Below are 56,145 nucleotides of genomic sequence, written 5' to 3' on the forward strand. Positions count from 1 at the left end.
GTGCACGGCGGAAACGATCGCATCGGCGATCTTCGGATCGCGCGCGGCCTGGTTGTAGAGCGCGCCATGCGGCTTCACGTGCGCGATGCGCCCGCCTTCGGCCTGCGCGATCGCCGACAGCGCGCCGAGTTGATACAGCACGCCCGCGTAGATTTCGCTCGCGGGCAGGTCCATTTCCTTGCGGCCGAAGTTCTCCGGGTCATTGAAGCTCGGATGCGCGCCGATCGACACGCCTTTCTGCACCGCCCAGCGCACGCAGTCGCGCATCGCGTTGGGTCCGCCCGCGTGCCAGCCGCACGCGATGTTGGCCGAGCTGACGAGATCGAGCAGCGCCTCGTCGGAGCCGCATCCTTCGCCGAGATCGGCGTTCAAGTCGATTTCCATGATGGTCCTCTTGGTTAGGCCACTGCGGACGCGACAACGCGCGCGCAGCGTTCTTCATGCATGCCGATTGCGGCATCGATCTGCCGCAAGTACTTGCGTTCTTCGATCAGCGCCTGGCGTGCCTCATAAGGCGTAGCCGGAACGAAGCGCACCGCGCCGTTCAGTCGCACCTGCGCGAGCTTCCACAGATCCGCGTGAATCACGGCGCCGATCTTCGGATAGCCGCCCGTCGTCTGCGCATCGCTCATCAGGATGATCGGCTGGCCGTTCGGCGGCACCTGGATCGTGCCGGGCATCACCGCGTGCGACAGCAGATCGGTCTTCTGCGTGCGCTTCAGTTCGCTGCCCGACAGCCGGTAGCCCATGCGGTTGCTGTTCGGCGTGACGAGCCATTCGTCGTTCCAGAAGGCCTTTTGCGCGTCGGCCGTGAAGCTGTCGTACTCGGGGCCGGGCAGCACGCGGATGGGCGGCGCCCACGCGACGCCCGACGGATGACGGCCGCGCCGCACGGGTTCGTCGACGAGCACGAACTTGCACCACGCGGGCGCTTTCACGCCGAACTCGGGCGCGTCGGGCGAAAAGCCTGAACCGGCGCCCGCACGCGGCGCGCCGACGGGCAGCCGGTCGCCGTCGTGCAGCGCGCGGCCACCGAGCCCGCCGAAACCGGCTTGCAGATCGGTGCTGCGCGAGCCGAGCATCGGCAGCACGTCGATGCCGCCCGCAACGCATACGTAGCCGCGCATTCCGCGCTTCGCCGTGTTCATTGTCAGTTCCTGGCCGGCCTTGACGGGCAGGCTCCACCACGAATAGACAGGCTTGCCGTCGAGCGTCGCGCCGAACTCGGTGCCCGTGATCGCGACGCGCGCCGGGCGCAGAAAGCGCAGCACGGTCGGACCCAACGTGATTTCGAGCCCGGCGGCATCGGGCCGGTTGCCGACCAGCCGGTTGCCCACTTCGAGCGCCAGCCGGTCGAGCGCGCCGCCCATCGCGACGCCGAGATGCCGGTGGCCGTGGCGTCCGAGATCCTGGATCGTCGTCAGCAAACCCGCGCGTATCACGTCGATCATGGATGCAGTCCTGCGATGGTGAAGCGGACGCGATCGCCCGGTTGGAGAAGGGTCGGCGTATTGCGCGACGGGTCAAAGAGTTTGAGCGACGTGCGGCCGATCAGTTGCCACCCGCCCGGCGACGTCGCCGGATAGATGCCAGTCTGCGCACCGCCGATGCCGACCGAGCCGGCGGGCACTTCGAGACGCGGCGCGGCGCGGCGCGGCGTGTGCAGCGCGTCTTCGAGCCCGCCCATGTACGCGAAGCCGGGCTGGAAGCCGAGAAAGAACACGATGTACTTGCCGCTCGCATGCCGCTCGACGACTTCCTTCACCGAAAGCCCAGTGTGATCGGCGACGGCCCTCAGGTCGGGGCCGTACTCGCCGCCGTACTGCACGGGAATCTCCACGTCGCGGCCAGCGTCGGGCGCGGCGCTGGCGCCCTCCCAGGCGGCCTTGAGCTTCGAGGCCAGATCGTCGGGATCGGCTTCGAGCGGATCGAAGATCACCGTGAGGTTGTTCATCCCGGGCACCACTTCGAGCACGTGCGGCCAGTCGCGCGCGGCCTGCGCGGCCGCCCAGACGCGTCGCTGGCAATCGAGCGTGGCCGGCGGCGGCGCCTCGCAGACGAGCGCGGTATCGCCGAACGGAAAGATGCGGGGTTCAGTCATCGAAATCCTGGATTGGGTCGAGTGCAGCAGATTCGTCGGACGATGTTCGCTGCGCCTTGCGACGGGTAGCGTACATTCTCAATAAAATATCGACAATTTATCAATAAGCGATCTCCCCAGGCTCGCCCGGATGTGAGTGAAGTCGTACACTCCCTTCAAACCATCACGCTAAAAAAATCATCATGGCGCGTCATCCGACCAAAATCGTCTCATCGGAACATCTTGTTTCCGAGTTCAGTGCGGAACTGTCCGAACTGGAATATGGGCTGATCATGGCGAGCAACGCGTTCAACCGCTGGATGGTTCGTTGTATGGCGGCTGCCGGTGACAAGGACATGACGGCCATCGAGGTGTCGCTGCTGCATCACGTGAGCCATCGCGAGCGGCGCAAGAAGATCGCCGACATCTGCTTCGTGCTGAACATCGAGGACACGCACGTCGCGACCTATGCGCTCAAGAAGCTTGTAGCTAGAGGGTATGTAAAAAGCGAAAAGACCGGCAAGGAGGTGTTCTTTTCCGCTACGCAGGCGGGGCGCGATCTGTGCATGAAGTATCGCGAGGTGCGTGAGAACTGTCTGATCGCTACGCTTAAGGAAAGCGGCCTCACCAATGAACAGATCGGCGAGGCCGCGCAACTGATGCGCAACGCGTCGGGTATCTACGACACGGCAGCGCGCGCGGCCGCATCGCTTTGAGACTGTTTACGAAATTGCGACCGCGCGCTCAGGCGGTCTCTTTCTCTTGCGGATACCAGGCGGCATCAGTGACGATCGCGTCGAGCGGAATGTCGTGTGCTTCGTGCTGCAGCGTTTCCGTACGGCATGCTTCATACGCAATGCCCACTGTGGTGGGCACTTTCCCGGCGGCGCGAAACATCGCGAGCGTGCGGTCGTAATAGCCGCCGCCATAGCCGAGCCGATAACCGTCCGCATCGAAACCGACGCACGGCACGAACAGAAGGTCGGGTGTGATCGCTTCGCCTGACGTCGGTTCATGGATGCGATGTGCGCCGAGTTGCATCCGCATGTCCGGCGTCCACACATGAAACTCGAGCGGCTTCTCGCGGCCCGTGATGACGGGCAGACTCGCGCGGCGCGTGGCGTCCGTCGCGAGCCAGATTGCGATCGCGGCGCGTATGTCGAACTCGCCCGACAGCGGCCAGTACAACCCTACGCTCTTCGGCGCAAAGCGCTTCAACGCATCAAGCACGCGACGGTTCAGCGCATCGTTGATACCCGGCCCGCGAGCCGCATGCAGACGTGCTTCGAGAAGCGTTGTACGCAGTTCCTTTTTCGATTTTGCGCAGAGGTTGCATGCTATGCTTGAGTTCAATTCGCGCTCCAGAAATAACGATGTCCAAACGCCTCTTCCGAGTATATCGCGCGGCCAGTCTGGCGCTCGCCGCTGCGGCACTCGTCGCGTGCAGCACGGCTTCCGCTGTCAAGCCCATTCAGCTTTCCCCACCCAACAACGACGACCAGATTTTCGTGCAATTGCGCGAGGCCGCGCGCAATAACGATGCTGGCCGCGCCGCGCAACTCGCGGCGATGATTCCGGATTACCCGGCGCCTTCGTATCTCGAGTACTTCCAGTTGAAGCCGCAGCTGTTCGACAACCAGGGCCATCCGCGCGTCGACGCGCCCGATGCACCCGTGCTGTCGTTCCTGCAACGCTACGACGGCCAGGCAATCGCGGACCGCATGCGCAACGACTACCTCGTCGTGCTCGGCGCGCGCCACGACTGGCGCAACTTCGACCAGCAATACGCGCGCTTCGTTCTCGACGACGACACGCAGGTGAAGTGCTACGCGCTCGAATCGCGCGCGGCAAAAGGCGAGAACGTCGCCGACGCGGCGCGCGCGCTGCTCGTCGAGCCGCGAAACTACGGCGACGGCTGTGTCGATCTGATCACCTCGCTCGCGATCAACCAGCAGTTCAGCAGCGGCGACGTCTGGCAGCAGATCCGTCTCGCGTATGAACAGAATCAGACGAACACGGGCGCGAAGCTCGTCGATGCGCTCGGCAACAATCGTCCCGATCCGACGCTCTTCGACCAGGCAGCGAGCACGCCGCCGTTGCTGCTCGCGCGCGGCGTCGGCGCCGATCCGCAATCGCATCAACTGGCGTTGCTCGCGATCACGCGCATGGCCCGCAACGATCCGGCGATGGCAGCCGCAACGTTCGGTTCCGTCGCGCCGTCGCTGACCTCGCCTGAACGCGCGATCGGCTGGGGCACGATTGCCTATCAGGCGGCAGCGAAGCAGATGCCAGGCGCCGTCGACTGGTATCGCCTGTCGGTGAATGCGCCGCTGTCGAATCCCGCGTACGAATGGCGCACGCGCGTGGCGCTCCTCGCAGGCGACTGGACGATGGTACGCTGGTCGATCGAACAGATGCCGCCTTCGCTGCGCAGCCAGCCCTCGTGGGTCTACTGGCACGCGCGCGCGCTCAAGCAGGCAGGCGACGTGACGACCGCGAACCAGGAATTCGAGTCGATTGCACAGGGCTACAACTTCTACGGCCAGCTCGCCGCCGAAGAACTCGGCCAGAAGATCATCGTGCCGCCGAAGACGACCGTCTCTGATACCGAAGTCGAGCAGGCGGGCAAGACACCGGGCTTCGCGCTTGCTCAGAAGTTCTATTCGCTGAATCTGCGTCTGGAAGGCAATCGCGAATGGAACTGGCCGCTGCGCAACATGAACGACCGCCAGCTGATCGCCGCCGCCGAGTACGCGCGCCGTATCGAGCTGTACGACCGCGCGGTGAACACGGCCGATCGCACGAAGAGCGAGCACGATTTCTCGCTGCGCTTTCTGTCGCCGTTCCGCGATATCGTCGAGCGCGACGCGCAGTCGAACGGGCTCGACGTCGAATGGGCATATGGTCTGATCCGTCAGGAGTCGCGCTTCATCATGAACGCGCGCTCGGATGTCGGCGCAAGCGGCCTGATGCAACTGATGCCGGGCACCGCGCAACTGGTCGCGAAGAAGATCGGCCTCGGTCCGATTACACGCGCGCAGATGAACGACATCAACACGAATATCCTGCTCGGCACGAACTATCTGTCGATGATCTACAATGAATTCGACGGATCCGCCGTGCTGGCCACGGCCGGCTACAACGCCGGTCCGGGCCGTCCGCGCAACTGGCGCGCGTCGTTGCCGCACGGTGTCGAAGGCGCGATTTTCGCGGAAGCCATCCCGTTCCAGGAGACGCGCGACTACGTGAAGAACGTGCTATCCAACACGGTCTACTATGCAGCGTTGTTCGAAGGCCGTCCGCAATCGCTGAAGGCGCGTCTGGGTTACATCTCGCCCTTGCAATGACGGTGCGCCAGGCCGCCGCCGCGTGATACGCACACGCAGCGGCGCCCGACTTTCAGCCGTTGCCGCGGCTTCCTTCAGGGAGTCGAAAAATGCGACATCAAACCATCGCGATCATCGGCGGTTCCGGCTTCATCGGCAGTCACCTCGTCAACGCGCTCGTCGAACTCGGCAAGACAGTGCGTCTCGCCACCCGCAGACGCTATAACGCGCGGCATCTCACACTGCTTCCCATCGACGTGGTCGAAGTCGATGTATTCGATCCCATCCAGCTTGCCCGCTTCGTCGAGGGCGCGGATGCCGTGATCAATCTCGTCGGCGTGCTGCACGGTCATCGCGGCGATCCGTATGGCCCCGAGTTCGCGAAAGCGCACGTCGAGCTGCCGACGAAGATCGTCTCCGCATGCGAAGGCAAGGGCGTGCATCGGCTGATCCATATCAGCGCGATCGGCGCCGACCCGCGCGGACCGAGCATGTATCTGCGCTCGAAGGGCGACGGCGAACGCGCGGTTCACGCGTCGTCGATGCTCGCGTCGACGATCTTCCGCCCGTCCGTCGTATTCGGTCCCGAAGACCAGTTCCTCAACAAGTTCGCGTTCCTGCAACGGGTGTTCCCCGTGATTCCGCTCGCGAAGGCCGACGCGCGCTTTCAGCCGATCTTTGTCGGCGATGTCGCGAAAGCGATCGTCAACGTGCTGGATCTCGACGCGTCGACGGGCCGCACTTATGAACTCGGCGGGCCCTCCGTCTATACGCTCGAAGCGCTCGTCGAGTACTGCGGCTCGGTGATCGGCAAGCATGCGCGCATCATCCGTCTGCCGGATTCGCTTGCGCGGCTGCAGGCGCTGTCGTTCGAACTCGCGCCGGGCGAGCCCGTCATCTCGCGCGACAATCTCGACTCGATGAAAATCGATGCCGTGCTCAGCGCGCCGCTCGCACCCGAGCTCGATATCGAACCGGCCAGCATCGAAACGATCGCGCCCGTGTATCTGACGGGTTCGTCGTTCCGCTCGCGCTTCAACACGTTCCGCGAGAGCGCGGGCCGTTGAGCTCACAAACCGTTGTTCCCTTCAACTTCACTTCTGGTAAAGCATGAAACTCGTTATCGGTGACAAGAACTATTCGTCGTGGTCGATGCGGCCGTGGCTCGTGCTCACGCATTTCGGCATTCCATTCGAAGAAGTGCGGATTCCATTGGCCGAAGCGCAGACGGAAGCGTCCATCCTCGCGCATTCGCCTTCGGGCAAAGTGCCGTGCCTGATCACCGACGATGGCGTCACCGTGTGGGATTCGCTCGCGATCTTCGAGACGCTGGCCGAGCGCTATCCGCAGCACGCGATGTGGCCGCGCGACGCCGCCGCGCGCGGGCGCGCGCGCAGCGTCAGCGCCGAGATGCATTCGGGCTTCGGCGATCTGCGCTCGAACATGTGGATGAACATTCGCGCGTCGTTCGCCGGCAAGGGCGCGACGCCGGGCGCGCTCGCCGATGTCGCGCGCATCGACGCGATCTGGAGCGAGTGTCTCGAAACGTATGGCGGACCGTTCCTGTTCGGCGAGTTCACGATTGCCGATGCGATGTACGCGCCCGTCGTGATGCGCTTCAACACGTGGCAGCCGAAACTGTCGGAAGCGGCGGCCGCCTACGCGCGCCGCGTGACGGAACAGCCGGCCGTGAACGCGTGGATCAGCGATGCCTTGCGCGAAGGACATGACATCGCCAAGTACGACATCTGCGCATGAATATCTACGCTGTAGGCGGCGCGATCCGCGACGAGCTGCTCGGCATGCCCGTTCAGGATCGCGATTACGTCGTGGTGGGCGCGACGCCCGAGCAGATGATCGCGAAGGGCTTTCGTCCCGTCGGCAAGGATTTCCCCGTTTTCCTGCATCCCGACACGCATGAGGAGTACGCGCTCGCGCGCACCGAGCGCAAGACGTCGGCGGGCTATCACGGCTTCCAGTTCTTCTACGCGCCCGACGTGACGCTCGAAGAGGATCTCGAGCGGCGCGACCTGACCGTCAACGCGATGGCCCGCGAGGTGACGCCGGACGGCGATCTGACGGGCCCCGTGATCGATCCGTTCGACGGTCAGACGGACCTGAAGAATCGCGTGTTCCGGCACGTCAGCGATGCGTTTCTCGAAGACCCGGTGCGTATTCTGCGCGTCGCGCGTTTCTCGGCGCGCTTTGCCGATTTCACCATCGCGCAGGAGACGATGGCGCTGATGCGCAAGATGATCGAGGCCGGCGAAGTCGATGCGCTGGTGCCCGAGCGCGTGTGGCAGGAAGTCTCGCGCGGCCTGATGGAGAAGAAGCCTTCGCGGATGTTCGACGTGCTGCGCGAATCGGGTGCGCTCGCGCGCATTCTGCCGGAGATCGACGCGCTGTACGGCGTGCCGCAACGCGCCGACTATCACCCGGAAGTCGATACGGGCGTCCACGTGATGATGGTCGTCGATCACGCGGCCGCGCAGAATTACGCGTTGACGGTGCGCTTCGCCGCGCTCACGCACGATCTCGGCAAGGCAACGACGCCCAACGACGTTCTTCCGCGCCACATCGGCCACGAAGGGCGCACCGTCGATCTGCTCAAGCCGTTGTGCGAGCGTCTGCGCGTGCCGAACGAATGCCGCGATCTCGCGCTGCTGGTTGCGCGCGAGCACGGCAACATTCATCGCGTGATGGAGACGAAGTCGGCGGGACTCGTGCGGCTATTCGAGCGCTGCGACGCGTTGCGCAAGCCCGCGCGTTTCGCGGAAGCGTTGCAGGCGTGCGAAGCCGACGCACGTGGCCGGCTCGGATTCGAGGCGGCGGCCTATCCGCAGGCCGAGCGCTTGCGCGAGGCGCTCGTCGCGGCGCGCGCGGTCGATGCGGGCGCGGTCGCGAGCGCGTATGCGGACGAGCCTGCGAAGATCAAGGATGCCGTGCATCGCGAGCGCGTGCGCGCGGTCGCGAAGGCGTTGAACGAAGCGCCGTCGGAAGATGCGTGAGGGAATACGCGTGATTAAGCGCGCGTGAATCAGAGCAGCCGGGCGATCAGCGACAGCAGCATCGACAGTATCAGCGTCGACATGAACGGAAACGGATACTCCTTTCCGAACAGACGCAGCGTGACATCGCCCGGCATCCTGCCGATGCCGAGCTTGCGCAGCCACGGCCAGCACGCCGACAGCACGGCCACGGCGACGAACGTGGTGAGCAGCCAGCGGATCATCGTGTTTGCCTCACAGCGTGTGCGAACGGTCGCCGCGTGCGAACGCATCGAGTGTGCCGTCGATGCCGCGCGAAAACGCGATCACCTTGAAGAGCTCGCCCATTTCGGCTTCCGATAGCAGCTTCTGTACCGCGTTCGCGGCGGGGAGGAAGTGGGGAATGTCGGACGGATCGATTGCGCTCAATGCTTCCGTGATGCCCGCGTTCATCAGGAAGCGCGCCTGCGACGTATAGCCGAGCAGATCCGCGCCGGCATCGACGCCCGCCTCGGCGATCCCGGTGAATTCGACGTGCGATGTGATGTCCTGCAAGCCCGGATAGAGAAACGGATCGCCGTGCGCGCGATGCCGGTAGTGGCACATCAGCGTGCCTTGCGTGCGCTGCGCGTGATAGTACTCGTGACGCGGAAAGCCATAGTCGATCAGAATCGCCGCGCCGCGCGTGAGCATCGTGCAGACGGTGCGCGTGAAGGCGAGTGCGGCTTCGTGTGTCTCCGCCACGTAATCGCCATCGCCGTCGATTTCCAGATCGCGCAGGAACGCGGCATCGTGCGTCGACTGAACGGGACGGTCTGCGAAGCGCAGCGCGCCGTTCTCGAATGCGACGCCGCGCTCATGCCATTGCCCGCCGCTGCGCGCGAAGAGCCGCACGGGCATCGCGTCGAGCACTTCGTTGCCCACGACCACGCCTTCGAACTGCTCCGGCAATGCGTCGAGCCAGCGCACGCGCGAGGCCATGGCGGGCGCCTGCGCTTCGATCGTCTCCCGCTGGCGCTCGCGCAATTCGCCCGACAGATCGACGATCGAGTAGCTGTCGAACCGCGCGCCAAGCTCCGAAAGCGCATTGAGCAAGCCGGACGCCAGCTTGCCCGTGCCCGCGCCGAACTCCATCACGTGACGCGTGCCGCTCGCCCCCAGCGCCTGCGCGACGGGCCGCGCGAGCGTTTCGGCGAAGAGCGGCGACAGTTCGGGCGCCGTCACGAAATCGCTGCCGTCCTCGGCGCGGCGGCCGAACTTGATCGCGCCGCCGCTGTAGTAGCCCAGTCCCGGCGCGTACAGCGCGCGCTCCATGTAGCGATCGAACGGCATCCAGCCGCCGTTCGCGTCGATCTCCGCGCGAATCCGCGAAACCAGCGCTTCGGACTGCGCGAGCGCGGTCGGGCCGGGAGCAGGTAAACTATCGGGTTGGTGAGCTTTCGGATTCATCCTTGCATTGTAAATGACCGCCTCGAACGACACTTCCGCCGCCAACGCCCGACGCGAGCGCGTCGTCCTCGTCACGGGCGCTTCGCACCGGATCGGCCGGGGGCTGGCCGTCGGCTTTGCGGCGGCGGGCTGGGACGTGGCGGTGCACTACGGCTCATCGAAGGCGAAAGCCGACGACGTGGTCGCGGAGATCGCCGCGCTCGGCCAGCGCGCCGTCGCGCTGAAGGCGGATCTGTCCGTCGAGGCGGAAGTCGAGCGGCTGGTGCCCGATTGCATCGCGGCGCTCGGGCGTCCGTCGTGCATCGTGAACAACGCGTCGCTGTTCGACGAGGACACCGCGCTCGACATCGGCTACGCGAAGTTGCTGCATCTGACGTCGATCAACGTCGGCGCGCCGCTCGTGCTCGCGCGGATGCTGCACGAAGTCACGCCCGAGGCGGCGCGGCACGACGAGGCGCTGCGCAGCGCGGTCATCAACGTGCTCGACCAGAAGCTGTACAACATGAATCCGGATTACCTGTCGTACACGCTGACGAAAGCCGCGCTCGGCACGGCGACCGTCGCGCTCGCGCAGGCGCTGGCGCCGAAGGTGCGCATCGTCGGCCTCGCGCCCGGCCTCACGCTGCAATCCGGCGATCAGACGCCGGAGAGCTTCGCGGCCGCGCACAAGGTCACGCCGCTCGGCCGCGCGTCGCGCATCGAGGATATCGTCGCGGCCGCGCTGTATCTCGCGGATGCGCGGGGCGTCACGGGTACGACGCTGGTCGTCGACGGCGGCCAGCATCTCGTGCCGCTGCCGCGCGATGTGATGTTTTTGACGGGCGCCTGACCGCGAGGTCGCGCCTCACCGGCGCGCCGCAACGCGCGCCCAATTGCAACTGCGTGCCGCACGCACCCTTTTGCGCACGCGCCCTTTTGTACTGGAACGAACATGTCTGCCGCTTTGCTTCATCCCCGGCTCGCTGGTTGCCGCCGGCTCTTTCTGCGCAACTACGAGGTGCACATCAACATCGGCGTGCATGAGTTCGAAAAGCGCGGCGAGCAGCGCGTGGTGATCAACGTCGAACTGTTCGTGCCGCTCGCGCTGTCGACGCCCGTCGAAGACAAGCTGCGCGAAGTCGTCGATTACGACTTCATGCGCGCGACGATCGCACAGCGCGTGAGCCAGGGGCATATCCATCTGCAGGAAACGCTCTGCGACGATCTCGCCAAGGCGCTGCTCGCGCATCCGCAGGTCCGCGCCGTGCGCCTTTCGACGGAAAAGCCCGATGTTTATCCCGACTGCGATGCCGTGGGCGTCGAAGTCTTCCAGATCAAAGAGGACTGAGCGATGAACGCTCCCGAAACGTTGACGGGCGTCGACGCGAACGCCGCCGCCGAAGCGGCAGCCGCCGAGCGCAAGCACGCGCTGACGCGCCGCGAGCAGAAAGAAGCGTACGAGAACAACAAGCTGTTCAAGCGGCTTGCGCGGCAGGTCGGCCAGGCGATCGGTGACTACAACATGATCGAGCACGGCGACAAGGTGATGGTGTGCCTGTCGGGCGGCAAGGACAGCTATGCGATGCTCGACATCCTGATGCGTCTGCGCGAGCGCGCGCCGATCGATTTCGAGATCGTCGCAGTGAACCTCGACCAGAAGCAGCCGGGCTTTCCGGAACACGTGCTGCCCGAGTACCTGAGCAAGCTGGACATCCCGTTCCATATCGAGAATCAGGACACGTACAGCATCGTCAAGCGCCTCGTGCCCGAGGGCAAGACGACGTGCTCGCTGTGCTCGCGTCTGCGGCGCGGCATTCTGTATCGCGTGGCGGGCGAGCTTGGCGCGACCAAGATCGCGCTCGGCCATCATCGCGACGACATCCTGCAGACGCTGCTGCTGAACCTGTTCTACGGCGGCAAGCTGAAAGGCATGCCGCCCAAGCTGCAATCGGACGACGGCAAGAACGTCGTGATCCGCCCCCTTGCGTATGTGAAGGAAACGGACCTCGAAAAATACGCGGAATTGCGCGAATTCCCGATCATTCCGTGCAATCTGTGCGGCAGCCAGCCGAACCTGAAACGCGCGGAAATGAAGGCGCTGATCCGCGAATGGGAGAAGCGTTTCCCGGGCCGCGTCGAGAACATGTTCAACGCGCTGTCGAACGTGGTGCCGTCGCATCTGATGGACCACACGCTGTTCCCGTTCACGAGCCTGCGCGCGACGGGCGAAGCCGATCCGCAAGGCGATATCGCGTTCGACGACGAGCCGTGCTCGACCGATTCCACGTCGAACGGCACGCAACAAAACGCGTCGCAAACCATCTCTTTCGTGCCATTCCACGATCTCTGACAGTTTCGTCAGATCCCCGCAAAGCCTTTTACCACCGGCATTTGCGGGGATTTGTCGGTCTGCCGGGCAACGTTGCCGTCATGCGCACCGTGCTAGAATCGCCCACTCCAAACTCGTCATAGATGCCCACGTCATGAATATCGTGATTCTGGCGGCAGGCACCGGCAAGCGCATGCGTTCCGCGTTGCCGAAGGTGCTTCATCCCTTGGCCGGTCGGCCGCTTCTCGCTCATGTCATCGATACCGCCCGCACACTGAATCCGACGCGTCTCGTCGTCGTGATCGGTCACGGCGCGGAACAGGTCCGCACGGCCGTCGCGGCACCCGATGTGCAATTCGCGTTGCAGGAGCAGCAGCTCGGCACGGGGCACGCGGTGCAGCAGGCCTTGCCGCTGCTCGATCCGTCGCAGCCGACGCTCGTGCTGTACGGCGATGTGCCCCTCACGAAGGCGGGCACGCTCAAGCGTCTGACCGATAGCGCCGGCCACGACGGCTACGGCGTGCTCACGGTGACGCTCGACGATCCTGCCGGCTACGGCCGCATCGTGCGCGATGCGAGCGGCAAGGTCGAGCGCATCGTCGAACAGAAGGACGCGACGCCGGAGCAGCAGAAGATCGCCGAGATCAACACGGGTATCGTCGTGATGCCGACGAAGCGTCTCGACGGCTGGCTGTCGTCGCTGAAGAACGACAACGCGCAGGGCGAGTTCTACCTGACCGACGTGGTCGAGCTGGCGATCGAAGCGGGCCTCGATGTCGTCACCGCGCAGCCGGACGAAGAGTGGGAAACGCTCGGCGTCAACAGCAAGCAGCAGCTCGCCGAACTCGAGCGCATCCATCAGCACAGCGTCGCGGACGAACTGCTCGTCGCGGGCGTGACGATTGCGGACCCGGCGCGCATCGACGTGCGCGGCTCGCTCGAATGCGGCCGCGATGTGTCGATCGACGTGAATTGCGTGTTCGAAGGCAAGGTGACGCTGGCCGACAATGTGTCGATCGGGCCGAACTGCGTGATCCGCAACGCGACCATCGGCGCGGGCACGCGCGTCGATGCCTATACGCATATCGAAGGCGCGCAGATCGGCGCGCAGGTCGTGCTCGGCCCATACGCGCGTCTGCGTCCGGGCGCGGCGCTGTCGGACGAGACGCACGTCGGCAACTTCGTCGAAGTGAAGAACGCGGTGCTGGGTCACGGGTCGAAAGCGAATCACCTGTCGTATATCGGTGATTCGGATGTCGGCGCGCGCGTGAATATCGGCGCGGGCACGATCACCTGCAACTACGACGGCGCGAACAAATTCCGCACGATCATCGAAGACGATGTGTTCGTCGGCTCGGATACGCAACTCGTGGCCCCCGTGCGCGTCGGCCGCGGCGTGACGATCGCGGCGGGCACGACGGTGTGGAAGGACGTCGAAGACGGCCTTCTCGTGCTCAACGAGAAGACCCAGGTGGGCAAGAAGGGTTACGTGCGCCCGACGAAGAAGAAAAGCTGAAGGGAGCCGCGTGCGAGGTGCGCTGCGGACCCTAACTCTGCAAAGGATCATTGATTATGTGCGGCATTGTCGGCGCGGTAGCGCAGCGAAACATCGTTTCTGTTCTGATCGAAGGATTGCGTCGCCTCGAATATCGCGGCTATGACTCGTGCGGCGTCGCCGTGCTCGCGGGCGGCGAACCGAAGCGCGCGCGCAGCGTGGCGCGCGTCGCGGATCTCGACGAGCAGGTGCGCGAGACGCGCCTCGAAGGCGTGACGGGTATCGCGCACACGCGCTGGGCGACGCACGGCGCGCCCGTCACCGACAACGCGCACCCGATCTTCTCGCGCAACGAACTCGCGATCGTCCACAACGGCATCATCGAGAACTACGAGACGCTGCGCGACATGCTGCGCGGCAAGGGCTACGAGTTCATCTCGCAGACCGATACGGAAGTGATCGCGCATCTGATCCACAGCCTGTATCAGGGCGATCTGTTCGCGGCCGTGCGTGAAGCGACGGGGCACCTGCACGGCGCGTACGCGATCGCCGTGCTGCACAAGGACCAGCCGCATACGGTGGTGGGCGCGCGCCAGGGCTCGCCGCTCGTGGTCGGCCTCGGCGAAGGCGAGAACTTCCTCGCGTCGGACGCGCTCGCGCTGGCGGGCAGCACCGATCGCTTCATGTTCCTCGAAGAAGGCGACGTCTGCGAATTGACGCTCGAAAAGGTCCGCGTGTTCGATCGCGACGGCAAGCCGGCCGAGCGCGACGTGCGTCAGGTCGCGGCATACGGCGGCGCGGTCGAGCTTGGCCCGTATCGCCATTTCATGCAGAAGGAAATCTTCGAGCAGCCGCGCGCGATCTCGGACACGATTCCGCAATCCGATGTGTTCGATGCGTCGTTGTTCGGCGAAGGCGCCTCGAAGGCGTTTGCGGAAATCGACAGCCTGCTGATTCTCGCGTGCGGCACGAGCTACTACTCGGGCCTGACGGCGAAGTACTGGCTCGAATCGATCGCGAAGATTCCGACGCAAGTCGAGATCGCGAGCGAATACCGTTATCGCGATTCGGTGCCGAATCCGAAGTCGCTCGTCGTCGTGATTTCGCAATCGGGCGAAACGGCCGACACGATCGCGGCGCTCAAGCACGCCCAATCGCTGGGGCACAAGCACACGCTGGCGGTGTGCAACGTCGCCACGAGCGCGATGGTGCGCATGACCGAGCTGTCGTTCCTCACGCACGCCGGCCGCGAGATCGGCGTCGCGTCGACGAAGGCTTTCACGACGCAGCTCGTCGCGCTGTTCGTGCTCGCCGCGACGCTCGGCAAGATGCGCGGCCACATCAGCGCGACGCAGGAGGCGGACTACATCCGCCATCTGCGCCATTTGCCCGCGGCGCTCAACAGCGTGCTCGCATTGGAGCCGCAGATCATCGCGTGGTCGGAAGAGTTCTCGCGCAAGGAGAACGCGCTATTCCTCGGCCGTGGCCTGCACTATCCGATCGCGCTGGAAGGCGCGCTGAAGCTCAAGGAAATCTCATACATCCACGCCGAGGCGTATCCGGCAGGCGAGTTGAAGCACGGGCCGCTCGCGCTCGTCACGGAGGCGATGCCCGTCGTGACGGTCGCGCCGAATGACGCGCTGCTCGAAAAGCTCAAGTCGAACATCCAGGAAGTGCGCGCGCGCGGCGGCCAGCTGTACGTGTTCGCCGATGCCGATACGAAGATCGTCAACGACGAAGGCCTGCACGTGATCCGCATGCCGGAGCACTACGGCTTGCTGTCGCCGATTCTGCACGTCGTGCCGCTGCAGTTGCTCGCGTATCACACGGCGTGCTCGCGCGGCACGGACGTGGACAAGCCGCGCAATCTCGCGAAATCGGTCACGGTAGAGTGAGGCCGTCCGCTTTGCGGTGATGTTGTTGTTGTTGTCGTGCAAGCGTTCCGGATACGGCGCCATGTTGGCGGTCGTATCCGGAACGCCTCGAATTCAAGCTCTCGCTTTCTCCATTGCCTGACGTTCGCTCGCGAACGCTCAAGGCTTCGCCGCGCTGGCCAGCACGCACGGCATCGGTATCCGAACCTCGCCGGCGCTCTCATATCGCGCGGCCCCTTCGGTGATCGTCTTCTCGATCAAGTCCAGCGCCTCGGGCGTCTGCGCATTCAGGATCGCAGAGACGCGCACGCCGCCTCGCCTCACCATCTCGAATAGCGCGCCGGGCGCTCGCGCCTGCAAGGTCAGCCCGATTTCCTGCACACGTGGGTCGAGAAAGCCTGCCTCGACGAGCACACGCTTGCATTCGTCCCAGTCGCTGAACCGGAACAAGGGCGGGCCTGGCGGCAACTGAACATCCATCCGGCCATGCGCTTCGATGGCCTTTAGCACGATTGCGAATCCGGCCGCCTTGTCGGGCGTCGCCCAATTCGTGAAGCCGATCTTGCCGCCGGGCCGCAACACCCTGAATGCCTCCAGAAGCGCCTTCTCGGGATTCGAGAAGTGCAGCATCCCGAAGTTGATGCCGACAGCGTCGACACACTCGTCGGGGAACGGCAGGTCTTCCGCGCTGCCGAACCGGAACGTCAGCGCGGGATAGATGCGCCGCGCCTGATCGACCATCGATTCGGCAAAGTCGACGCCGACGGCATCCGCGCCGCGCTGAGCGGCCGACGCGGCGAGGTAGCCGGGGCCCGATGCAACGTCGAGGAAGCGGACGCCACGGCGGACATTCAGCGCGTCGAGCAAAGGGCCGTGGGACTGAATGGTCAAGTTACCGAAATACGTGTGATAAGGCTGCGCGGCCCGTTCCCAGCCTCGATGTTCGAAGGCGCTGAATTCGCTTTCTTCCATATGGCTTTTCTCCAGACGCTGTATGGCGTTCGTGACGCTAACGATAGCGAGCGATGCCTGTCGGCGACGACGCGATCATTCCGTCGCCGCGATTTAGCGCGATGAATTCCGTTATAGGCTCCTCGCGCGAGAGTGCAACGATCAATCGACGAACGGTGTGAATCACGCGGACTCGACATCCGGATGTCCACACGATGCTCTGGACAACATGGGGATATCGCGGAGGCGATTGCTGTGGGCGGATTCTGGGTAAACACGCGGAACACTCGAACATGAGAAAAGTTATCCAAGGCTGCGGGCACGGGTCCCACGCTTATGCGCATGGGTATCCGTTTCGCAACCGATTGAACGCAATGCGGATTTGATGCTTGTCCACAGAAAACGGCGACGCTTGTTAACTGCTACTACATATACATATCGATGAGTTAAAAGCATTGAGCAATGCATGCGTACCGGGTGAATGTGCAGCAGATGATGGAATTTGCCTGTTCCCTGGACAACACTGGATTGATGAATCGGTCGTGCGTGAAGAGCAGTGCCGCAGTGTCGGTCTGCCAAAGGCAGTGCGAGCGCATTGTGTGCGGAGCCGGCCAACACTCATCGTTTTGACGCTGGCTCGCGAATCGCGCGTGAGCGCTGGCACGCCGCGCGCAGCAAGCCTCGCGGCCCGCAAGTGCTTCATTGGCATGCCCATTGCTCTTTACTGCGCGCCCGCCAGGAAAGCGGACCTCACTACTCATCAACCGGAGGCGATCGTGCTTGCAGCAAAACCCTGTACCGCGACGTGTGTCATCGATGGAATCGCGGTTACGCTCACTTTTTTTCCTGACACGGGCGTCCTGCGCATCACGGACAGCACGGGCAGCCGTCTGAGAGAAACCCGCTGGTCCGCTTCGTGGGACAGCCTGGTCGCGACGTTCCGCGAACTCAGTGAAACGGCCGACGAAGACCGCGCCGATCCGGACGTGCTGTTCGGCAGCGTCTGCCGTTCGCACGCGGCGAGCACGCGCTTCGCAACGTGAACGTATCGCGCGCCGCTGGCCGTCCGCGAACAAACGGGCGAACAGCGCCACGAATCGCCCTCGCTTCAGCCAATTGATTGCGCGCGCCCGCTCCTATACTTCTTTCCATGGAGCGACGGTTCAACAAGCCCCATCGATGCGGTTCCCCTCCGCGTCGTGCATGACCGTAGGTTGCCTGCAATTCGATCAGCAGTTTGAAGTTCTCGTTTGCAATAGCAGTAGGGCAGTACAGCAGTAGCGCAGTACAGCAATACGCCAATACAGCAGTAGCGCAGTACAGCAATACGCCAGTGCAGCAGCACCGCAATAGCGAAGTCATGCAGTCGGCAACAGCAGTCGTAGCAGCGGCAAACGAGCAGTCGATTCACCGATTCAACAGAATGCAGTTGGGGTTAGCAGCAAGGAGTAGGCGCGGGGCCAAATCGAAGCAAAAAGAAGCGTGACCAATAACAGCTTCATGTGATGAGCAGCAGTCGGCAAGCATCCACGCGCCTGTACGATATGACTCATCCACCGAGCCCTGTTCCCCCGCGGAACAGGGCTCTTTTTTCAGCACAGACGATCCATAGCTCAAGCGCGCTCGACGTCCTGCCACGCGCCCGCTGCCATGCTCTTCACCGATGCATCGACGAATGCGAGTCCCTTTACGCCATCGCGGACGCTGGGAAAGAGCGCAGGCCTGTCATCCCGTTCGCCTTCGCTGATCCGCCCGGCGACACGCTCTGCGAACTCCGTATAAAGATTCGCGAACGCTTCCAGATAACCTTCGGGATGGCCGATGGCGATGCGCGTCGAGCGTTGCGCGCCTTCGCTCATCGTCGGGCCGAGTCTGCGCGTGATGATCTGCTCGAAGCCGTCGTGCCGGCGATGAATCAGGCGGTTCGGCTCTTCCTGATGCCATTCGAGTCCGCCTTCGTCGCCGTGGATGCGAAAGCTCAGTCCATGCTCGGAGCCCGCCGCCGCGTTCGTCACCCAGAGCGAGCCGCGTGCGCCGTTCTCATAGCGCAGCAGAGCGGAAACGTAATCGTCGATGGTTCGGCCGGGAATCGCCGAGCCGACGTCCGCGCATACGCGCGTGACGTCGAGCCCGGTGACGTATGCGCCCAGATGAAACGCGTGCGTGCCGATATCCATCAGCACGAGCGAACGCCCCGCGCGTCCCGCTTCCGTGCGCCAGCCGGCGGGCAGATCGTGCGCGGCCAGATAGCTCTGCACGTATTGCAGATGCACCTGGCGAATCTCGCCGAGTTCGCGAGCGCGGACCATATCTCGCGCTTGCCGCACCATCGGAAAGCCCGAGTAGCAGTACGTCACGCAGAACTCCGCGTGAGTCGCGTCGACGCGCGCCGCGATCTCGCGCGCCTGCGCCAGATCGTTGGCCAGCGGCTTGTCGCAGATCACGTGAAAGCCGTTGTCGAGCGCCATCATGCAGATCGCGTGATGCGAGTCGTTGGGCGTCATCACCGCGATCACGTCGATGCGATCGGGCCGCAAGGCTTCCGCTTCGATCATCTGCTGCCAGGACGGATACGCGCGCTCATGATCGATGCCGAGATTCGACGCCGCCTGCCGCGCGCGTTCGGGGTCGGAGGACAGCGCACCCGCGACGATGTCGTAGTGCCCGTCGAGCCGCGCCGCGATGCGATGCGTCTCGCCGATGATCGAGCCCGGCCCGCCGCCGATCAGTCCGAGCCGAATGCGTCTGCCGATGGTGCTTATCGTCATGTCGTCTCCGTCGTTCGAGTGAGTGCGTGACTAGTGCGTACAGCTAGTGCGTCGCGTTGCGGACTTCGAGATCGCGCAGTGCTTCCGCGAATTTTTCGTCGGACCAGTTTTCGTCGAGCGCCGTCGCGAAGATCTGTTGCTGGCTCGCGGGCGCGAGTCCGCCGACGGGCGGATTGCGGTCGAGATTGGTCGGGAACGCGTAGCCTTCCGCGCACGACGCGATCACGGCCGCCGCTTCCGTCGCGTCGACGCGTCGTTGCGCGCGCAACGCACGCAACGCGGGAAACACGGCGTTGCACATGCGCGTGCGATCGAGCGATTCCATCGCGCGCCCATAAGCCGACGACACCTGCAGCAGATTCGCCATCCGCTGCACGTCGCGCGTGCGGTTCGAACCGGCCGCGTGAAAAAGCGCGGGACTGAAGAAGATCGCATCACCCTTTTGCAGTGGCAACTGCGCATGGTGCGATTCGAAATACTCGCGGAAATCCGCGCGGCGCCACGCGACATAGCCCTGCGGATAACGCTGCGAGAACGGCAGCAGCTTGGTCGGCCCGCTATCGACGGGCATGTCGCTGTGCGCGACGGCGCCTTGCAGCGTCAGCAGTGCCGACATCGAATGCACATGGGCAGGAAAGCGCTGCGCGTCGTCGACGGTGAGAAAGCCGAGATGAAAATCGCGGTGCGCCTGTTGCGCCTCGCCGCCCGGACGAACGACGTTCACCTGCGACGTCATCTGATAGCCGGGGCCGAGCCACGCTTGCGCGGCCGCCATCAGGATCGGATTCGCGAAGTAGCGCACGAACACTTCCGGCGCGGCAAGACAGAGCTTTTCCTGCGCGTTCCAGATGCGGTCGTTCGCGCCAGCCTTCGCAAAGTGATCGGCGCCGCCGCCTGCCTTGCGCTCGCTTCGGATGATCGATTCGAAGATCGCGGTTGCGTCGTCGATCGCAGACGTGTCTTCGTAGGCGCGCTTGAGCACGAACACGCCTGCGCCGTCGAGCAACACGTCCGCCCATTCGGCCAGCAGCTCGGGACGGCGCGACGCATCGGCCACGACGGGCCGCAGCGCGTCGCAGTCGTACACGGGAATCGCCTGTTCGATGGCGGCGGCGAAGCGCGGCCGTGCATGCGCTTCGCGCGAAGTGTCGATCAGCGTCGCGAAGCCGTCGACGGAACAGTCCGCCTCGCGAAACCACGCGCGCGCGCCCGATGCAAAACGCCGAGGGTCCTGGCTCATGTCGTCTCCCGTTCCATGCAACCTGATTGCCGGATGTTTCGAATCAGCTTATCGCCAAACTGCGGCGCTGCGTTACCATCGAAACATCAAAAACACATCAAACACGGGCGGCGTTTTCGTTCGGTGATCCCTCGGTGATCCATGAGTCATCCCTTTCTGATCAAGGAAATCGCGTTGCAGGCGGGGCTCGGCACGGCCACCGTCGACCGCGTGCTGAACGGCCGCGTGCACGTTCGCGAGCACACGCGCCGCCGCGTGATGCAGGCGATCAAGGAACTGGAGAAGCAGCAGATGACGATGGCGACGAGCGGGCGCAAGCTCGTCGTCGATGTCGTCGTGGAGGCGCCGCGCCGTTTCGCCGACGAGATCCGCGACGCGCTCGAAGACACGATCCCGAGCCTGCATCCGGCGATCTTCCGGCCGCGCTTTCTGATGCAGGAGACGATGACGACGGCGCAAGTGGTCGATGCGCTGCGCGCGATTGCGCGGCGCGGCAGTCATGGCGTATTTCTGAAAGCGCGGGACGTGCCCGAGATCGCGCAGGCGATCGCCGAGCTGAAGCAGCGCGAGATTCCCGTCGTGACGATGTTCACCGACATTCCGGCGTCGGAGCGCATTGCGTATGCGGGACTCGACAATCGCGTCGGCGGCGCGACGGCTGCGTATCTGATCGGCCACTGGCTCGGCAGACGCGCGGGCAACGTGCTGGTGACGATGAGCAACGAGCGCTTTCGCGGCGAGGAAGAGCGCGAGGCGAGCTTTCGCGCGACGCTTCGCGAGCGCTACGCGCATCTGACGCTGATCGACGCGAGCGGCGGGCAGGGACTCGATGCGGAAACGGAAGGCCGTGTGCGCAAGGCGGTCGAAGCGGGGCAGAAGATCGCCGCCGTCTACTCGATGGGCGGCGGCAACGCAGCGATTCTGCGTGCGCTCGGGTCGCTGAAGCAGCATCCGAAGTGCTTCATCGGACACGACCTGGATCGCGAGAACGTGCAGTTGCTGCGTGATCGCGCGATCACGGCGGTGCTGCATCACGATTTGCGGCAGGACATGCGCTCGGCGTGTCAGCACGTGATGTGCTTTCACAAGCTGCTGCCGATATCGGCGGTGAGCGCGTCGTCGTCGGTGGTGGTGGTGACGCCGGAGAATATTCCGAACGAGGTGGCGCGGCGCTTTGCCGGGCGCGATGAGCGCGGCCAGCGCGAGAGCTAGCGGCCACGGTCTCTTTGATGCGCGCGGCCTGCCTCACCAGTGCTCTTGGGCTTCGACCAGAAAAAGAAAAACGCCACGGACAAGCCGTGGCGCGCAAATCGTCCCGATGATTCCGACTGCGTGGAGAATCATGGAGAACCTGGAGACGGAAACAAGTCTACGTCGACGCCGCGCACGGCCATCGCGCGAATAGTGAGCGTTTTTCCCCGCAATTCAGGTGCGGCCCGCGCATTCCGGCCTACGCACGCCGTTTCGCCGGATCGGCATGGTCCGCGCGATCGTGGCTCTCGTCCGTTGGCGCGTGCGCCTGCGTCCATTCCGCCGATTTCACCTGATTGCGCCCAGCCGCCTTCGCCGCGTAGAGCTGCGCGTCGGCGGCGGCGACGAGTTCCGGCGGCGTGCCGCCGTCGGCGGGACAGCATGTCGCGACACCGATGCTCACTGTCACGCCGCCGTGATCGGGCGGCAGTGGGTCGACGCGCAACGTCTCGACGACGCGGCGCATTTTCTCCGCGACATGGATCGCTGCATTCGACGCCGTGTCGGGCAGCACGACGGCAAATTCTTCGCCGCCGTATCGCGCGACCATGTCGATCGAGCGCCGCGCCACCGATGCGATGCAATCCGCGATGGCCGCCAGCACTTCGTCGCCGGCTGCATGGCCGTAGGTGTCGTTGAGGCGCTTGAAATGATCGATGTCGATGAAGAGCACCGACATCGACGCGCCGTTGCGGCGCGCGCGGCGCCATTCCTCGTCCAGATGCAGGTCGAGCGTGCGGCGATTGCTCAGCTTGGTGAGCGGATCGGTGGCGGCCAGCTCGGCGAGGCGCGCCTGCGCGCGCACCTTGTCGCGCAGCGTGAACGCAAGCGTCCAGCAGACCAGTACGACGATCGCGCCCAGCATGAAAGTGAGTCCGCCCGCGATCACGCTGCGCGTGCGCCAAAGGGTGAGCACATCATCGACGGCGGGCGCGACGACGACCACCAGCGGCGTGCCCGGCACATGCTCGTACGAGTAGATGCGCTGCACATGATCGACGGGCGAATAGTCGATGTACGACCCTGCCGTTGCTGTCCGCCTGTCGGCATAGAGGGGAATCCCCTTGACGTTGGCGCCGATCAGGCTTTCGACAAATGGCTTGCGCGCGAGCACCGTGCCGTCGTCGAGCAGGATGGCGGCCGTTCCCGCCTCACCCGTGCTGATCTTGTCGAGCAGCCGTTGCAGATAGGCGATGCGCACCGCCAGCAGCGCGACGCCGGCGAACGAGCCGTCGGGTGCGTCGATGCGGCGTGACAGCGCGAACGAAAGCTCGCGACCGCGCAGCCGCGACCGGTACGGATGCGAAACAAACAGGCCCGCCTGCGGGTCGCGCTGATGGGCGATGAAGTAGTCGCGGTCGTCGAACCTGACGGTCTTGTTGACGGGGCCTTGCTGTGTCGCCTTGAGCATGCCTTGCGTATCGACGACATAGGCGCCGCCGAGGTACGCGGCCAGGGTCGCGCGATCGAAAAGCATCGTGCGGCGCAACTCGTCGGGCATCTGCCAGACGGCGGGTTCCTGCGCGCGATGGACGATTTCCTGCAACGACAGGTCGTAGATTTCGACGTTGCGCGCGATATCGCTCGAAATCAGCAGCACGAGATTCGCCGACGTTTCGCGTGCGTGGTCAAGCGCGTCGGTGCGTCCGGCGTACAGCGTGGCCAGCGTCAGGCCCGCCATCGCCGTTGCGATCAGCGTGCCCGCGATGCCCGTCAGGAACGGGCGATTGCCGACCGCTTGCGACACGGCCGCGCCGTGCGTGCGCTCGAGGTGGCGAAGCCTGTGACGGATGGCCGGAAGCGGATTCAACACGAGAGCAGTCTCTGTAGTGGGGGCATTACGCTATCAGGCTAGCGAAGGTTCCAGCAAGTGCCCGTCGCGTTCGATGCATGCCAAGCGCATGCCCGCTGAACGCGCGCTCGCGATGTACAGTGATAGCCCAATCGATTGACACACACAACGATATGACGACTGGCTTCGCTCGCCGCGCATTTTCCTGGACCCACATCAGCCTCACCGATCTCATCGAACGAGGCGAGCGGCGGACAAAAGAAGAAGCGTCATCCGGCGACGCGTCGCGCGCCGCGCAGGACGCTCGCTTGCCGCGCCGCGGACGGACGCTGTGGCTCGCGGTCAGCCTGTCGATGGGCAGCGCGATCGCGCTGGGGCTCGCGCGCTTTTCGTACGCGCTGCTGCTGCCGTCGATGAAAACGGACCTCGGCTGGAGCTTCGCGCAAGCGGGCGCGATGAACACGGCGAACGCGCTCGGCTATCTGCTTGGCGCGCTCGCGTTTCCTCGACTGTCGCGGCGCTGGCCGGCAGCCGCGCTCTTTATCGGCGGATGCATGGCGACGGCCTTGCTGATGGCAGCGACAGGCACGCTGTCCGATACGAACACGCTGTTCGCGCAACGTGTCGCGACGGGCATTGCGAGCGCGTTCATCTTCGTGAGCGGCGGCGTGCTGGCGGCGCGGCTCGCATCGTCGAGTCCGCGCGATGCAGGGCTCGTTCTGGGCCTCTACTACGGCGGCACGGGATGGGGCATCGTGGCATCGGCGCTGCTCGTGCCCGCGACACTCGTGCATGCCGTGCATGGCTGGCAATTCGCATGGTTTGCGCTTGCGGGCGCATGCGTCGCGTTGTCGATCGTCGCCGGCATCGCTGCGAAACGCGTCGACAGGCAGCACGTGTTGCGGACGAGCACAGCGGCCGAAGCGGCCGCGACGACGCGGCACGTGTCTGTCTTGCGCTATGCGTTCGCGCTGTCCGGCTACGGGCTTTTCGGCGTCGGCTATATCGGCTACATGACGTTCATCGTCGCGCTCCTGCGTGGCGACGGCATGAGCGAAGGCGTCGTGACGGGCTTCTATGTGCTGCTCGGCATGGCGACGATCGTCTCCGCGCGCATCTGGTCGCGGCTGCTCGACCGCATGCGCGGCGGTCAGGCGCTGGCCCTGCTCAATGCGCTGCTGGCATTCGCGACGCTGTTGCCGGCGCTCGTCGCGCATCCCGCCGTTGCGTTTGCGTCGGGGCTGCTGTTCGGCGCGACGTTCCTTTCCGCCGTCGCATCGACGACAGCGTTCGTGCGCCACAACCTGCCTGCCGCGCATTGGGCGCGCGGCATCAGCGCGTTCACGATTGTCTTCGCGTTCGGGCAGATCGTCGGGCCGACGGTGATCGGCTGGGTCTCCGACGGCGCCGGTCTCGAACGCGGCCTCATCTATTCGGCAGGTCTGCTTGCGGCGGGCGCAGCGCTTGCGGCATGTCAGAGGACATGGGCGCATAAGGCCGGTTCGGTCAACTGATCGATTTTCGTCGACGCGCGCATGTACGGCGCAACAGCATATTCGATGCCACATCAGATGTTGCGCGGGCCGCACGCAGCACGGATTGCGGTCGCCAGCGCACAGACTGCGTGCATCGGCGGGAACACGATAAAAACCGACGAAATACTCAGTGCTCCCATTCGAATCTGACTGTTGCTATTTCGTCAAAACAACTAGAGAGACGGGAGATCAACGCCTAAAGTTAAAGTGCTTTCTCAAGTCTCTTGTGCAGTGCGGGGGGTGTTATGAAACGTAGAAACGCGCGACAACTGGTTCGGCTACTGTCGGACATGCGACACGCGGCGGATTGCAGGGCGCTTCGCGCAGCTGCGACGCAACGGGCGATGGAGCTTGCAGCAGCTGAGGCAGCGGAGGAAGAGCAGGAAAAGCCTGACACAGCGCGCGAAGGCTCCCGCGAAAAGAGGACGTGGAGAACGTCATGAAACCCGCCACCGAGCAGTCGCTGCATTTTCTGGTCGACAAGTGGCTGGGGCCTGTTTCCGCGCCCGTGCGCGTCACGCAGGTCGGCCGCACGAAGTGGGACAACACCCGCTACGTGCGCGTCGAGACATCGTTGCCGGATAGTCGGCGCTCGCTCTTCTTCTTTCGTCACGACGACGGCTGCTGGTGCGTCTTTCCGCCGACGCCGAAGAAACGCCATTCCGAAGACGAAAGCTGGCAGAGTGCGTTTGCCGGTCAGGCCGTCGCCTGAGGCGGGTCGTAATCGCTTGTGATCGGTTCGTGATTGCTTGTGAGCGCCCTGGTTACCCGTGAGCGCCCGAGATCGCCCGAGATCGCCCGCGCGGCATGATCCCGGCGCGGCCGCAGGTAAGGCCCCGCGTCAGGCCGGTTCCGCTGAATCCGACGACACCTGGCGCCGTCCGCTCCACATCGGCATCACCTGGCAGACGATCAGTCCCGCGAGCATCAGCGCGCAGCCGAGCATTGCGCGCGCCGCGAGCGTTTCGCCGAGCACGAGCCAGCCGGCCAGCGCCGCGAACACGCCTTCCATGCTGAAAATCACGGCTGCGTGTGCAGGCGCGGCATCTTTTTGCGCGACCACCTGAATCGTGTACGCGACGCCCACCGACAGCGCGCCGCCATAAAGAATCGTCGGCGCGGCGCGGACGATGTCGCTGAGGCGCAGCGGATCGACGGCGAGTCCGATCGCGAGGCTCACGACGCCGCACACGACGAATTGCACCAGCGCGAGCGCCAGCGGATCGTGCCGGCGCGCGAAACGGCTGACCAGCACCACCTGGGCGGAAATCACGATGGCGCCGGCGAGCTGGAGCCAGTCGCCGTACAGAATCGAAAAATGCTCGTCGACGCTCAGGAAATACATGCCGAGCGCGGCCAGCGTCGCGCCGAGCCACACGCCGACGCCCGTCTGATGGCGCAGCACGACGCCCATCAACGGGACGATGACGACATACAGCGAGCTGATGAAGCCCGCGTTGGCGACTTTCGTGTACTGGAGGCCGATCTGCTGGCACGAAATCGACACGGCGACCAGCAGGCCGAGCAACGCGCCGTCGCGCCACAGTGTCCGCGTGCTTGAAGTCGAGACCGTGGGCGTTGTAGCGGCCGGGACGCTGGGCTTACGGCGTCGCGCGACCGACCAGACGATCAGCACGACGCACGCGCCCAGCAGGAAGCGCAGCCCGGTAAAGAGAAACGGTCCGATTGCATCGAGGCTCAGACGCTGCGCGACGAACGCGCTGCCCCAGATCATGGCGGCGACAAGCATCAGAAGATTCGCGCGCAGGTGTTGACGGGTGGCGGTTTTCAAGCGGAGATTTCCTGCAAGGCAACTCGTTTCGTGCGATCTACGGCGCATAGGGCGCGTATCTCTTCAGACGAAACGACGATTCATGGCGGCATTCGCGGCAGCCGACATGATACCCGGGCGCGCCGTCGGCGAAGCGTCGACGGTGTGAAAGCATCGGGTAAGCTAAATGTGTCCCCGAAAATACAGTCCAACTTTATGGGATGACAAACTGCCTACGCTGCGTGATACTCCCCCGCGGGGAGCCGGGAGGCGCTGCGTGGCCCGGCCGGCTTCACCGTCATGCTGTTCCAATTCAACGTTTTGACTTAAATAGTCGTCAGGTTTTGGGGATAAACACACATGAAGAAGATCATCGCCTCGCTCATCACCGCCTCGCTCGCACTCGTGTCCGTTCAGGCTTTCGCACAGGCATCCGACGCAGCACCGGCAGCCGCCAGCGCCGCCAAGCCGAAGCACGCCCACAAGCAACTGAAGACGCACGGCAAGCGTTCGGGCGTGTCGAGCGCCGCTTCGGCTGCTGGTACGAACGACAAGGGCACGGCGAACTAAGCAGCCCGTTCGTCGCGCCAGCCGCGAGCGGTTGCCGGCTCGCCATCTTCGATGGCCCCGGCGACTTCACCGCGTGGCTGGCGTAGCAACAAGAAAGGCCGAAGCGAATGCTTCGGCCTTTTGCATTTTCAGCGCGGGCAGACGTGCCCAAGACGTGTCCACTCGCGCAGCTGAACGGCTCGCGACGACGTCGCGCGTTGCGTGCGTTCAGGCGTTCGCTGCGAGTCCGTTGACCAGCAATTCGGCGATCAGCGCGTTCATGCCTTCCGGATGCGTCGCGGCGCGCTCCTTCAACTGATCGACGAGCGCTTGCGGCAGCTTGCAGGCAAACGGCACGAGGCCCATCGCCTGATCGAGCTTACGCTGTTCGCGCCGGTCGAGTTGCGGCTGTTGCGACGACGCCTTGCCGAAACGGTCGGCGGCGAGGGACTGTTTCATCTGGTTGCCCAGTTTCAGCGCCTTGTTCTTCTCAAGGTCGAATTTCTTCATTGCCATGCTGAAGGCCTCTAACGAATAAGCAATCCGCCATTGTACGCACCGCGCGCGCCTGAAATGCCGGTTAAGCAGCGTCGTGCGCGGACTGCAGGGCTAAGGTCATTGCGCGGCAGCCTGCGCGCCCGTCACGCTATCCATCAGCGCGCGCATTCGCCGCCAGTGCGAACCTTCCCAGAAGACCCGCCGGCAGATGTCGCAAGTCACGAACTGCGAATGCCGCTCGAGCACGCCGGCGGGCGCGCGTCCGATTGCCTCGTCCTTTGCAATGCGCCGCAGCGGCGCGTTGCACGTCAGGCACAGGCGAAATGGCCGTGCGGTGCGCGCCAGATCGAGCCGGCCGAAAATCTCGCGCAGTTGCGCTTCGGGCTTCAATGCGCGCACATAACAGCCATGCATGATCGTGCGGCGCTTGAGCAGTTCGCGGTCGCGCGTGAGGACGATGCGGTCTTCGTCGGAGGCGATCGACTCGATATGCGAATCGGCGTAGTGGTTGTCGTACAGTGTGTCGAAGCCGGCCAGGCGCAGCAATTGCGCGAGCCCGCCAAGATGCGCGTCGGCGACGAAGCGCACCACGCGTAACGGGCGCTCGCGTACGCGCAGCAGCGGCTGGATATCGAGCGCCTCGAACTTCGGATAGACGGCAACGCGATCGCCTTCCTGCAACTGATGCTCGAAGCCGACCGATTCGCCGTTCACGACGATCAGCTCGACTTCCGTGTGCGGCACGCCGAGCGCTTCAATCATGTGCTTGGCCGTCGCGGCGCGCGCGCACTCGCAACTGAATGACTGCCGGCGCAGCGGCCGCGCCAGGAAGTCGTTCAATTCTTCGTAGAAGCGGAAAGTCGCGGTGACCATGATGCGAGTATCGCACTGCGTCCAGCGCAGTGCCGATGGGCAATTACGAGCACGGCTCTTGCGGCTGTGCTCTACTGCGAGTTCTGTTGAACAGGAGCTATTGATGGACATCGGTTTTATCGGTCTCGGCGAGATGGGCGCCGCGATTGTCGCAAACATCTTGAAAGCCGGGCATAGCGTGCGCGTGTGGAACCGCTCGCCGGACAAGGCGCAGCCGCTCGCCGGACTCGGCGCGCAGGTGGTCGGTTCGCCCGCCGAGGCCTTCGCCGGGGACGCCGTCTTCTCGATGCTCGCCGACGATGCCGCGCTGCGCGATGTCGTCAGCGCGTCGTTGCTCGAGCATGCGCCGCGCGGATTGATCCACGTGAACATGGCGACGATTTCCGTCTCGCTCGCCGAAGAGCTGGCGACGGCGCACGCGAGCCGCGGCGTGCACTACGTGGCGGCGCCCGTGATGGGCCGGCCCGACGTGGCCGCCGCCGCGAAGCTGACGATCGTCGCCGCCGGTCCCGCCGAGGCGATCGACCGCGTGCAGCCGGTGTTCGATTCGATCGGTCAGAAGACATGGCGCATCGGCTCGCTGCCGCAACAGGCGAACGTCGTGAAGCTCGCGGCGAATTTCATGCTCGCGTCCGCCGTGGAGACGCTCGGCGAGGCATCGGCGCTGCTGGGCGGTCATGGCGTCGCGATGCAGGATTTTCTCGATGTCATCACGAACAGCGTGTTCCCCGGGCCGGTGTATCAGGGCTACGGCAAGATGATCGCGGAACGGCGCTACGAGCCGGCGCTCTTCAAGGCGCGGCTCGGCCTGAAGGACGTGCGGCTCGCGCTCGCGGCAGCCGACTCCGTCTCGACGCCACTGCCGGTGGCGAGCGTCGTGCGTGACAGCCTGATCGAAGCCGTCGCTCACGGAGACGGCGAGAAGGATTTCGCGGTGCTGGGCCAGGTCGCGTCGCGGCGAGCGGGGCGCTGACGCTCGATAGCGAGCGGGCCGCGAATCGACTGATTCCGGCTTGAACGGCGTCGTCGCTTGTCGATCCTTGCTGTCATTCGCGGCAGCAAGCGGCGGGGTTTCGGCGCGCAACGGGCGGGGCGGGCATAATGTCCGTCCCGCCCGTTTTCCATTTCATCGAGCACGAAGCATCATGAGTCTGCACACCTGGTGGCTGTACGTGGCCACGGTTTTTGTCGTCTGCGCGATCCCCGGTCCGAACATGCTGTTGATGATGACGCACGGCGCCCGCTACGGCATGCGTCAAACGACGGCCACGATGGCCGGCTGTCTGATGTCGCTGATGCTGATGCTGGCCGTATCCGTCGCCGGTCTTGGCGTGTTCCTGAAAGCCTGGCCGACAATGTTCAACGCACTGCGCCTGCTCGGCGCGGCGTACCTGATCTATCTCGGCGTGAAGGCATGGCGCTCGCCCGCGAGCGAAATCGCGGCGGCGAAAATCGAGGCTTCGCCCGACGACGCCGGCAGCAAGCTCACCCGTTCGCGCGGCTCGCTGTTTCGCAACGGCTTTCTCGTCGGCAGCAGCAATCCGAAGGCGATTCTGTTTTCGGCTGCGCTGCTGCCGCAATTCATCGACGCGTCGCGCGCGACGCTGCCTCAGTTCGCGGTTCTCGTCGCCACGACGGCGGTGCTGGAAATCAGCTGGTACATCGTCTACGCGGGCTGCGGCACGCAGATCGGCGCGAAGTTGAAAACCAGTGGCGTCGCGAAAGCGTTCAACCGGCTGACGGGCGGTGTGTTCGTCGGCTTCGGCGCGATGATGGCGCTGGTGCGCCACTGACGCTTCACGCTCGTCACGCGGTTCGGCGCGGCGAGCCGGCCATCGATCGTTCGGCGCTAGCCTGGTCCTTCGGCGAGCAACTCACTTTCAATGCCGGGGCCACCGGACCGCGCGGTCGACGAATCCGAATAGCAGCACGGCGATCGTGAACGGCAGGACGATCGCACACACGCCGCTCCATCCGGCCCACGCCCATGCCGCACCCGCGAGCGCGGCGCCGATCGCACCGCCGACAAAGAAGATTCCCACGAAGAGCGCATTCAACCGACCGCGTGCGGCCGGGTTGATGAGATTGATCGCGCGTCGTCCGAGCGTCTGATCGGTGATGACGCCCGCGTCGAGCGCCGCTGCGCCTGTGACCAGCAGCGCGAGCGCCGCAACGGGATGCGCGGCCGGCGAGAACCCGCCCCAGCCCGCGCCCGCGACACCCAGTAGCAGAACCGCGCCGATCATCACCAGATGCGAGACGATCTGCGTCGCGCGCTCCGCGCCGCGATCGCCGAGATAGCCCGCGAGCGGCGTGACGATCGCGCCCGTGGCGCCCGCCAACGCGAACGCCGCGATGCCTTGCATGCCGAGCGAAAACGGCGGCTGCGCGAGCCGCAGTGCGATGGCCGTCCAGAACGCGCTGAATGCGCCGAGCGCGAGCGCGGCCAGCGTCGCGCGCCGTTGCAGCACGGGCTCGGTGCGCAGCAGCGTCCACAGTGAGCGCAGCAGTTCCGTGTAGCGCGCGTGAGCGAGAGGCCTGTGATTCGGCAACTGGATGTAGAGGACGAGCGCAAGCAACGCGTCGGCGGCTGCTTCGATTCCGTAGAACGAACGCCACCCGAACGACCCCGCGATCACGCTTGCAAGCGGACGCGACAGCAGAATGCCGAGCATCAGGCCGCTCATCACGTTGCCGACGGCGCGCCCGCGCCGGCTTTCCGGCGCCATCGACGCCGCCATCGGCACGAGCATCTGGATCACGCTCGACGTGGCGCCCGCCAGAAATACCGACGCCAGAAACAGCCAGCCCGACCGCGCGAGCGCCGACAGCGCGAGGAAAACAGCGCAGCACGCGAGCGTCCTGACGATGAGCCGGCGGTTTTCGAGCAGATCGCAGAGCGGCACGAGCAGCAGCAAACCGGCTGCGTAGCCGAGCTGAGGCAGCATCGCGATCAGTCCGGCCAGCTCCGGCGGCAGGTTCAGCGCGCGGCTGACGGGCCCCGTCAACGGCTGCGCCGCCGACAGATTCACGACGATCACGCCGACGGTCGCGGCGAAAAAGAGCGTCAGCGGGGTGGTCAAAGTCGGCGACGTTGCGGGCGATCGCGCCAACGATGGCGAGGGCGGTGTGGTGACGGCGCGCGGACAGGTGTCGGCGGGTCGGTTCATCGATTGACTCCGGAAGGTTTCGGTCCAGCCTATCGTAGGGATACCGACGTTATGCGACAATTGAATTATCTCGATAATGTTTATGCGAGGTTGTTTTGAACACGCGAGACTTGCAGGCGTTCGTCGCGGTTGTCGAAAGCGGATCGATGGTGCGGGCGTCGGAAAAGCTCTTTCTCACGCAGCCGGGACTCACGCGCCGCGTGCAGAATCTGGAGACGATGCTCGGCATCGAGTTGCTCGACCGGCAGAGCAAGCCGCTCAGGCCGACGGCGGCGGGCAACGAGGTGTATGGGCTCGCGCGTACCGTGCTGCGCGCCGTCGACGATCTGATGTCCGTCGCGTCGCCCGACAGCGAGCCGACAGGCGAGTTGAGAATCGGCGTGCCGCCGTTTCTGTCCGAACTCGCGCTGGAGCAGCCCATCGACCGGCTGCGCAGCGCGTTTCCGAAGCTCACGCTGCGCGTGACGGCGGGCTGGTCGCCGGGGTTGCTGCAAGGTGTCGAGCGCGCGTCGGCGGATGCCGCCGTCGTGCTGTTGCCGGAAGGCGTCCCGTTGCCGGAAGCGCTCACCGCGACGCTGCTCGCGTACAAGCCGACCGTGGTCGTCGCGCCGCGCTCGTTCGGTTTCACCGAGCAGCCGACGACGCTCGCCGAACTGGCGTGTCATCCGTGGGTGCTGAATCAGGATGGCTGCGGGATGCGCTCGGCGCTGAGCCGCGCGATGTCGGCTGCGGGGTTGCCGTTCAATGTGGCCGTCGAGGCATTCGGCTCGGAATTGCAGTTGTCGCTCGTCGCGCGCGGCTTGGGCGTGGGGCTGGCGGCGCCGGAAGTACTGGCGCGCAGCCCGCAGCGCGAGTCGCTGCACATTCTCGACGTGCCGGATTTTCGTAGCGGCCTGAACGTGTGGCTCGTGCATGGCGCGTTGCCCGGGCGCCTGATGCGGCCCATCGCGTTGATGCGCGACGCGCTGATCGAAAAGCTGCAAAAGGATGCCGCCTGCTGGCCGTTGACCGGCTCGACAGCATGATGCGCAGCACAAAAAATGCACCTGAAAGGTGCAATGCGGTGAGATGTCGCCCGTGTGCCACCTAGTGCTGCTCTCTAATCGAAATGTTGCGTCGCATCACAGGGTTTGCTATAGTTGTTTTTGTCTCCTCCATGTCTCCTCTGATATGGATTCAGCCCGCCAACCATGGCGGGCTTTTTTTTGCCCATTTTTTCGTACACGGTGTCGCGCGCGGCCGTGCGATCAGACGCGGTGGCGTCGGCGTCGTCAGAATTTGTACGACACCGCGAGGTACGTGATGATCGGATCGGCTTTCAGTTCAGCCTTCGATACGCCCAGTTCCGTGCCGTCCGCCGCCTTGATGATCACCGATGAAGTCGTCTTCAGCGGGATATAGGTGACGGATGCCGTCACGCCCCAATGATCGGTGATGTTGTACATCGCACCGGCGTTGAAGACGGGCGCCCATGACGACGACGCCTTCGCTTCCACCGATGTCTTGCCCGGCTTGCCCGCGCCCGCGGCGAGAATCGCGCCGAGGTTGTCCTGCGTCGATGTGACGAAGTTATTGTTCAGCTGAATGTCGCTGAACCAGTTGTACGACACGCCGATGCCGAGAAACGGCCGGAATTTCGCCGTCGCCGACCCGAAGTAGTACTGGAAGATCAGCGCCGGGCTCCATTGCCGCACGCTCTTCACGATCGGATTGACGGCGGGATCGCCGATATCCTGCTTGCCCAGCGCGCCCGCCGGGCCGGGCGGCCGGATCGTGCCGTGCCCGTAGATCTGGAACTTCGGCGGAACGCCCGCCACCGACGTCACCGCGAAATGGTCCGTGACGAAGCGCGAAAAGACGAGACCGGCCGTGTCGGCATTCGTCGTCGACAGGCTCGTGCCCGGCGACGTGAACGAACTCGGCAGCCGCAACGGCGTGTTGATCGGCACGGGCGCGACGTGTGTGGTGAGCGGCGTGCTCGAATCCTGCGGCATCACGTGGAACCAGCCGAGCGTGACGAGGTTGTCGCCGGCCTTTTGCGCATGCGCGTTCTGCGTGCCGAGCGCGCCCAATGCGGCCGCCGACGCCGCGACCAAGAGCTTTTTCATTTTGTTCCTCCTGAGCGGGCGGCCTGCCGCGCGGGCGACGGCGTTATCGATGCCGTCTGCTCCGCGCCCCGGCCGTCCGCTCTGCCGCGCGGGCAGAGAGACGCGCCGAGGGGCGGTCGCCTCGTTGCGTTTTATGGTGCGGAGCGCGCGCCCATCACTGGACGAAAGCGCCGATCGTGAAGTACGGCGACGACGCGTTCGACAGGTCCAGGAAGCCGAACACGCTTCCCGTGAAGATGAACTTGCCGGTCGGCGCGCTGCCTGCGGCCGCGCTCGCGTAGGTCGACGTGACGACACCGGGCACCGTCTGCGTGAAATCGAGGTTCAGCGCCTTGGTCAGCGAGGCTTGCGACGGGTTGAACGGATCGAGCAGCGTCGCCTGCGTGCCAACGAGCGCGTTCGTCCGATAGTCGAACTCGCTGTCGACGCCGATGTACTCGCCGTTCTGCGAGTTGACGGCGATACTCGTTTGAGGCGCGAGGATCGAGATACCCGATTCGTCGTCGGCGACGGGGCCGCTCAGGCCGTTCTGCGGATTCGGCGTCAGCGACGAATTCGCGACGCCCGTGCGGATCAGGATCGGCACGTTCTGGTTGCGCAGCTTGCCGACGATCATGAAGCCCTTGGCGACGGGCGATGTCGCGAGCGTCGGTTTGCCCTGGCCCTGGAAGTTGTCGATTTCGAACGCGCCGCTGCCATCGGACGACTGCGCCCAGTTCGTGCCCGGCTGCTGGCACTTGCCGGCGTTGACGCCTGCGTTGTCGCACTCGGTCCAGGAGCCGTCGGCATTGATCGTGATCTTGGTATCGACGACGGTCGGCACGAATTTTTGCGACGGAATCTGGTGATAGCCAAGCTGGTTGTACGTGCCCGCGATGTTGGCAAGATTCTTCTCGATCGAAGAGAAGCCGATGAACGGGTAATACGGGAATGTCGTATCGGGCACCTGACCCTGGCCGAGAATCCCGTCGAACTGGATTTCGGCGCCCGGAATCGTGCCGCCCGCCACCCCTTCGCCGACGAAGATGCGCGCCGGACGGTTCGGATCGAGACTCGCGCCGTTCAGACGAAACGCGCACTGGTTGAGCTTGTTGGTGGGCAGTTGCGTTTCCTGCGTGAGCGTGCCGGATGCTGTCTGTCCCTTGCGGGTGGGCGCGACCGTTCCCTTCGTCGCGGGGATCGGCGATTCGATGTAGGTGACTTGCCACGTCATCTTCGTCGTGTCGAGTTGCAGCTTGACGAGTTCACCGTCGCCGCCACCGCCCGTGAAGATCGTGCCGTAGTCGAGCGACGAAGGACAGAGGCGGGCTTCCGTCGGCGGCGGACCGTCGCTGCCCGAACCGCCGCAAGCCGCGAGCAACGGCGCTGCAAAAGCTAGCGCCGAAAGAATCTTCCAGTTCATTGTGCCTCCCTGTCTTGTTGTGGGCAGCCGGCTCCCAGTCCAGCCGCCTTTCGGTCTTGTGATCTAGCGGTGCTGCCGTACTGCGTTCGTTGCGTCCTGCTGTATGTGTTGTTGTCGGGTTGCCGGTCGTGGTTGTGGTCGCGATGCCGGTCGTAATCGCGGTCGTGGTCGCGGTCGTGGTCGCGTCGCGATGCCACGCCGTTCACTTGCTTCACTTGCTGATCTGCGCGCCGACGCTGAAGTACGGCGAACTGGCCGTGTCGGCGTTGGCCGACGTCGGCGCGACGCCGCCGTTTTCCGTGCCCTCGATGAAGATCGCGTAGAGCCCACCCGCGGCAATGGCAAGGCCCGATTTGCCCTGCGCGTCGCCGACGTTCACGACGCCGGGGTTGCCGAGGCCGTACTTCAGCGCGAAGCCGCTTTCCGCTGCTTGCGTGGTGGGATTGATGAAGGTGCCGAGGCCACCCTGGATCAGCGACGCGGTGTACCTGAAGTTCGAGTCCGCGCCGACATAGCCGCCGTCGAAGCCGCCCGACGCGAGCGGCGTCGCGCTCGCGAGCATCGCGATACCGGATTCGTCGTCGACCTGCGCATCCAGCGGAATGACGCCCGTGCCGGTGAACACATAGCCCGTCCTGACGACGACCGGGACGGTGGCGCCGTTTAATTGCCCGAGGATCATATGGGCCTTCGACGTGCCCTTCTGGCCGAGCAGCGGCAAGCTGAACTGGTTTTCGATGCGCGGCGCGTTGTTGCTGTCGAAATAGCCGTTGGCGTTGAGCGTCAGCGGATCGCCCGTCGACAGGCATCCCGTCGAGCTTGCGTTGCCCGCTGTGGGCGCCGGATTCGTCGTGGACGAGCACGCGCCGTTTGCGTCGAACGTTTCGGACGTGCTGGTTGCGGCCGCCGCGTAGTTCGCCGATGGCTCGATGTGATACAGCAGGCCGTTGTAGGTGCCGGCGAGCTTCGAGAGATCCGTCGTTGTGCTCGCGAAGCCGAGGAACGGATAGAAGTCGAAGTGCCGGCTCGGCACGGCGCCGACGTTCTGGTAGATCGCGATGTTCTTGCCTGCGTACGAGACGTCCGCGCCCGGAATGCCGCCGCCCGCGACGCCTTTGCCGACGAAGACAATCGGCGGATTCGCCGATGAAAACGATGTGGTGTACGTCGAGCCCGTCGACGGCGCGGTGCCCGAAGCCGGCGTCAGCATGAACGCGCAGCGCGTCTGCTCGGCGTTGGGCAGCATGCCTGCGGGCGGATGCATGACGGCGCCCGTGACGGTCGTGCCCGCGCGCGTCTGGTCGACCTGTCCCGTCGACACGGGAATCGGCGATTCCAGAAACGTCAGCGAGTACGTCATCATCACGGCGTCGATCTTCAGCGACACGACTTCACCGCTGCCGGCTCCGCCCAGGTAGGTGCTCTTGCCGATGTCGGCATCGGCCGGACAGAGCGTGCTCGCGCTGGCCGTCGACGCAGGCGGCCCTTGCACGCCGCAGCTCGATCCCGAGCATTGGCTCGTCTGAATCGAGCCGGGGTTATCCGCTTTTCCCCCTCCGCAGGCGAGCAAGAACGGCGCGCTGGCAATGGCACATGCCAGCCCTCTCGAAATGGCGTACATGCTGTTGTCTCCCTGTTGGCCAGAGTTGCGGCTTTAGCGCCTTAACTCCGATCCACGTTTGCCTGCTGATCTAATTTGCGAGCTAATTTCGCTGCGGGAATTAAGGCTGTCAATTGAACGAATCGTCTAAAAAGTCCGATTCAAACAGCCCATTTTTCGCGGAGAGTCGCATGGCGCTTCGAGGCACGCGTTTTAAAACAAAAACGCGTTCTTTCGGTGATGAGCGGATTTCTGTCCGTTGGCCCTTCGCCTTTACTGGCGGGCGATACGGCAAAATGCCTCTATCATCTTCGAACGCTCGTTCGCAAAAAAATCGGGAATTTCCCTATGCGGTAATAGATGCGCAATACAGAAAGGAGGGAAGCATTAAATGCCGGTTTTCAGGTGTGCTGGAAATGACGGCAAAACGAAAGGAATTACGCCGCGTTTAATTAGCCGTTTTAAATCGCAGATTGGCGATTGCAAAAGAAAAAGCCGGCGTTTGAATGCCGGCTTTGTGAAGCGCGAGGACGGCCGTGCCGTCCATGCGCGATCGGTTAGCGTTTCAAGCCCGTCGCTTCGTCTGCGCCGATCGCGAGATTCATGCACTGGATCGCCGCGCCCGACGCGCCCTTGCCCAGATTGTCGAGCCGCGAGACCGTGACGAAGCCCTCTTCGCTGCCGAACACGAACAGGTCGACGCGATTGGTGTCGTTGTTCGCCTGGACGTCGAAGAAGCCGCTGTCGAGGTTGTCGTCCGCGTTGAAGGGCGCGACGCGCACGAACTGCTCGCCGCTGTAGTACTCGGCGAAGAGCGCCTGCACTTCTTGCGGCGTGGCCGGCTTCGCAAGCTGGCTCGGCGTGAAGTACGTCGTCACCGCGAGGCCCTTGAAGAAGTTGCCGACGATCGGCGTGAAGATGGGCGGATGTTTCAGGCCCGTGTGCGCGGCCATTTCCGGCAGGTGCTTGTGCGTGAGGCCGAGCGCATACGGGCGCGGGCTGTCGAGCTTCGCGTTGCCGCCCGCTTCGTAGTCCGCAATCATTTTCTTGCCGCCGCCGCTGTAGCCGGTGATCGAGTAGTTGTGCGCGGCGAAATCCGCCGACACCACGCCCGCCTCGACAAGCGGACGCATCGCCAGCACGAACGCCGATGCGTGGCAGCCCGGCACCGCGATGCGCTTGGCCGTGCGCAGACGCTCGCGTTGCGCGCGGGCCAGTTCGGGCAGGCCGTACGCCCAGTCAGCATGAGTGCGGAATGCCGTGCTCGCGTCGATCAGCACCGTGCGGTCGTTCTCGACGAGCGACGCCGATTCGCGCGACGCAACGTCCGGCAGGCACAGGAACGTGACGTCGGACGCGTTGATGAGACGACGGCGCTCGTCGATGTCCTTGCGCTTCGATTCTTCGATGCGGAGGATTTCAACGTCTGCGCGCTGCGACAGGTATTCGAAGATTTTCAGGCCGGTCGTGCCTTCCTGTCCGTCGACAAAAACTTTCGTGCTCATCTCGATCTCGCTGGCTTACGGAAAACGGGGCGCTCGCGGCGCCGGAACGCCATTTTAAGGCTGCTTGGCGGCGCGTGTGCAGCGCTTGTGCAGATTCGGCGAAAAACACGTTGCGCCGCAACGGTGACAGCGGCATGACAGACCGTGCTGCCGGGACGATCATGCGATCGGCACGCGCCGCGCCCGCCTACGCCGGCTGGCCCGCTTTCCAGCGCGCCGTCACGGCCGCGATGCGGGCGCCGAATACCTTCGCCGTCTCGATGTCGCCGGGTAGCGGCGCTTCTTCGGGCGTAGCGTCGGCGGGCGATTGCGACAGCAGCCCGGTGAAGCCGCCGACATAGTTCAGATCATTGCGCGTCGCCGCTTTCGTGTTGGACGGCATCATGCCCGTGCCCGCCCAGATCATGCTGTGCTGCATCGCGAGTGTGACGAAATACTGGATCGTCGAGAACTTGTCGCCGTTCATCGTCGCCGAATTCGTGAAGCCGGCGGCAATCTTGTCCTTCCACTTCTGGCCGAACCACGGCTTGGAACTGGCGTCGGCGAACTTCTTGAAGTCGGCGGACGGACCGCCCATGTACGTCGGCGCGCCGAAGACGATCGCATCGGCTGCGTCCAGCGCGGCCCAGCCCGCGTCGTCGAGCTCGCCGACTGCGATCAGCCTTGCGTCGGCGCCGCCGTCGAGCGTGCCGGCGAGAACCGCTTCGGCGAGCTTCTTCGTGTGGCCATAGCCGCTGTGATACACGATGATGATCTTCGACATGGACAACTCCATCGTTTCAAGAAATGACTGGCAAGGGCAGAACGTTGCAGGTTCATTCTGTCATCACGAGCAGGTTCTTTCAGACACCGTGAGAAAACACGGCGTCGCCTGATCGCTTTTGAGACTGCCTTGGAAAAAGGCTAGCGGCCGTACATGACGGTCATGCGGGCGTAGCCGAGCGTCGCGGTGCTGATCTCGTGGTCGAACATCACCGAAGGGCGTCCCTGCGCGAGCCTGAGATTGGGCGCGCTCAGCGCATAGACGGTGATGACGTAGCGATGCGGCTTGCCGGGCGGCGGGCAGGGGCCGCCGTAGCCGTCGATGTCGAAGTCGTTGCGCGCTTCCACGGCGCCGAGTTTCTTAAGAAAACCGGACGCGCTGGCATTTTCCGGTAGCCGGTCGACATTCGCCGGGATGCCGACGACGGCCCAATGCCACCAGCCGCGTCCGGGCGCATCGGGATCGAAGATCGTGATCGCGAAGCTGCGCGTGCCGTCGGGCGGGTTATGCCAGCTGAGTTGCGGCGAATGGTTGTTGCCCTTGCAGTCGTCGCGATCGAATACCTGTGCGTTGTTGACCGTGCCGCCCGCGCGAAAGCTGGTGCTCGTGACGGTGAACGCATTGTCGGCAAAGACCGCGGACGCGTGAACCGCGCACGCGAACGCGATGACGGACGCGACCCGCGATGGCGCGAAAGACAGAAACGGCAGGAACGAACGGGACGAAGCAGGCGTAACGACCGGGCAACGCAAGCGCATGTGCCGAATCTCCTGTCAGGCTCGTAAAGAATTGTCTTTACGAAGGATTATTGTCCTTTTTTATACCCAAGCGACAAATCGAGTCTAACATTACATCTTATAAAAGCATTCGTGCTTGGTAAGCGGCCAGTATGGTCTGAAATCGGCTATAGTCGCTGCAATCGTCTGCGGTCACATGCAAGCAGACAAGTCCTAGAAATTTAGAACTAAGAAACAGTTTCATGACTGAAGTTTCGGAGCGTGGATTGTCAGAACAAGGGAGGGCCATGCAAGATCCCATCAGGGTCGTGGTTGCCGACGACCATCCGGTCATTCTCTTTGGTGCCGAGCAGGCGTTGCTCAAGTTCCAGGGTATTCGCGTGGTCGCGCGCGCGAAGCAATCCACCGAGCTAGTGAAGTTGTTACAAACGACGCCGTGCGACGTGCTCGTCACCGATCTCGCCATGCCCGGCGGGCACTATGGCGACGGCCTGCCATTGATCGGTTACTTGCGTCGGAATTTTCCTGACTTGCCTATTGTTGTCCTGACGATGCTCGAAAACGCCGCATTGTTGAAGCGGCTAAATGAGCTTGGCGTGACTTCTGTGGTGAACAAGTCGGACGATCTGAGTCACATCGGGCTTGCGGTGCAGCACGTCAGCCGGCATCTCGAATACATGAGTCCGTCGGTGAAGGCGTCGCTCGACACGCTGCGCATGAACGCGGGTGGCAAGAGCGACGAAGTGATCCTGTCGAAGCGCGAACTCGAAGTGGTGCGGCTCTTCGTTTCGGGCATGACCATCAAGGAAATTTCCGAGCAACTGAATCGCAGTATTAAGACGATCAGTACTCAAAAGAACACGGCGATGCGCAAGCTCGGACTCGAACGAGATTCCGAACTATTTCAATATGCGCAAAGTAACGGCTTGATGAATCTGTCGTCGTATGCACCGGGCGAGGCCGACGACGGAGGCGCTGCGGCGCATTAGTCTTAGGCGTGCCGTCAGAGGAAGAGCGTTTCTGAATCCGGTCGACACGAATTTGGCGTGCCAAAGGAAAAGGCCGCCTGTCTTGCGGACAGGCGGCCTTTTTGTTGGCATCGCCGGTTGCGCGCGGGCCCTGATGACGTCGGCCCGGCGCATGATGCGGACAATTACTGCGGAGCAGCCGTCGCGCCGCCGTGCGCCGCCGACCACTCTGCGGGCGCGTGCAGGAATTTCTCGACTTCGTCGAGCGTCTTCGTATCGAAGTAGCCCTTTTCCTTCGCGACGCGCAGCACGTCCCACCACGTGGCGAGCGCGTGCAGATCGACGTCGATGTCCTTCAGCACGGACACGCTTTCCTTGAAGATGTTGTAGTGGAACAGCACGAAGCAGTGATTCACCTGCGCGCCCGCCGTGCGCAGCGCGTTGATGAAGTTGATCTTGCTGCGGCTGTCGGTGGTCAGGTCTTCCACCAGCAGCACGCGCTGACCTTCCGTCAACAGACCTTCGATCTGCGCATTACGGCCGAAACCCTTCGGCTTCTTGCGCACGTACTGCATCGGCACCATCAGGCGGTCCGACAGCCATGCGGCGAACGGAATGCCCGCCGTTTCACCGCCCGCGACGGCGTCGATCTGCTCGTAACCGACGTCGCGCAAGATCGTCGCTTCCGCCATCTCCATCAGACCGCGGCGCACGCGCGGGTACGAGATCAGCTTGCGGCAGTCGATGTACACCGGGCTCGCCCAGCCGGAGGTGAAGATGTACGGTTTTTCCGCGTTGAAGTGCACTGCCTGGACTTCCAGCAGCATTTTTGCGGTCGTGTCGGAGATCGTCTGGCGATCGAAGCCTGTCATGGGCGAATCCTTGGGTGGTGAGCTGGGAGGCGGGCGCGCGGCCCGGTGGCGCAGCAAGCGTGGCGTGACCAGATGTGGCACCTGGCGCCCGGATGGGCGAAACACGCCGGAAAGTTGAAAAACTGACAGGATTGCTGCGCGCGTAGCCCGTTATTTTACCCGATTCGGACTTGTCCCAGGGCGCCCGGACGCGCGGCATCGCCGTTGCACTGGCTGTCCGGGCGCTTCGCCTATGCTTTTTGGCCAGATTGTGACGGCAGATCGCGGCCTTTACCCTTTACACTCACGCGACATTTTCCACTGCAACTTTCAGCGATGGCCGCGCGCGGTCATCGGTCATTCGCCGTTTGCCGTTTTCCGTTCGCACCCAGCTACGCCTGCAAGGACCGCCGCACATGAACATCGCTTCTTCGTCGAATGCCGTCACGCAAGATACTCGCCCCGGCTATGCCGCGCGAGCGCTGATCGCGTCGGTGCTCGGCTATGCGATGGACGGCTTCGACCTGCTGATTCTCGGCTTCATGCTGCCTGTGATCGCCGCCGATCTGCACCTCACGTCGACGCAAGCAGGCTCGCTTGTCACGTGGACGCTGATCGGCGCGGTGGCGGGCGGCCTGATTTTCGGCGTCTTGAGTGACTATTTCGGCCGCGTGCGCATGCTCACGTGGACGATCCTGATCTTCGCGATCTTTACGGGCCTATGCGCGCTCGCGCAGGGCTACGGCGATCTGCTCGCGTACCGGACGATCGCGGGCGTCGGTTTGGGGGGAGAGTTCGGCATCGGCATGACGCTCGTCGCCGAGGCCTGGCCGGCGGCGCAGCGGGCGCGCGTGTCGTCGTATGTCGGGCTTGGCTGGCAACTCGGCGTGCTCGCCGCCGCGTTGCTGACGCCGCTGCTGCTGCCGCTGATCGGCTGGCGCGGCATGTTCGCGCTCGGTCTGCTGCCCGCAGTGGTGTCATTTTTCGTGCGGCGGAGTGTCGAGGAACCGGCGCTCTTCACCGAGCGGGTCGCACGCGGCATGCGCAACGCGCCCTTGAAGCTGCTCGTCGCCGATGCCAGCACGACACGCGCGAGCGCGGGCGTCGCGATTCTCTGCTCGGTGCAGAACTTCGGCTACTACGGCCTGATGATCTGGCTGCCGACCTATCTGTCGAAAACATTCGGCTACTCGCTGACGCGCTCCGGTTTATGGACGGCGGTCACGGTGCTCGGCATGGCCGTCGGCATCTGGCTGTTCGGCATCGCCGCCGACCGCTTCGGCCGCAAGCCGGCGTTTCTGTTCTATCAGGCGGGCGCTGTCGTGATGGTGTTCGTCTACGCGCACCTGAGCACGCCCGCCGCGCTGCTGATAGGCGGCGCGCTGATGGGCGTGTTCGTGAACGGGATGATCGGCGGCTACGGCGCGTTGATTTCCGAGCTGTACCCGACGGACGCCCGCGCCACTGCGCAAAACGTGCTGTTCAACATCGGCCGGGCGGTGGGCGGCTTCGGCCCCGTCGCGGTCGGCGCGCTGGCTGCCCGCTTTTCGTTCGGCGCGGCGCTCGTCACGCTCGCGTCGATCTACGTGCTCGATATTCTCGCGACGCTCTTTCTGATCCCCGAACGCCGCGGCGCAGCGCTCGAATGACGGCGTCCGCGAGAACGGTGGCAGTGCTTCCATGCCGCGTTGCAGCAAGAGCTGGCGCGGCTCCCGCTTATCCGTCCGGTACAAAACCTGGCCCGAACTGACTCATCCGGGGTGTACACTAATCGACCCGCAAAAGCTCAGCGCTGCTTGCTTTCCGCTGGAGTTTGACGCAGTCCCCAACGGGCGCACGCGAGAAACACCGCTGCCGGGCATCGACCCGGCAATGGCCAGCGCGGCACGTGACGTAGCGATGTATCGAGCCGGGCCCAATTATTAACGTCTCGCAGGTTAGAAAATGGACGAACAACTGAAGCAAAGCGCTCTCGCGTATCACCAGAATCCGAAGCCCGGCAAGATTTCGGTCACGCCGACCAAGCCGCTTTCGAACCAGCTGGATCTGTCGCTCGCGTATTCGCCGGGCGTCGCAGCCGCGTGCATGGCCATCCATGACGAGCCGCTCGACGCGCAGAAGTACACGTCGCGTGGCAACCTCGTCGGCGTGGTCACAAACGGCACGGCCGTGCTGGGCCTTGGCAACATCGGACCGCTCGCGGCGAAACCGGTGATGGAAGGCAAGGGGTGTCTGTTCAAGAAGTTCGCCGGCATCGACGTGTTCGATATCGAGCTGAGCGAATCCGATCCCGACAAGCTCGTCGAAGCGATCGCGATGCTGGAGCCGACGCTCGGCGGCATCAACCTCGAAGACATCAAGGCGCCCGAATGCTTCTACATCGAGAAGAAGCTGCGCGAGCGCATGAAGATTCCCGTTTTCCACGACGACCAGCACGGCACGGCGATCATCGCATCGGCGGCGATTCTCAACGGCCTCAAGGTGGTCGGCAAGAAGCTCGAGGAAGTCAAGCTCGTGTGCTCGGGCGCGGGCGCGGCGGCCATCGCGTGTCTGGATCTGCTCGTGAACCTTGGTCTGTCGAAGAAAAACGTGCTCGTCGTCGATTCGAAGGGCGTGATCTACGAAGGCCGCGGCAATCTGGACCCGTCGAAGGAACGCTACGCGGCGCACACCGACGCGCGCACGCTCGGCGACGCGATCAAGGGTGCCGATGTGTTCCTCGGCTGCTCGAGCGCCGGCGTGCTGAAGCCGGAAATGGTCAAGGAGATGGGCACGCAGCCGCTGATCCTCGCGCTCGCGAACCCGGAGCCGGAAATCCGCCCGGAAGAAGCGAAGAAGGTGCGCCCGGACTGCATCATCGCGACGGGCCGTTCGGACTATCCGAACCAGGTCAACAACGTTCTGTGTTTCCCGTTCATCTTCCGTGGCGCGCTGGACGTCGGCGCGACGACGATCACGGAAGAAATGAAGCTCGCGTGCGTGCGCGCGATCGCCGAACTGGCGGAAGAAACCGATCAGGGCGATGAAGTCGCGAAGGCCTACGAAGGCCATTCGCTGGAATTCGGTCCCGACTACCTGATTCCGAAGCCTTTCGATCCGCGTCTGATCATCAAGATCGCGCCCGCCGTCGCGCAGGCCGCGATGGATTCGGGCGTCGCCACGCGTCCGATCCAGGACATGGACGCCTATCGCGAGCAACTGGGCGCGACGGTCTACCGCTCGGGCATGGTGATGCGCCCCGTTTTCGCTGCCGCGAAGGCGCAGCCGGCGCGCATCGTGTTCGCCGAAGGCGAAGACGAGCGCGTGCTGCGTGCCGCGCAATTCGTGCTGCTCGAAAAGATCGCGAAGCCGATTCTGGTCGGTCGGCCGGGCGTCATTGAGATGCGTCTGAAGAAGATCGGCTCGAAGCTCAAGTGCGGTCAGGATTTCGAGATCGTCAATCCTGAAGACGATCCGCGTTATCAGCAGAGCTGGCAGGCTTATCACGAGATCGGCGCGCGCTCGGGCATCACGCCGGAAGTCGCGAAGGCCGCGATGCGCAAGTTCAATACGCTGATTGGCGCGATTCTCGTGCATATCGGCGACGCGGACGGCATGATCTGCGGCCTGATCGACACGTATCACGAGCATCTGAAATACGTCGAGCAGGTGCTGGGCAAGGCCGAGCACGTCGACAACTTCGCCGCGATGAATCTGCTGATGCTGCCGGGCCGCAACCTCTTCATCAGCGACACCTACGTGAACGAAGTGCCGACGGCCGAACAACTCGCCGACATGACGATTCTCGCCGCGCGCGAAATCGAGAAGTTCGGCATCGTGCCGAAGGTCGCGCTGCTGTCGAATTCGAACTTCGGCAGCGTACCGTCGGCGACGTCGGCACGCATGTCGGCGGCGCGCAAGCTGATCGCCGAGCGCGCGCCGCATCTCGAAGTGGACGGCGAAATGCACGGCGACGCGGCGCTGTCGGAAGCGGTGCGCAAGTCGGCTTTCCCGGGCACCACGCTCACGGGCGAAGCGAACCTGCTGATCATGCCGAACGTCGAAGCGGCGAACATCACGTACAACCTGCTGAAGATGATCGGCGGCGAAGGCGTGACGGTCGGTCCGTTCCTGCTCGGCGCGTCGAAGCCGGTGCACATCCTGACGCCGGCCGCGACCGTGCGCCGGATCATCAACATGACGGCGATCGCTTCGGCGAACGTCAATGCGGAGCGGCAAGCCGCGAACTAAGCGGCTTTCCGGCCGGAGTGTGGCTTGATGAACAAAGGGCACCGCGAGGTGCCCTTTTTATTGCTGCCGGTCTTGTGCTGCCGGCACGCGCGGAAAACTTCAGCGTTACGCGACGTTCTGCTGCTCGACGCTGCCCGCCGGCGAGCGCCACTTCGCGAGCAACGAGGCCCACTTCGCGCGCACGCCCTTCAGATTGTTTTCCTTCACGTGGCCGTAGCCGCGAATGCCGTCCGGCAGGTTCGCAAGCTCGACGGCCAGCGCGCGCTTGCCAGCCGTCAATCCGCCGATCAGCTCACGCACCAGCGTTTCATACTCGACGATCAACGCACGTTCGGTGCGGCGTTCTTCCGTCTTGCCGAACACGTCGAGCGCCGAGCCGCGCAGGAACTTCAGCTTTGCGAGCACGTGCATTGCGTTGAGCATCCACGGGCCGTACTGCTTCTTCACCAGATGGCCGTGCGCGTCCTTCTTCGCCGTCGACGGCGGCGCCAGATGGAATCTCAGCTTCCAGTCGCCCTCGAAATTCGCCTTCAGCTTTTCGACGAACGCCGGGTCCGAATACAGACGCGCCACTTCGTATTCGTCCTTGTACGCCATCAGCTTGTGCAGATTCTTCGCGACGGCTTCCGTCAACGGCATCTGGCCGTCGGCGGCTTCGAGCTTCGTTTCGGCGGCCCGCACTTCGTCGACGAGCTTGCGATAACGCGCCGCGTACGCGTCGTTTTGATAAGCGGCCAGATACTGCGCGCGCTTGTCGATCAGCGTATCGAGCGCCTTCGGCGTATGCAGCGAAATGATCTTCGCGGCATTCGACGTGTCGTCGTCGGTGCGGCTCTGCGGGCGCGCGAGCTTACGCACGGCGTCGAGATCGTGCGCCGCGCGGCGGCCCCATTCGAATGCCGCGCGGTTCTTCTCGACCTGCACCGCGTTCAGCTCGATCGCGCGAATCAGCGACTCGTGCGTGAGCGGCAGCCAGCCCTTCTGCCATGCGTAGCCGAGCACGAACGGATTCGTGTAGATCGCGTCGCCGAGCAGCGCGACCGCGAAGTGGTTCGCATCGACAGCCGCGACGTTCTCGTCGCCGGCAGCCGCGCGCACGTCCGTGTCGGCGCTCGCGCCAGGGAAGCGCCAGTTCGGGTTCTTGATGAACTCGGCCGTCGGCGTCGGCGCGCTGTTCAGCACAACGTGCGTGCGGCCGTTCTGCATCCGCGACACGCATTCGTCGCCCGCCGTCACGATCGAATCGCAACCGATCACCAGATTCGCTTCGCCCATCGCGATGCGCGTCGCGTGGATGTCGGCCGGCTGGTTCGCGATCTGCACGTGGCTCATCACGGCGCCGCCTTTCTGCGCGAGACCCGTCACGTCTAGCACCGTCACGCCCTTGCTTTCGAGGTGCGCAGCCATGCCGAGCAGTGCGCCGATCGTCACGACACCCGTGCCGCCGACGCCCGTCACCAGCACGCCGTACGGCTTGCCGATCGCGGGAATCTCCGGATCGGGCACGGGCGGCATCGTGTCGCCCGATGCACCTGAGGCGCCCGACGCCTTCGGCTTGCGCAACTGTCCGCCTTCGACGGTCACGAAGCTCGGGCAAAAGCCCTTCAGGCACGAGAAGTCCTTGTTGCAGGTCGACTGGTTGATCTGCCGCTTCGTGCCGTACTCGGTTTCGAGCGGTTCGACCGACAGGCAGTTCGACTGCACCGAGCAATCGCCGCAGCCTTCGCATACGGCTTCGTTGATCACGACGCGCTTCGCCGGATCGGGATATGCGCCGCGCTTGCGGCGGCGGCGCTTTTCGGTCGCGCAGGTCTGGTCGTAGATCAGGATCGTCGTGCCTTCGATCTCGCGCAGCTCGCGCTGCACGTCGTCGAGCTGGTCGCGATGATGTATCGCGATGCCAGGAGCCAGGCCGACATTCGCGCTGTACTTCTCGGGCTCGTCGGTGACGATCACGATCTTCTTCGCGCCTTCCGCCGCGAGCTGATGCGTGATCTGCGGCACGGTCAGCGTGCCGTCGACGGGCTGGCCGCCCGTCATCGCGACGGCATCGTTATACAGAATCTTGTACGTGATGTTGGCCTTCGACGCGATCGCCGCGCGAATCGCGAGCAGGCCCGAGTGGAAGTACGTACCGTCGCCGAGATTGGCGAACACGTGCTTGTCGTTCGTGAACGGCGCCTGGCCGACCCACGCGACGCCTTCGCCGCCCATCTGGCTGAACGTGCTCGTGCTGCGGTCCATCCACACGGTCATGTAGTGACAGCCGATGCCCGCCATCGCGCGCGAGCCTTCGGGCACGTTCGTCGACGTGTTGTGCGGACAGCCGGAGCAGAACCACGGCTTGCGCTCGGCTTCGACGCGCGGACGCGCGAGCGCCTTTTCCTTCGCTTCGATCACGGCGATGCGCGCCGCGATGCGCGCGCGGACGTCGGACGGCAGATCGAACTTGTCGAGACGCGTCGCGATCGCCTTTGCGATCAGCGCGGGCGACAGTTCGTAGTGCGCGGGCAGCAGCCAGTTGCCCATCGGCACCGACCATTCGCCGCCCGCGCCATCCTTCTCGTCGAACTTGCCGAACACGCGCGGACGCTGCGCATCGGGCCAGTTGTACAGCTCTTCCTTGATCGCATATTCGAGAATCTGGCGTTTCTCTTCGACCACCAGAATCTCTTGCAGTCCGCGCGCGAACGCCTGCGCGCCTTGCGCTTCGAGCGGCCACACGCAGCCGACCTTGTACAGGCGAATGCCGATGCGCGAGCAGGTCTCGTCGTCGAGGCCGAGATCGGTCAGCGCCTGACGCACGTCGAGATACGCCTTGCCGCCCGTGATGATGCCAAAGCGGGCGTGCGGCGAATCGATCTCGATCCGGTCGAGCTTGTTCGCGCGCACGTAGGCGAGCCCGGCGTACCACTTGTAGTCGAGCAGACGTGCTTCCTGCACGAGCGGCGGATCGGGCCAGCGAATGTTGAGACCGCCTTCGGGCATTTCGAAGTCGGTCGGCAGAATGATTTGCGTGCGGTGCGGATCGATATCGACGGAAGCCGACGACTCGACCACGTCGGTGACGCACTTCATCGCGACCCACAGGCCGGAGTAGCGGCTCATCGCCCAGCCGTGCAGGCCGAAGTCGAGATACTCCTGCACGTTCGACGGAAACAGCACGGGCAGGCCGCATGCCTTGAACAGGTGTTCGGACTGGTGCGCGAGCGTCGACGATTTGGCCGCGTGGTCGTCGCCGGCGAGCACGAGTACGCCGCCGTGACGCGACGAGCCGGCCGAGTTGCCGTGCTTGAACACGTCGCCCGAGCGGTCGACGCCGGGGCCCTTGCCGTACCACATCGAGAACACGCCGTCGTGTTTGGCGCTGGGATAGAGATTGACCTGCTGCGAGCCCCATACGGCCGTCGCGGCGAGGTCTTCATTGACGCCGGGCTGAAAGACCACTTGATGTCCGGCGAGATGCTTCTTCGCCTTCCACAGCGCCTGGTCAAGGCCGCCGAGCGGTGATCCGCGATACCCCGAGATGAAGCCGGCGGTATTGAGCCCGACGGCCTTGTCGCGCTCCTGTTGCAGCATCGGCAGACGCACCAGCGCCTGGATGCCGCTCATGTACGCGCGGCCGCGTTCGAGCGTGTATTTGTCGTCGAGCGTGACGGAAGTCAACGCGGCTTCGAGCGAGGCTCGCTGACCAGCGTCTAGCGGGGCATTCATTATGTGTACTCCTCCACCCAGGTTGGGATCGCCAAAACCTTCAGGGCCTCGGCATCTTGTGAATGCTCCGGCCGGGGTCGCCATATTGACGGCTTTTTTGCGATGGTAGCACTGGTAAAAACCCGCCGCTTATCGTTGAAAACACCGCGATGCGGGATGGCGCACGCAGGAAAATGTCGCAGTTATGACGTGGCGGAATCTTTTTGGTGTGCCGGTGTTACAGCGTGTAAAAGCTTGAAACGGTGCGAACGCGACTTGAAATGCCGGTCTAAACTCCCCACCTGCACGAATCGCAACGTTCCGCATGCTGCGGAGCTTCGCTGTGCAGGAGTCGAAAAAAGGAGTACGCATGAACACGAAACACATCCAGACCTTCCTGATGGTCTCGGCAGCATTCTTCGCGATGAGCGCGCCCGTGCATTCGAGCAGCGCCAACTCGCTTATGAATGCCGTCACGCGCACGACGCCCGTCGCGGCGGTAACGGTCGCCGTGAACCGGCAACGCTCATCCGACGACACGGAGCAGCGTGGCTGACGCGCGACGGCGAGCGGCCAACCAGGCCGCCCGCGTCTGAACGAACAGCGAGAGTCGGCGGACCGAGGGGCGCCGGCTCTTAAATCCCAAAATAAAAAAGGCGAGGATCGTATGATTCCTCGCCTTTTTCTTTGCCCGGCGTTAGCCGCCAGAGTGTGCGTTACGCCTTGTCCTGCACGACACCGCGACGAATCTGATCCAGTTCGATCGATTCGAACAGCGCCTTGAAGTTACCCTCGCCGAAGCCCTGGTTGCCCTTGCGCTGGATGATCTCGAAGAAGATCGGTCCGATCTGGTTCTCGGTGAAGATTTGCAGCAGCAGGTCGTCGTGCGCGCCGTCGATCAGGATCTTGCGCTTGCGCAGTTCGTCCAGCGGCTCGCCGTGGTTCGGCACGCGACGGTCGACGAGTTCATAGTACGTGTCGATGGTATCGAGCAGCGAGATGTTCGAAGCGCGCAGGCCGTCCACCGTTCTGTAAATATTGTTCGTGCCGAGCGCGATGTGCTGAATGCCTTCTCCGTGGTACGCGTCGAGATATTCCTGGATCTGGCCAGCCGTTTCCGAGCCTTCCTCGTTGATCGGAATGCGGATCTTGCCGCACGGCGACGTCATCGCCTTCGACTTCACGCCCGTCACCTTGCCTTCGATGTCGAAGTAGCGCACTTCGCGGAAGTTGAACAGGCGCTCGTAGAACTCGGCCCACTCCTGCATGCGTCCGCGATGAACGTTGTGCGTCAGGTGATCGATATAGGTGAGGCCGTGGCCGGTCGCGTTCGGATCGGCACCCGGAATCGGCTCGAAGTCGACGTCATAGATGCTGATGTCGCCGATGCTGTGTGGCGCCGCGCCGTTCTTGCCGCGCCAGCGGTCGACGAAATAGATCAGCGAATCGCCGATGCCCTTGATCGCGGGAATGTTCAGTTCCATCGGGCCCGTCTTGTTGTCGAAGCCCCATGCGCCCAGTTCGAGTGCGCGCTTGTACGCCTTCGCGGCATCCTGCACGCGGAACGCGATTGCGCAGATCGACGGACCATGCAGACGCGCAAAGCGCTGCGCGAACGAATCCGGCTCCGCGTTGACGATGAAGTTGATGTCGCCCTGGCGATACAGCGTCACGTCCTTGTGACGATGCTTCGCGATCGCCGTGAAGCCCATGCGCTCGAACAGCTTGCCGAGCGCGACGGGGTCGGGCGCGGTGTACTCGATGAATTCGAAACCGTCGGTGCCGACGGGATTTTCCCAGGTAGGAACCTGCATATCTGTCTCCTCAAATGCGGATTTCCGATGCGCGTCGCGCGATTCGATGAAGAACAGTGTAGTTGCCCGTGCTGGAAGAATACTTGCGAAATTAAGCGCCGGTCACTACGCTGACGCTACTTTCTGGCGCTTCGCCGGCTTTGGATGGCAGAACATGGCTCAAATTGAGATAGATGCAATCGACCGGCGGATTCTCGCGATTCTTCAGGAGAATGGGCGGCTGTCGAATCAGGAGATCGCGGATCGGGTGAATCTGTCGCCGAGTCCGTGTCTGCGCCGCATTCGGCGGCTGGAGGAAACCGGCGTGATTCGTGGATATGTTGCGCTTCTGGATCCGCAGATGCTGGGGCTGGATCTGCTGGCCTACGTCAACGTGCGGCTGGAAAAGCGCGGCGGTCCCGTGCTCAGCGCGCGCGCCGACGGTACGCCGGGGCGCGCGGGCGCGACGCATTCGGAACTGTTCCGGGCGGCCGTGCAGGGCTGGCCGGAAGTGGTCGCCTGCCATGCGATGACGGGCGACATGGACTATCTGCTGCGCGTACAGGTGCGCGACATGGCGCATTTCTCGCGATTCGTGCAGGAGCAGTTGCTGCGGCATCCGTCGGTGATCGACGTGAAGTCGAGTTTCTCGCTCGAGAAGTTCAAGGAGACCACCGCGCTGCCGCTGTGAGGGGCGGCGCGCGCACGCATGTGCAGGCACGCGCAAACAAAAAAGGCGGCTCGTTGAAGAGCCGCCCTTTGGGATTTCCTTGTGCGCGATGCTTACGCGGCGATCGCGGTCGGAATGAACGATTCGAGGAGCTTCGACGTGCTGCGCGCCTGGCGCTTGAGCACGTAGTCAAAGACGGCGGCCTGTTCCTGCAGCATTTCCGCGATGATGCTGTTCTGATCGGCGGGCGCGAGCGTCAGATATGCATCCGCTTCGCCGTATGCGTATTCGATCTTCATGCCGGCTTTCTTGGCGATGTGCATCATCGTCGTGTTGCGCGACAGGCAGTGGATGTACAGCGTCGTCACGCGCGTGTTGCGGCTGCGGATGGCGGCGCGCTCGAACAGCTTCGTGCCGATGCCTTGACCGCGCACGCTTTCCGACACCGACACGCCGAATTCAGCGGTGCGCGTATTGCCCTCGGCGGGCAGATAGGCCAGATGGCCGACGCCGACCAGACGCAGATGGCAGTCGAACACGCCGAATACAGTGTCGCGGCTGAAATCCAGCGTGCGGACATAGTTCTCGATCACGTGGTCCGGCGTGATCTGGCCGAAGCGCAGCAGACGATCTTCTGCGCCCAGTTCGAGGAAGTGGGCGAGCAGGCGCTTGCGGTCTTTCTCGCCGAGTTCCCGGACCAGAACAGGCGCGCGGCCGGCGACGGTCATCAAGCGATCGACGACGATCGGCTCGGTGGCGCGGACAGTTTGCTTATTCATGGTGGGTTCTCCTTTAGCTAGGCGCATGACGCGCCGCAATAAGCATTCTAATGGAAAACCCGGAGGCGACCTAGGGAAAACCCCGAATAGAGTCGAGCGTGCAATCTAAAATCACGGCCGCAATTTGTTTAATTTATTGATTTGTAAGGTGAAATTATAGAATTAACGTGCGGCAGTGCTGCGTCGCCTTGCCGCAACGAAGGCACGCATATTGCTGCGTCGCGACATCGTTTTGTCATCAGCGAGGGCGTGCGCATCGGAAGTACCGATGCCGCCGTCTTCGTGAACGCAACGATCGCGTGTCAGTTGCGATCCGCGCCGGTGGCCTTTGATGCGAGCAGCCCGTGATCCACCATCTCGACGACCTGCTCGGCGAACTCCCGGTAGCCCATCCGGCCGCCCGGCTTCAGCCAGGTGAAAGTCCAGTTGATCATCCCGAAGACCATCATCGTGAGCGCGGTCTGATTTTCACGGCTGACGCGTTCGGGATAGGCGCGCGCGAGCTGCCGCGCGAACGCGGCGACCACGTCTCGCTGGCGGTTCAGGATGATTTCGCGCTGCGATTCGACCAGATATTTGACGTCGTTCAGCAGCGCGACGTGCCGGCTGTGTGACGTCTCGTACTCGGAGAGGAAGGCGCGGATCAGTTCGGCGAACGCATCGCGTTCGGTGAGTCCGCGCCGCTGGCTCGCGCCCTCGACCTCGGCAATGATCAGCATCAGCCGCTTCGTGTAGCGGTCGAGCAGGTCGAAGAGAATCGCTTCCTTGCTCTCGTAGTAGTGGTAGAGGCGCGCTTTCGATGTGCCGCTCGCCGCAGCGAGGTCGGCCATCGACGTGCTCGGATAGCTCGTTTGGGCGAATTTCGCGGCGGCCAGTTCGAGGATCTGGTCGCGCTGGCTCTCGTGATCTGGGGCTCGTGTACGGGCCATGATTGTTCTGGTTTGTCTCAAACAGGAGAAAAGGTGTCGCGCGCGACATTCATTTCGAGTGATTGCCAGGCGTTCGGATCGCCGCGTAGCTGCAACTGGCCGTCAGCGACAAGCTCTCGCAGACGCCAGAGCACGATGACGTCGCTGACCAGCAAGCCGTTGTTTGACGTCATCACGGCAGCGGCGACGCGCCCGGCGGATTGCCAGCCATCAGCGGCGTGTTCGAGGATCGACTCGTCCAGTTCGGCGAACGTGCCGCTCGAAAACGTGTTGTCGTGCCAGCGGCGCAGTTCCGCGTTGGCCTGCTTCACCTCCTGCCATTCGAGCGCGAGACGCCCGATGCGCAGTACCGAAATCGGTGCGGCCGTGGCGAGCCGCTGTTGCAGCACGGCCGGAGCGAACATGCCGACGGACGTCGCCCGATCGGCGCGGCGTTGCGCGGCGCTGTCGCCTGTCAGATCGTCGATGCAGACACGCGCTTCGTTCAGCCGCTGCGGCATCTCGCGCAGATGGAAACATACGCGGCGCAGCGTCAGCTGATCGGCGCAGCTCTGGCCGTGCCATACGACGACGTGCGTCGTCCCGCCGACCACCGCTTCCAGTTCGCTCGCCTGCGCGTCGAACTCGGCTGCGAAGTTGCGTGTGACGTCGCCGGTGACGCGTCGCCAGAAGTCGGCGCGCAGATGAGGTGCTTCGTCGATGCCGCGCAACGGACCGACGGCCAGGTCGTCGCGCAAAGCGAGCACGGCGTCGGCGCGGCCCGCGTGGCTGAGCGCTTGACGCAGCGAGTCGGCGGCAATGTCGCCGTTCGTGATGTGGATCGTGCTCATTGTGATTGACGGGGCGGTTCGATCACCGCTCGATTGCAGTTCAGGCGCGCTTCGCCCGTACAACGGAAAAGGCCGCTCGTCGAGGAAAGGACTTTCCCATGGCGAGCGGCCCCTAGTGTAAGCGGATCGCGGACGTGCCGAAAGCGACCGGCGCGCACAACCATACGCGGCGCATGCACGGCAGACGCGCGGCGCGCCGTGCCTCACCTCACGCGACCGTCAGCGTTCGTCGTAGCTGACCACGACCTTGTCGCTGATGGGATGACACTGGCAGGTGAGCACGAAGCCGTCGCGGATCTCCTGTTCCTCCAGCGTGTAGTTCTTCTCCATCTTCACTTCGCCTTCCAGCACCTTCGCGCGACAGGTGCAGCAGACGCCGCCCTTGCACGCATACGGCAGCGCCAGTCCGGCGCGTAAGCCCACGTCGAGCACGCTCAAGCCCTGATACGGCAGACGCAGCTTGCGCTTCTTGCCGTCGAGGACGATTTCGAGGTCGGCTGTCGGCGTGTCGTCGGTGATTTCGGCGGCGGGCACGCCCGCCTGAGGCAGCGGCGTCCCGAAACGCTCGACGTGCACCTTTTCCTGTGGAACTTCCGCAGCCTTCAGCGCGGCTTCGGCGGCGTCCATCATCGGCGCGGGGCCGCAGATGAACGCTTCGTCGATCGTGCCCGGCGGCACCAGTGTTTCGAGAAACGCCGAGCACTTCTGCTGATCGAGCACGCCGTTGAACAGATCGACGTCCTGGATGTCATCGGACAGCACGTGGTACAGCACGAAGCGGCTCATGAACCGGTTCTTCAGATCTTCGAGCTCCTCGGCGAACATGATCTGGTCGACGCTGCGGTTGCCGTAGATCAGCGTGAATGTGCTGCGCGGCTCGATCTCAAGCGTCGTCTTGATGATCGCGAGCACGGGCGTGATGCCCGAGCCGCCCGAGAACGCGACGTACTGCTTGCCGTGGTCGGCGTTCAGGTGCGTGAAGAAACGGCCGTCGGGCGTCATCACGTCGATGGTGTGGCCGGGTTGCAGCGTGTCGAACGCGAAGTTCGAGAAGCGGCCGCCGCGCACGCGCTTGATACCGATGCGCAACTCGCCGTCGCGATCGTAATCGGTGACGCCGACGCAGATCGAGTACGAGCGGCGCGTCTCTTCGCCGTCGATGTGCGTTTTCAGCGTGACGAACTGGCCCTGCGTGAAGCGATACTGCTCGCGCAGTTCGACGGGGACTTCGAAGGCGACGGAGACCGCGTCGGCGGTTTCAGGCCGCACTTCCCGGATGCGCAGCGGATGAAATTGCGGAGTGGCCATATCAGTAGGGTTTGAAATAGTCGAAGGGTTCGCGGCAGTCGACGCAGCGATACAGCGCCTTG

Annotated in this window: 52 protein-coding genes (2 of these 52 cut by a window edge); 24 read left to right on the forward strand and 28 right to left on the reverse strand. The window is 63.9% G+C overall.

Annotated elements, in window-relative coordinates:
• The 3 genes in view from pxpA to pxpB are tightly spaced (at most 14 nt apart) and all read right to left on the reverse strand, a layout consistent with a single transcriptional unit that may run on beyond the window.
• A protein-coding gene (gene pxpA / locus VSR68_RS14350; RefSeq protein WP_342940473.1) for a 5-oxoprolinase subunit PxpA crosses the window boundary here: on the reverse strand, positions 1-384 show its 5' portion. Its footprint begins 369 nt before the window's first position; only the first 384 of its 753 coding nucleotides appear in the window; the start codon lies at positions 382-384; its stop codon lies beyond the left edge, outside the window.
• Between the two features lie 14 nt (positions 385-398).
• Entirely contained in the window at positions 399-1,451 is a 1,053-nt protein-coding gene (locus VSR68_RS14355; protein ID WP_342940474.1) for a biotin-dependent carboxyltransferase family protein, read from the reverse strand.
• Positions 1,448-2,101 (reverse strand): 5-oxoprolinase subunit PxpB, encoded by a 654-nt coding sequence (gene pxpB / locus VSR68_RS14360; protein ID WP_342940475.1) that lies wholly within the window; start codon positions 2,099-2,101, stop codon positions 1,448-1,450. The genes VSR68_RS14355 and pxpB overlap by 4 nt, the downstream gene beginning before the upstream one ends.
• Before the next feature lie 182 nt (positions 2,102-2,283).
• Here pxpB and VSR68_RS14365 point away from each other — a divergent pair, with 182 nt between their 5' ends.
• Entirely contained in the window at positions 2,284-2,796 is a 513-nt protein-coding gene (locus tag VSR68_RS14365; protein ID WP_087736256.1) for a winged helix DNA-binding protein, read from the forward strand.
• A 28-nt stretch (positions 2,797-2,824) separates the two neighbouring features.
• On the opposite strand, the gene VSR68_RS14370 is transcribed toward VSR68_RS14365, so the two are convergent.
• Positions 2,825-3,433, reverse strand: a complete 609-nt coding sequence (locus tag VSR68_RS14370) for a 5-formyltetrahydrofolate cyclo-ligase (protein WP_342940476.1) — start codon at positions 3,431-3,433, stop codon at positions 2,825-2,827.
• Positions 3,434-3,453: 20 nt separating this feature from the next.
• Between VSR68_RS14370 and VSR68_RS14375 the strand changes: the two genes are divergently transcribed.
• The 4 genes from VSR68_RS14375 to VSR68_RS14390 all read left to right on the forward strand — a co-directional run bounded on the left by VSR68_RS14375 (position 3,454) and on the right by VSR68_RS14390 (position 8,414).
• The gene (locus VSR68_RS14375; protein WP_342940477.1) at positions 3,454-5,427 is read left to right on the forward strand and encodes a lytic transglycosylase domain-containing protein; all 1,974 of its coding nucleotides are present in this window, start codon (positions 3,454-3,456) and stop codon (positions 5,425-5,427) included.
• Positions 5,428-5,516: 89 nt separating this feature from the next.
• Complete coding sequence (locus tag VSR68_RS14380; protein ID WP_342940478.1) at positions 5,517-6,473, forward strand: complex I NDUFA9 subunit family protein; 957 nt, start codon at positions 5,517-5,519, stop codon at positions 6,471-6,473.
• A gap of 43 nt (positions 6,474-6,516) precedes the next feature.
• Positions 6,517-7,164, forward strand: coding sequence for a glutathione S-transferase family protein (locus VSR68_RS14385; protein ID WP_342940479.1), 648 nt, complete (start codon positions 6,517-6,519; stop codon positions 7,162-7,164).
• Positions 7,161-8,414 carry a multifunctional CCA addition/repair protein gene (locus tag VSR68_RS14390; RefSeq protein ID WP_342940480.1) on the forward strand — a complete coding sequence of 418 codons (1,254 nt, stop codon included), beginning with the start codon at positions 7,161-7,163 and terminating at the stop codon, positions 8,412-8,414. Before VSR68_RS14385 ends, VSR68_RS14390 begins: the two co-directional genes overlap by 4 nt.
• 29 nt (positions 8,415-8,443) lie before the next feature.
• On the opposite strand, the gene VSR68_RS14395 is transcribed toward VSR68_RS14390, so the two are convergent.
• On the reverse strand, positions 8,444-8,638 hold the full coding sequence (locus VSR68_RS14395; protein ID WP_090871319.1) for a DUF2905 domain-containing protein: 195 nt from the start codon (positions 8,636-8,638) through the stop codon (positions 8,444-8,446).
• A 10-nt stretch (positions 8,639-8,648) separates the two neighbouring features.
• The gene (locus tag VSR68_RS14400) at positions 8,649-9,842 is read right to left on the reverse strand and encodes a class I SAM-dependent methyltransferase (protein WP_342940481.1); all 1,194 of its coding nucleotides are present in this window, start codon (positions 9,840-9,842) and stop codon (positions 8,649-8,651) included.
• Between the two features lie 13 nt (positions 9,843-9,855).
• Between VSR68_RS14400 and VSR68_RS14405 the strand changes: the two genes are divergently transcribed.
• From VSR68_RS14405 to glmS, 5 genes are all read left to right on the forward strand, one after another.
• The gene (locus VSR68_RS14405; RefSeq protein ID WP_342940482.1) at positions 9,856-10,671 is read left to right on the forward strand and encodes an SDR family oxidoreductase; all 816 of its coding nucleotides are present in this window, start codon (positions 9,856-9,858) and stop codon (positions 10,669-10,671) included.
• Positions 10,672-10,773: 102 nt separating this feature from the next.
• Positions 10,774-11,169, forward strand: a complete 396-nt coding sequence (locus VSR68_RS14410) for a dihydroneopterin aldolase (protein ID WP_342940483.1) — start codon at positions 10,774-10,776, stop codon at positions 11,167-11,169.
• 3 nt (positions 11,170-11,172) lie between these two features.
• Entirely contained in the window at positions 11,173-12,171 is a 999-nt protein-coding gene (gene ttcA / locus VSR68_RS14415) for a tRNA 2-thiocytidine(32) synthetase TtcA (protein ID WP_342940484.1), read from the forward strand.
• 133 nt (positions 12,172-12,304) lie between these two features.
• Positions 12,305-13,666: a bifunctional UDP-N-acetylglucosamine diphosphorylase/glucosamine-1-phosphate N-acetyltransferase GlmU gene (glmU, locus tag VSR68_RS14420; RefSeq protein WP_342940485.1), complete on the forward strand. Its 1,362-nt coding sequence runs from the start codon at positions 12,305-12,307 to the stop codon at positions 13,664-13,666.
• 56 nt (positions 13,667-13,722) lie between these two features.
• Entirely contained in the window at positions 13,723-15,540 is a 1,818-nt protein-coding gene (gene glmS, locus VSR68_RS14425; RefSeq protein ID WP_342940486.1) for a glutamine--fructose-6-phosphate transaminase (isomerizing), read from the forward strand.
• 138 nt (positions 15,541-15,678) lie between these two features.
• On the opposite strand, the gene VSR68_RS14430 is transcribed toward glmS, so the two are convergent.
• Positions 15,679-16,536: a class I SAM-dependent methyltransferase gene (locus tag VSR68_RS14430; RefSeq protein WP_342940530.1), complete on the reverse strand. Its 858-nt coding sequence runs from the start codon at positions 16,534-16,536 to the stop codon at positions 15,679-15,681.
• Positions 16,537-17,246: 710 nt separating this feature from the next.
• Between VSR68_RS14430 and VSR68_RS14435 the strand changes: the two genes are divergently transcribed.
• On the forward strand, positions 17,247-17,513 hold the full coding sequence (locus VSR68_RS14435) for a hypothetical protein (protein WP_342940487.1): 267 nt from the start codon (positions 17,247-17,249) through the stop codon (positions 17,511-17,513).
• A gap of 570 nt (positions 17,514-18,083) precedes the next feature.
• Here VSR68_RS14435 and VSR68_RS14440 read toward each other — a convergent pair.
• Both VSR68_RS14440 and VSR68_RS14445 read right to left on the reverse strand, forming a co-directional pair.
• Positions 18,084-19,238, reverse strand: a complete 1,155-nt coding sequence (locus tag VSR68_RS14440; RefSeq protein ID WP_342940488.1) for a Gfo/Idh/MocA family oxidoreductase — start codon at positions 19,236-19,238, stop codon at positions 18,084-18,086.
• Positions 19,239-19,281: 43 nt separating this feature from the next.
• Positions 19,282-20,478: a phytanoyl-CoA dioxygenase family protein gene (locus VSR68_RS14445; RefSeq protein ID WP_342940489.1), complete on the reverse strand. Its 1,197-nt coding sequence runs from the start codon at positions 20,476-20,478 to the stop codon at positions 19,282-19,284.
• A 141-nt stretch (positions 20,479-20,619) separates the two neighbouring features.
• On the opposite strand from VSR68_RS14445, the gene VSR68_RS14450 reads away from it, so the two are divergent.
• Positions 20,620-21,690: a LacI family DNA-binding transcriptional regulator gene (locus VSR68_RS14450; RefSeq protein WP_342940490.1), complete on the forward strand. Its 1,071-nt coding sequence runs from the start codon at positions 20,620-20,622 to the stop codon at positions 21,688-21,690.
• A 238-nt stretch (positions 21,691-21,928) separates the two neighbouring features.
• On the opposite strand, the gene VSR68_RS14455 is transcribed toward VSR68_RS14450, so the two are convergent.
• On the reverse strand, positions 21,929-23,542 hold the full coding sequence (locus tag VSR68_RS14455; protein WP_342940491.1) for a sensor domain-containing diguanylate cyclase: 1,614 nt from the start codon (positions 23,540-23,542) through the stop codon (positions 21,929-21,931).
• Positions 23,543-23,694: 152 nt separating this feature from the next.
• Here VSR68_RS14455 and VSR68_RS14460 point away from each other — a divergent pair, with 152 nt between their 5' ends.
• Positions 23,695-25,035: a YbfB/YjiJ family MFS transporter gene (locus VSR68_RS14460; protein WP_428983506.1), complete on the forward strand. Its 1,341-nt coding sequence runs from the start codon at positions 23,695-23,697 to the stop codon at positions 25,033-25,035.
• Between the two features lie 460 nt (positions 25,036-25,495).
• Positions 25,496-25,768 (forward strand): hypothetical protein, encoded by a 273-nt coding sequence (locus tag VSR68_RS14465; RefSeq protein WP_342940492.1) that lies wholly within the window; start codon positions 25,496-25,498, stop codon positions 25,766-25,768.
• Positions 25,769-25,897: 129 nt separating this feature from the next.
• Here the strand turns inward: VSR68_RS14465 and VSR68_RS14470 are convergent, their stop codons facing one another.
• The gene (locus VSR68_RS14470) at positions 25,898-26,848 is read right to left on the reverse strand and encodes a DMT family transporter (protein WP_342940493.1); all 951 of its coding nucleotides are present in this window, start codon (positions 26,846-26,848) and stop codon (positions 25,898-25,900) included.
• Between the two features lie 339 nt (positions 26,849-27,187).
• Between VSR68_RS14470 and VSR68_RS14475 the strand changes: the two genes are divergently transcribed.
• Positions 27,188-27,397 carry a hypothetical protein gene (locus tag VSR68_RS14475; RefSeq protein ID WP_342940494.1) on the forward strand — a complete coding sequence of 70 codons (210 nt, stop codon included), beginning with the start codon at positions 27,188-27,190 and terminating at the stop codon, positions 27,395-27,397.
• A gap of 207 nt (positions 27,398-27,604) precedes the next feature.
• Here VSR68_RS14475 and VSR68_RS14480 read toward each other — a convergent pair whose 3' ends face one another.
• Both VSR68_RS14480 and VSR68_RS14485 read right to left on the reverse strand, forming a co-directional pair.
• Entirely contained in the window at positions 27,605-27,892 is a 288-nt protein-coding gene (locus tag VSR68_RS14480; RefSeq protein WP_342940495.1) for a hypothetical protein, read from the reverse strand.
• A gap of 99 nt (positions 27,893-27,991) precedes the next feature.
• Entirely contained in the window at positions 27,992-28,747 is a 756-nt protein-coding gene (locus tag VSR68_RS14485) for a Mut7-C RNAse domain-containing protein (RefSeq protein WP_342940496.1), read from the reverse strand.
• 103 nt (positions 28,748-28,850) lie between these two features.
• On the opposite strand from VSR68_RS14485, the gene VSR68_RS14490 reads away from it, so the two are divergent.
• Entirely contained in the window at positions 28,851-29,720 is an 870-nt protein-coding gene (locus VSR68_RS14490) for an NAD(P)-dependent oxidoreductase (protein ID WP_342940497.1), read from the forward strand.
• 172 nt (positions 29,721-29,892) lie between these two features.
• Positions 29,893-30,540, forward strand: a complete 648-nt coding sequence (locus tag VSR68_RS14495; protein ID WP_342940498.1) for a LysE family translocator — start codon at positions 29,893-29,895, stop codon at positions 30,538-30,540.
• Positions 30,541-30,627: 87 nt separating this feature from the next.
• Here VSR68_RS14495 and VSR68_RS14500 read toward each other — a convergent pair whose 3' ends face one another.
• On the reverse strand, positions 30,628-31,917 hold the full coding sequence (locus tag VSR68_RS14500; RefSeq protein WP_342940499.1) for an MFS transporter: 1,290 nt from the start codon (positions 31,915-31,917) through the stop codon (positions 30,628-30,630).
• 95 nt (positions 31,918-32,012) lie between these two features.
• Between VSR68_RS14500 and VSR68_RS14505 the strand changes: the two genes are divergently transcribed.
• The gene (locus tag VSR68_RS14505; protein ID WP_342940500.1) at positions 32,013-32,942 is read left to right on the forward strand and encodes a LysR family transcriptional regulator; all 930 of its coding nucleotides are present in this window, start codon (positions 32,013-32,015) and stop codon (positions 32,940-32,942) included.
• A 246-nt stretch (positions 32,943-33,188) separates the two neighbouring features.
• Here the strand turns inward: VSR68_RS14505 and VSR68_RS14510 are convergent, their stop codons facing one another.
• From VSR68_RS14510 to VSR68_RS14520, 3 genes are all read right to left on the reverse strand, one after another.
• Positions 33,189-34,025 (reverse strand): OmpW/AlkL family protein, encoded by an 837-nt coding sequence (locus VSR68_RS14510; RefSeq protein WP_342940501.1) that lies wholly within the window; start codon positions 34,023-34,025, stop codon positions 33,189-33,191.
• A gap of 154 nt (positions 34,026-34,179) precedes the next feature.
• Positions 34,180-35,427 (reverse strand): DUF2957 domain-containing protein, encoded by a 1,248-nt coding sequence (locus VSR68_RS14515; RefSeq protein ID WP_342940502.1) that lies wholly within the window; start codon positions 35,425-35,427, stop codon positions 34,180-34,182.
• A gap of 211 nt (positions 35,428-35,638) precedes the next feature.
• Entirely contained in the window at positions 35,639-37,048 is a 1,410-nt protein-coding gene (locus VSR68_RS14520) for a DUF2957 domain-containing protein (RefSeq protein ID WP_342940503.1), read from the reverse strand.
• Positions 37,049-37,218: 170 nt separating this feature from the next.
• On the opposite strand from VSR68_RS14520, the gene VSR68_RS14525 reads away from it, so the two are divergent.
• On the forward strand, positions 37,219-37,479 hold the full coding sequence (locus VSR68_RS14525) for a hypothetical protein (RefSeq protein ID WP_342940504.1): 261 nt from the start codon (positions 37,219-37,221) through the stop codon (positions 37,477-37,479).
• A gap of 105 nt (positions 37,480-37,584) precedes the next feature.
• Here VSR68_RS14525 and argC read toward each other — a convergent pair whose 3' ends face one another.
• From argC to VSR68_RS14540, 3 genes are all read right to left on the reverse strand, one after another.
• Positions 37,585-38,532, reverse strand: a complete 948-nt coding sequence (argC, locus tag VSR68_RS14530; RefSeq protein ID WP_342940505.1) for an N-acetyl-gamma-glutamyl-phosphate reductase — start codon at positions 38,530-38,532, stop codon at positions 37,585-37,587.
• A 187-nt stretch (positions 38,533-38,719) separates the two neighbouring features.
• A complete protein-coding gene (locus VSR68_RS14535) occupies positions 38,720-39,295 on the reverse strand; it encodes a flavodoxin family protein (RefSeq protein ID WP_342940506.1) in 576 nt (191 codons plus the stop codon).
• 140 nt (positions 39,296-39,435) lie between these two features.
• Entirely contained in the window at positions 39,436-40,053 is a 618-nt protein-coding gene (locus VSR68_RS14540) for a YbhB/YbcL family Raf kinase inhibitor-like protein (RefSeq protein WP_342940507.1), read from the reverse strand.
• Positions 40,054-40,319: 266 nt separating this feature from the next.
• On the opposite strand from VSR68_RS14540, the gene VSR68_RS14545 reads away from it, so the two are divergent.
• A complete protein-coding gene (locus tag VSR68_RS14545) occupies positions 40,320-41,021 on the forward strand; it encodes a response regulator (protein WP_342940532.1) in 702 nt (233 codons plus the stop codon).
• A 164-nt stretch (positions 41,022-41,185) separates the two neighbouring features.
• Here VSR68_RS14545 and VSR68_RS14550 read toward each other — a convergent pair whose 3' ends face one another.
• Positions 41,186-41,872, reverse strand: coding sequence for an orotate phosphoribosyltransferase (locus VSR68_RS14550; protein WP_090871270.1), 687 nt, complete (start codon positions 41,870-41,872; stop codon positions 41,186-41,188).
• Between the two features lie 395 nt (positions 41,873-42,267).
• On the opposite strand from VSR68_RS14550, the gene VSR68_RS14555 reads away from it, so the two are divergent.
• Entirely contained in the window at positions 42,268-43,500 is a 1,233-nt protein-coding gene (locus tag VSR68_RS14555; RefSeq protein ID WP_342940508.1) for an MFS transporter, read from the forward strand.
• 295 nt (positions 43,501-43,795) lie between these two features.
• The gene (locus tag VSR68_RS14560) at positions 43,796-46,081 is read left to right on the forward strand and encodes an NADP-dependent malic enzyme (RefSeq protein ID WP_342940509.1); all 2,286 of its coding nucleotides are present in this window, start codon (positions 43,796-43,798) and stop codon (positions 46,079-46,081) included.
• A gap of 105 nt (positions 46,082-46,186) precedes the next feature.
• Here VSR68_RS14560 and VSR68_RS14565 read toward each other — a convergent pair whose 3' ends face one another.
• Entirely contained in the window at positions 46,187-49,795 is a 3,609-nt protein-coding gene (locus VSR68_RS14565) for an indolepyruvate ferredoxin oxidoreductase family protein (RefSeq protein WP_342940510.1), read from the reverse strand.
• Positions 49,796-50,144: 349 nt separating this feature from the next.
• Between VSR68_RS14565 and VSR68_RS14570 the strand changes: the two genes are divergently transcribed.
• Complete coding sequence (locus VSR68_RS14570) at positions 50,145-50,330, forward strand: hypothetical protein (protein ID WP_342940511.1); 186 nt, start codon at positions 50,145-50,147, stop codon at positions 50,328-50,330.
• A gap of 160 nt (positions 50,331-50,490) precedes the next feature.
• Here VSR68_RS14570 and hppD read toward each other — a convergent pair whose 3' ends face one another.
• Positions 50,491-51,588: a 4-hydroxyphenylpyruvate dioxygenase gene (gene hppD, locus VSR68_RS14575; protein ID WP_342940512.1), complete on the reverse strand. Its 1,098-nt coding sequence runs from the start codon at positions 51,586-51,588 to the stop codon at positions 50,491-50,493.
• Positions 51,589-51,742: 154 nt separating this feature from the next.
• Between hppD and VSR68_RS14580 the strand changes: the two genes are divergently transcribed.
• Positions 51,743-52,258 carry an Lrp/AsnC family transcriptional regulator gene (locus VSR68_RS14580; protein WP_342940513.1) on the forward strand — a complete coding sequence of 172 codons (516 nt, stop codon included), beginning with the start codon at positions 51,743-51,745 and terminating at the stop codon, positions 52,256-52,258.
• A gap of 92 nt (positions 52,259-52,350) precedes the next feature.
• Here VSR68_RS14580 and VSR68_RS14585 read toward each other — a convergent pair whose 3' ends face one another.
• The 5 genes from VSR68_RS14585 to paaD all read right to left on the reverse strand — a co-directional run.
• A complete protein-coding gene (locus VSR68_RS14585; protein ID WP_342940514.1) occupies positions 52,351-53,016 on the reverse strand; it encodes a GNAT family protein in 666 nt (221 codons plus the stop codon).
• A gap of 302 nt (positions 53,017-53,318) precedes the next feature.
• Positions 53,319-53,945 carry a TetR/AcrR family transcriptional regulator gene (locus VSR68_RS14590; RefSeq protein WP_342940515.1) on the reverse strand — a complete coding sequence of 209 codons (627 nt, stop codon included), beginning with the start codon at positions 53,943-53,945 and terminating at the stop codon, positions 53,319-53,321.
• Between the two features lie 17 nt (positions 53,946-53,962).
• Positions 53,963-54,775: a DUF1835 domain-containing protein gene (locus VSR68_RS14595; RefSeq protein ID WP_342940516.1), complete on the reverse strand. Its 813-nt coding sequence runs from the start codon at positions 54,773-54,775 to the stop codon at positions 53,963-53,965.
• Between the two features lie 219 nt (positions 54,776-54,994).
• Positions 54,995-56,083 (reverse strand): 1,2-phenylacetyl-CoA epoxidase subunit PaaE, encoded by a 1,089-nt coding sequence (gene paaE, locus VSR68_RS14600; RefSeq protein ID WP_342940517.1) that lies wholly within the window; start codon positions 56,081-56,083, stop codon positions 54,995-54,997.
• A gap of 1 nt (position 56,084) precedes the next feature.
• Positions 56,085-56,145: the end of a 1,2-phenylacetyl-CoA epoxidase subunit PaaD gene (gene paaD, locus VSR68_RS14605; protein ID WP_342940518.1), read on the reverse strand. Its footprint extends 509 nt past the window's final position; only the last 61 of its 570 coding nucleotides appear in the window; its start codon lies beyond the right edge, outside the window — the gene reads right to left on this strand; it ends in the stop codon at positions 56,085-56,087.

Origin of the sequence: Paraburkholderia phymatum (assembly GCF_038900715.1) — a bacterium.
GTDB classification, from domain to species: Bacteria; Pseudomonadota; Gammaproteobacteria; order Burkholderiales; family Burkholderiaceae; genus Paraburkholderia; species Paraburkholderia phymatum_A.

What these genes read in the sequence shown, in the direction of transcription:
- VSR68_RS14460 (WP_428983506.1), top strand. Translation starts at nt 23,695, where the DNA reads ATGACGACTGGCTTCGCTCGCCGCGCATTTTCCTGGACCCACATCAGC.
- VSR68_RS14400 (WP_342940481.1), bottom strand. Translation starts at nt 9,842, where the DNA reads ATGAATCCGAAAGCTCACCAACCCGATAGTTTACCTGCTCCCGGCCCG.
- VSR68_RS14375 (WP_342940477.1), top strand. Translation starts at nt 3,454, where the DNA reads ATGTCCAAACGCCTCTTCCGAGTATATCGCGCGGCCAGTCTGGCGCTC.
- VSR68_RS14405 (WP_342940482.1), top strand. Translation starts at nt 9,856, where the DNA reads ATGACCGCCTCGAACGACACTTCCGCCGCCAACGCCCGACGCGAGCGC.
- hppD (WP_342940512.1), bottom strand. Translation starts at nt 51,588, where the DNA reads ATGCAGGTTCCTACCTGGGAAAATCCCGTCGGCACCGACGGTTTCGAA.
- VSR68_RS14560 (WP_342940509.1), top strand. Translation starts at nt 43,796, where the DNA reads ATGGACGAACAACTGAAGCAAAGCGCTCTCGCGTATCACCAGAATCCG.
- VSR68_RS14490 (WP_342940497.1), top strand. Translation starts at nt 28,851, where the DNA reads ATGGACATCGGTTTTATCGGTCTCGGCGAGATGGGCGCCGCGATTGTC.
- VSR68_RS14585 (WP_342940514.1), bottom strand. Translation starts at nt 53,016, where the DNA reads ATGAATAAGCAAACTGTCCGCGCCACCGAGCCGATCGTCGTCGATCGC.
- VSR68_RS14395 (WP_090871319.1), bottom strand. Translation starts at nt 8,638, where the DNA reads ATGATCCGCTGGCTGCTCACCACGTTCGTCGCCGTGGCCGTGCTGTCG.
- VSR68_RS14475 (WP_342940494.1), top strand. Translation starts at nt 27,188, where the DNA reads ATGAAGAAGATCATCGCCTCGCTCATCACCGCCTCGCTCGCACTCGTG.
- VSR68_RS14570 (WP_342940511.1), top strand. Translation starts at nt 50,145, where the DNA reads ATGAACACGAAACACATCCAGACCTTCCTGATGGTCTCGGCAGCATTC.
- VSR68_RS14580 (WP_342940513.1), top strand. Translation starts at nt 51,743, where the DNA reads ATGGCTCAAATTGAGATAGATGCAATCGACCGGCGGATTCTCGCGATT.
- argC (WP_342940505.1), bottom strand. Translation starts at nt 38,532, where the DNA reads ATGAGCACGAAAGTTTTTGTCGACGGACAGGAAGGCACGACCGGCCTG.
- glmU (WP_342940485.1), top strand. Translation starts at nt 12,305, where the DNA reads ATGAATATCGTGATTCTGGCGGCAGGCACCGGCAAGCGCATGCGTTCC.
- pxpB (WP_342940475.1), bottom strand. Translation starts at nt 2,101, where the DNA reads ATGACTGAACCCCGCATCTTTCCGTTCGGCGATACCGCGCTCGTCTGC.
- glmS (WP_342940486.1), top strand. Translation starts at nt 13,723, where the DNA reads ATGTGCGGCATTGTCGGCGCGGTAGCGCAGCGAAACATCGTTTCTGTT.
- paaE (WP_342940517.1), bottom strand. Translation starts at nt 56,083, where the DNA reads ATGGCCACTCCGCAATTTCATCCGCTGCGCATCCGGGAAGTGCGGCCT.
- VSR68_RS14385 (WP_342940479.1), top strand. Translation starts at nt 6,517, where the DNA reads ATGAAACTCGTTATCGGTGACAAGAACTATTCGTCGTGGTCGATGCGG.
- VSR68_RS14540 (WP_342940507.1), bottom strand. Translation starts at nt 40,053, where the DNA reads ATGCGCTTGCGTTGCCCGGTCGTTACGCCTGCTTCGTCCCGTTCGTTC.
- VSR68_RS14595 (WP_342940516.1), bottom strand. Translation starts at nt 54,775, where the DNA reads ATGAGCACGATCCACATCACGAACGGCGACATTGCCGCCGACTCGCTG.
- VSR68_RS14495 (WP_342940498.1), top strand. Translation starts at nt 29,893, where the DNA reads ATGAGTCTGCACACCTGGTGGCTGTACGTGGCCACGGTTTTTGTCGTC.
- VSR68_RS14520 (WP_342940503.1), bottom strand. Translation starts at nt 37,048, where the DNA reads ATGTACGCCATTTCGAGAGGGCTGGCATGTGCCATTGCCAGCGCGCCG.
- VSR68_RS14515 (WP_342940502.1), bottom strand. Translation starts at nt 35,427, where the DNA reads ATGAACTGGAAGATTCTTTCGGCGCTAGCTTTTGCAGCGCCGTTGCTC.
- VSR68_RS14355 (WP_342940474.1), bottom strand. Translation starts at nt 1,451, where the DNA reads ATGATCGACGTGATACGCGCGGGTTTGCTGACGACGATCCAGGATCTC.
- VSR68_RS14450 (WP_342940490.1), top strand. Translation starts at nt 20,620, where the DNA reads ATGAGTCATCCCTTTCTGATCAAGGAAATCGCGTTGCAGGCGGGGCTC.
- VSR68_RS14500 (WP_342940499.1), bottom strand. Translation starts at nt 31,917, where the DNA reads ATGAACCGACCCGCCGACACCTGTCCGCGCGCCGTCACCACACCGCCC.
- VSR68_RS14480 (WP_342940495.1), bottom strand. Translation starts at nt 27,892, where the DNA reads ATGGCAATGAAGAAATTCGACCTTGAGAAGAACAAGGCGCTGAAACTG.
- VSR68_RS14510 (WP_342940501.1), bottom strand. Translation starts at nt 34,025, where the DNA reads ATGAAAAAGCTCTTGGTCGCGGCGTCGGCGGCCGCATTGGGCGCGCTC.
- VSR68_RS14550 (WP_090871270.1), bottom strand. Translation starts at nt 41,872, where the DNA reads ATGACAGGCTTCGATCGCCAGACGATCTCCGACACGACCGCAAAAATG.
- VSR68_RS14365 (WP_087736256.1), top strand. Translation starts at nt 2,284, where the DNA reads ATGGCGCGTCATCCGACCAAAATCGTCTCATCGGAACATCTTGTTTCC.
- VSR68_RS14555 (WP_342940508.1), top strand. Translation starts at nt 42,268, where the DNA reads ATGAACATCGCTTCTTCGTCGAATGCCGTCACGCAAGATACTCGCCCC.
- VSR68_RS14565 (WP_342940510.1), bottom strand. Translation starts at nt 49,795, where the DNA reads ATGAATGCCCCGCTAGACGCTGGTCAGCGAGCCTCGCTCGAAGCCGCG.
- VSR68_RS14380 (WP_342940478.1), top strand. Translation starts at nt 5,517, where the DNA reads ATGCGACATCAAACCATCGCGATCATCGGCGGTTCCGGCTTCATCGGC.
- VSR68_RS14545 (WP_342940532.1), top strand. Translation starts at nt 40,320, where the DNA reads ATGCAAGATCCCATCAGGGTCGTGGTTGCCGACGACCATCCGGTCATT.
- VSR68_RS14525 (WP_342940504.1), top strand. Translation starts at nt 37,219, where the DNA reads ATGGCGCTTCGAGGCACGCGTTTTAAAACAAAAACGCGTTCTTTCGGT.
- VSR68_RS14590 (WP_342940515.1), bottom strand. Translation starts at nt 53,945, where the DNA reads ATGGCCCGTACACGAGCCCCAGATCACGAGAGCCAGCGCGACCAGATC.
- VSR68_RS14535 (WP_342940506.1), bottom strand. Translation starts at nt 39,295, where the DNA reads ATGTCGAAGATCATCATCGTGTATCACAGCGGCTATGGCCACACGAAG.
- ttcA (WP_342940484.1), top strand. Translation starts at nt 11,173, where the DNA reads ATGAACGCTCCCGAAACGTTGACGGGCGTCGACGCGAACGCCGCCGCC.
- VSR68_RS14485 (WP_342940496.1), bottom strand. Translation starts at nt 28,747, where the DNA reads ATGGTCACCGCGACTTTCCGCTTCTACGAAGAATTGAACGACTTCCTG.
- VSR68_RS14410 (WP_342940483.1), top strand. Translation starts at nt 10,774, where the DNA reads ATGTCTGCCGCTTTGCTTCATCCCCGGCTCGCTGGTTGCCGCCGGCTC.
- VSR68_RS14445 (WP_342940489.1), bottom strand. Translation starts at nt 20,478, where the DNA reads ATGAGCCAGGACCCTCGGCGTTTTGCATCGGGCGCGCGCGCGTGGTTT.
- VSR68_RS14390 (WP_342940480.1), top strand. Translation starts at nt 7,161, where the DNA reads ATGAATATCTACGCTGTAGGCGGCGCGATCCGCGACGAGCTGCTCGGC.
- VSR68_RS14440 (WP_342940488.1), bottom strand. Translation starts at nt 19,238, where the DNA reads ATGACGATAAGCACCATCGGCAGACGCATTCGGCTCGGACTGATCGGC.
- VSR68_RS14465 (WP_342940492.1), top strand. Translation starts at nt 25,496, where the DNA reads ATGAAACCCGCCACCGAGCAGTCGCTGCATTTTCTGGTCGACAAGTGG.